Raw genomic sequence first — 56,365 nt, forward strand, 5'->3', positions numbered from 1 at the left:
ACCAGGACCCCTCGCGCTCCAGCTCTCTGCGGGCAGAGGCCTACACGCAGCAAAAATGGTTCGACGCCGACCTGAAAGCGGTGCTGTCCAAAACGTGGCAATGGGTCTGTCACGTGGAAAAGACACGTGAGCCGGGGTCGTTCGTCACCGTCGATATTGCGGGGCAACCCATCGCGGTCGTGCGCGATAAAGAGGGGACGCTGCGGGCCTTTTACAACGTCTGCAAACACCGCGCCCACGAACTGCTCTCAGGTGAAGGGACGACGACGCGGATCATGTGCCCTTATCATGCCTGGGTCTACAGGCTGGACGGGCAGCTTGCGCGGGCACCGCATACTGAGAACCTGGAAGATTTCAGCACGGATGACATCTGCCTTGATGCGGTGCAGGTCGAAGAGTTCTGCGGCTTTGTCTTCGTCAATCTGGACCCAGAGGCGGCCTCCCTCGCCGCGCAATCGGGCAACCTGGAGACAGAGGTGCGCCATTGGGCGCCCGATGTGGATCAACTGACCTTCGGGCACCGGTTGACCTATGACATCAAATCGAACTGGAAGAACGTCGTGGACAACTTCCTGGAGTGCTACCATTGCCCGACCGCCCATAAGGACTTCTGCGATCTGGTGGATATGGAGACCTACAAGGTCACAACCTACGGCATCTATTCCAGCCATATGGCCGACGCAGGCACCAGCCCGAACGCGGCCTACGATGTCTCGAACGCGACGGTCAAGACCCACGCGGTCTGGTGGCTGTATCCCACGACCTGCCTGATGCGCTATCCCGGTCGCTCCAGCATGATCGTTCTGAATGTTATCCCCGTCGGCCCCGACCGCACGTTGGAAACCTATGACTTCTTTCTGGAGACGCCTGAGCCCGACGCGATGGAACTGGATGCGATCCGCTACCTTGATGAGGTGTTGCAGGTCGAAGATATCGGGTTGGTGGAAAGCGTGCAGCGGGGGATGAGCACGCCCGCCTTCACCCAAGGGCGGATCGTGAATGATCCCGACGGGTCCGGCAAATCCGAGCACGCGGTTCATCACTTTCACGGGTTGGTTTTGGATGCCTATGCGAAAGGTGCTGCATGACGCAGCCCAATATCCTCGTGATCATGGCAGACCAATTGGCCCCGCATTTCACCGGGGCCTATGGCCATAAGGTCGCCAAGACGCCCCACATGGGCGCGCTGGCTGCGCGCGGGATGCGCTTTGAGGCTGCCTACTGCAACTCGCCCCTTTGTGCACCGTCGCGGTTTGCGTTCATGTCAGGCCAGCACATCAGCCGGATCGCCGCCTATGACAACGCGTCCGAGTTCAAGGCCTCGGTCCCGACCTTCGCGCATTACCTCAAATCGCTCGGCTATCGAACGTGTCTTGCGGGCAAGATGCATTTTGTGGGCCCCGATCAAATGCATGGGTTTGAGGACAGGGTCACGACCGATATCTACCCCTCTGATTTCGCATGGACCCCCGATTGGGAGGCCCCGGACGAGCGGATCGACAAGTGGTATCACAACATGCAGACCGTCAAGGAAAGCGGTCTGGCCCATGCCACGTTCCAGATCGACTATGACGACGAGGTTGGGTTTGCGGCCAAGCGCTGGCTCTTTGATGTGGCCCGCGACAAGGCGCACGGGACCGCTGCGCCGTTTGCGATGGTGGCCAGCTTCATCCATCCGCATGACCCCTACGTGGCGCGGCCTGAATGGTGGGATCTCTATTCGGATGATGAGATCGACCTGCCGGATTTTACGCCCGCCTTGGAGGATCAGGACCCGTTCTCGCGCCGGGTCATGGACGGGATTGAGGCCTCCTACGTGCCGCTTAGCGACGAGGAAGTCCGCCGCGCGCGCCGCGCCTATCTGGCCAATGTCAGCTATTTTGACAGCAAGATCGGAGAGTTGGTTCAAACGCTCGAAGAAACGGGAGCGTTGGACAACACCATCGTCATCGTGACCGCGGATCATGGCGACATGTTGGGCGAGCGCGGGCTTTGGTACAAAATGAACTTCTTTGAGCATTCCGCCCGGGTGCCCTTGGTGATGGCGGGGCCGGGAGTATCGGTTGGCACCGCGCAGAACGCTGTGTCGTTGGTGGATCTTTTGCCCACCTTTCTTGAGATCGGTGGCGGTGACGCAACCATGCTCGGAGAGCCGATTGACGGGCGCAGCCTGATGCCCTTGGCGCGGGGCGGGGAGGATCCCGTTGATGAGGCGATCGGCGAGTATTGCGCCGAGATGACAGCCTATCCCGTGATCATGATCCGGCGCGGGCCTCTGAAATACATCCATTGCGATAGCGACCCGCCGCAGCTTTACGACCTGAGCGTGGACCCATCCGAGCGGGTGAACCGCGCCTCTGACCCGGCATACCGCGACGCGGCGCAGGCCTTCGCAGATGAGGTCGCAGCGCGCTGGGACGGCGCGGCGCTGCGCGAAAAAATCATCGCCACCCAGAAATCCCGCCGGGCGCTGCACGCCGCGATGGAGGCGGGCGCCAGCGCGTCATGGGACTACAACCCGCCCTATGACGCCAGCCAGCAGTACGTGCGCAATCACATGGATTGGACGGTGGCCGCAAACCGCTATCGCTATCCGCCGATCAAGGACCCAAACGAATGACACTCGACGGAAAGATCGCCCTTGTGACGGGTGCGCGCGGCGGTATTGGCCGCGCCATTGTCGCCCGGTTCCTCAAGGAGGGCGCGACGGTCTATGCCGCCGATTTGACGCCGGAAGGCTCGCTCGCCGAACATGACGACGACGGCAGTCACTTCGTGAAGCTGGATGTGACCCAGGAAGCCGATGCCATTGCCGCGATGGATCAAGTGCGCACGGCCCATGACAAGTTGGATATCCTTGTCAACGCGGCGGGCATCGAGATTGAAAAAACGGTTGAAGAAACCTCGCTTGAGGAATGGAACCGAAGCTTCGCGGTGAACTGCACGGGCACATTCCTGACCTCAAAGTACGCGATCCCGCTGATGCGTGAAGCGGCCAGATCCGGCAGCAGCGCGAGCCTGATCAACTTTGGCTCCTACGACGGGTTCATCGCGGATCCCGGCCTTGCGGCCTATTGCGCGACCAAAGGCGCGGTCCACGCCTTGACCCGTGCCATGGCTTGCGATCATGGCCCCGAGGGCATCCGCGTGAACGCCATTTGCCCCGGCTACATCGACACGCCGATGCTGCAGAGCTTCTTCAACGGCGATGGCTCCGGCGGGAGTGGCGGCAATATCGAGACGTTGCAAAAGGCCGTGCGCGACGTGCATCCGATGCGCACCTACGGCACGCCCACGGACATCGCAAATCTGGTGAACTGGCTGGCCTCGGATGAAGCGCGCTATGCCTCGGGGCAGTTGTGGGTTCTGGACGGCGGCCTCTCGGCGCAAGTCCAGCAGATGAAGCTCTGATGGCCAAACCGATCATCATCACCTGCGCGCCAACGGGCGGCATTCATACGCCGTCGATGTCGCCCTATCTGCCGATCACGCCCGCGGAGATTGCCACGGCAAGCATTGAAGCGGCCGAGGCCGGTGCCTCGATCATCCACCTTCATGCGCGCCACCCAGAGACGGGCAAACCCGACCCCAGGCCAGAGTTGTTTCAGCAGTTTCTGCCGGTGATCAAACAGGCCACGGACGCGGTGATGAATGTGTCGACCGGGGGCGGCTTGGGCATGTCGATGGATGAGCGTCTGTTGGCGGCCACCTCGACCAGCCCGGAAATGGCCTCGCTCAACATGGGGTCGCTGAATTTCGGGATCTTCCCGATGCTACAGAAATACACCGAGTTTCAGCACGATTGGGAACGCCCGTTTCTGGAGATGACGGAAGACTTCATCTTTCCAAACACGTTCCGGACGATCCGCTATGCCATTGAAAAGCTCGGCGGCGATCACGGCACCAAGTTCGAGTTCGAATGCTATGATCTCGGCCACCTCTACAACGTCAAATGGTTCGTTGATCAGGGCCTGATCAAGCCGCCGTTTTTCATTCAGATGGTCTTCGGCATTCTGGGCGGTGTCGCCGCCGACCCTGATCACCTGGTCCACATGCACAACACCGCCGAGAAGCTGTTCGGGGCGGGGACCTATGAATGGTCGGTCCTTGCGGCGGGACGTCATCAGATGCCGTTCGCCACCCAAAGCGCCATGCGGGGCGGTAACCTTCGGGTTGGGTTGGAAGACAGCCTTTTCATCGGACAAGGCGAACTGGCAAAATCCAATGCGGCACAAGTGACCCGCATTCGGACCATCATTGAGAATCTGGGCCTGAGCGTTGCGACACCCGCCGAGGCGCGGGACCGTCTGGCCCTCAAGGGCGCAGATCAGGTGAATTTCTGAAGGTTGGGAGGACATGATGCAGACCAGGATGTTGATTGGCGGTGAATTGGTGCAGGGGGACGGAGAGGCGCTGCCGATCCTTAATCCGGCCACGGGAGCGGAGATCACGACCGTCCCCGAGGCCAGCCGCGCCCAGATCAAGGCGGCGGTACGGAGTTCCGAAGAAGCGTTCGAAAGCTTCCGCCAGACCCCGCCCGCCACCCGCGCCGCATTGTTGTTGCAGATCGCCAATGTGGTGGAGGCGCATCAGGACGAGCTGGCCGAGTTGGAAAGCCTCGACGTGGGCAAGCCCTGGCCGTCGGCGCGCGATGATGAATTCCCCCTTATCATCGATACGTTCCGCTTCTTTGCCGGCGCGGCGCGGACGATGAGCGGATCGGCGGCGGGCGAATACGTGCCCGGCCACACCAGCATGATCCGCCGCGACCCGGTTGGGCCGGTGGCTGCGATTGCGCCGTGGAACTACCCGCTGATGATGGCGTCTTGGAAAATCGCGGCACCTCTCGCGGCCGGGTGCACCGTGGTTCTGAAGCCTTCGGAACTGACGCCGCTGTCGACCCTGCGCTTGGCCGAGCTGCTGCAGGACGTCCTTCCCAAAGGGGTGCTGAACGTTGTGCACGGGCGCGGCCCGAGCATTGGGGACCAACTCATCAACAGCCCGCAGATGGAGGCGATCACTGTCACCGGCTCTCCCGCGACGGGGTTGGCGGCGATGCGCGCCGCCAGTCACCGGATCCGTCATGTCCACCTGGAATTGGGCGGCAAGGCGCCGGTGATCGTCTTTGAGGATGCCGACCTCGACGCGGTGGCAGAGACCATTCGCTACGGCGGTTTCTTCAACGCAGGTCAGGATTGCGCGCAGCCTTGCCGGGTGATCGTGGCCGATGCGGCCTATGACCGGTTGGTGGCGCTGCTGCAGGATCAGGTCAGCCAGATCCAGATCGGTGCACCCAAGGTGGAGGGCACAGAGATGGGGCCGCTCGTCTCTGCCGCGCAACGGGACCGGGTGGCCGGGTTCGTCGACCGCGCGCGCGACAGCGCGGAGGTTGTCATTGGCGGCGCGGCGGGCGACGGAGCGGGCTTCTTCTATCAGCCGACCGTGATCGCGAATGTCGATAATGATGCTGAGATTGCGTGTACGGAGGTCTTCGGCCCGGTTGTCACCGTCTCCCGCTTTTCCGACGCGGCGGAGGCGCTCCGCGTGGCGAACACCGGGCGATATGGTCTCGCATCCTCAGTCTGGACCCGCGATGTCGGGCGCGCGATGGAGATGACGGCGAAGCTGCGCTACGGCTTCACCTGGGTGAATACCCACGGCGTTGCCACGCCCGAGATGCCCTGGGCGGCGATGAAGGGCTCCGGCACCGGCAGCGACATGTCGGTCTATGCGCTTGATGCCTACACGGCGATCCGGCACGTCATGGTCGCGCACTGATGCGGCTTGCAGGCAAGCGCGCCTTTGTCACCGGCGGACAGCAAGGCATCGGGCGCGGCATCGTGGACGCCTTTACGGCTGAGGGCGCTGCCGTCACCACATGCGGGCGCGGCGAGCGCCCCGACGACCTGCCCGAACACATCATCTGGTACGCGCTCGACGTCGCAGATGCGGAGGCAGTCAACCAACTGGCATGGACGATGGATGGCACCGATATCCTGGTCAACAACGCCGGTGTTCAGGTTGAAAAAACTGTCGTCGATAGTACCGACGCCGATTGGGATCTGGTCATGGGTGTAAACGCGCGCGGCGTCTTCAACACCTGCCGCGCCTTTATCCCCGCGATGTCCAGCGGCGGTTCCATCATCAACATCGGCTCGATCTCGGGCCATGTGGCTGACCCGTCGATGGCGCTTTACAACGCGTCCAAGGCCTTTGTGCACGGCCTGACACGCTCGATTGCCGTGGATCACGGGCCGAATGTGCGGTGCAACGCCATCTGCCCTGGTTGGATCGAAACCGGCATGCTGGACGCGGGCTTTGCCCTGGCCCAAGACCTCGCGAAGGCCAAAGCCGATGCATTGGCGCGCCACGCGGTCCATCGCTTCGGGAAACCGGCGGACATCGCGTCGATGGCGGTTTGGTTGGCCTCGGATGATGCCAGCTTCGCGACGGGGCAATTGTTCACGATTGACGGCGGCATGACCGCCGCCTCACCGCTCAATCCGGGGTTGTTCTAATGCCGCAGATCGAGAGAACCGCCATTCTTGGGGCCGGGGTAATCGGGGCCAGTTGGGCCGCGCTGTTCCTTGCCTCGGGCCGCAGCGTCACCGTTTTTGACCCGGATCCTGGCGCTGAAACATCTGTGCGCTCCTATATCGAAAAAGCGTTGCCAGCCTTGGGCGAGTTGGGCCTGACAAACCGCGCAACGCCCGACGCCCTTACCTTTGTGCCGACCGCCGCCGAGGCCGTCGCGGCGGCGCATTTTGTTCAGGAAAACGTCCCCGAACGCCTTCCGATTAAACACGCGACCTATGCGGAGATCGAGCCGGTGCTGTCTGAGGACGCCATCGTCTCAAGCTCGACCTCGGGCCTGACGCTGGAAGCCTTGCAAGGCGGATGGCGCGACCCAGGCAAGCTTATCCTCGGGCATCCGTTCAACCCCCCTCATCTGATCCCCTTGGTGGAGCTGACCGCGAATAACGCCACCGGGCCGGGCGTCTTGGACCGGACCGAGGCGTTTTATGAGGACATCGGAAAGGTCACCATCCGGATCAACAAGGGCCTGCCCGGGCACGTCGCGAACCGGTTGCAAGCCGCCGTCTGGCGCGAGGCTGTGCATATGGCCGTGGAAGGCGTCGCGAGCGTCGAGGACATCGACAAGGCGATGTGGGCCGGGCCCGGGCTTCGGTGGGCCGCGATGGGGCCAACGACCCTGTTTCACTTGGGCGCGGGCGACGGGGGATTGCAGGCCTTTTGCGCGCATTTCAAAGACACGTTCAACGGCTGGTGGGACGATCTGGGCGATCCGCGTCTGGATGATGATGTGATCCAGCACCTGGTCGACGGCATGGCCGATCAGGCCCAAGGTCAAAGCCCTGAAGTGCTTTCAGCGCAGCGCGACCAGATGCTGGTGGCGCTGCAAAAGGCTACGCGTCCCCTGCGGAACTGAGATCGGGTTTGAACATCGGCCAGGCCCGAAACTCGAACGGTACACGGCCTTCGACACGATCCGCCGTGGGGGTCAGGCCAAATCGGGAGCGATAAGCACGGCTGAAATGAACCTGCCCATTGAAGCCAGAGGCTTCGGCAATCTCGCTGAACTTCAGCTCAGTTTGCGTGACCAATCCGCGCGCGCGATCAAGGCGGATGTCGCGGTAGTACTCGACCGGAGATTTGTGGACATACTGCCGGAACAACCTGGTGAGCTGGCGCTGCGACACAGACAAACGGTGTGCGATCATCGGGATCGACAGGGGTGTCTCCAGATGGGTTTCCATCAGATCGATGGCGGCCCGGACGAGGCCAGATGTCACATAGCCCAACGGCTCCACCGCCTTGGGGTTTTGCGAGTGCCCCTCGCCGCGCACATCATGGTGAAAGAGATACCGCGCAGAGGCGTTGGCGATGCTTTCACCCGCGACGGAATGAACAAGCCGCAAGCCCAGATCGGTCGCTGCAGATCCGCCACAGCAAGTGAAGATCTTGCCATCTGTTACGAACATATTTTCGGACACTGTGGTGTCCGGCGCGAGTTCCGCAAAGGCATCGATGTGCTCATAGTGAACCGTCGCGGTTTTTCCCCGAAGCAACCCGGCGCTGGCAAGGACAATCGCCCCGGTGTCCAATCCGCCAAGGATGGTGCCGTTGGCACTCCACCTTTGCAGAGCCGTCTTGAACTGCGCTGTCCCGTGACGTTCGGGTGTCCAACTAGTGCTGACGACAGCAAGCCAGGGCGCGGTTTTTGCCACGTCCTCTAGCGGGGCCGTTTCGACTACCAAGCCACTGCTGGATTCAACGCGACCGCCGGTGTCTGAGACATAGGTCCAACTGAACCGCGCGGTCCCCGACAGGTAGTTCGCCACGCGAAACGGATCGACAAAGGATGTCGTCGCCGAGACATTGAAATGCGGGCTGACCAAGACGGCGATGTTCAACAGTGGATCAGATCGGTTCGACATTGGCCGATTTAGTTAAGAAGCGTCCGATATTGTCAAATTGCGATTGCCCGACGAATTGGGATTGCACAGCATTTACACGCGTTCAATTCAGCACTCCGGGCTGATGCGCCGCCCTGGAAGCTCATTGTGGTGGCACAAACCTTGGCAAGTCCATTTGCACCGACAACCCCGGAGATTGCTTTTTCAGCATGAGCTGGCCAGAGGCGCCCTCGACGACAGCTTTCGCGATGGGCAGACCCAAGCCGGTGCCGGTCGCGGGGGACACTTGCGCAAACCGCGATAGGGCAAGATCGAATTCCTCGTCTTCCAACCCGCGTCCGTTGTCATTCACCTCGACCCGAATAGACGTGTCGTCGGCAGTGAACGTGACTTCAATCACCGACATGTCCGGCCCTCCGTGGGTGAGGGCGTTCATGATCAAATTGGTGAGGGCCTGTTCGAACAAGGTCTGGTCGACCCTGCACAACGCAGCGTTCACCTCGATTGCCTCTGACAGGGAAATCCCGCGCTCCTCACAAAGGGGCGCGAGACCAGCCACGACAGTGCGGAGCACAATTGAAAGGTTGATCGGCTCCAGATCATCGGTGATCCGCATCGATGTGATGCGCTCCAAGGCCAGAAGATCCTCGGTCAGTTTCGCGGCGTGGCGGGAGGCTTCCAGCAGGTCACGCCCGCGGGTCTGGCTTTCTTCCAGTGTCCGGGCCGACACGACAGCTTCCGACAGGGCCAGCACACCGGCAATAGGGTTGCGCAGTTGGTGCGCCGCGTTGGAAATGAAGTCATCCTTGGCTTGCATAGTGCCTGACAACTCACCCAACAGCATGTTTAGACGGCCAACGATGCCGCGCACTTCGACGGGGATCTGGCGGCGGATCGGGCTGAGATCCTCGGACGAGCGTTGGGCGATTGCATCCTCCAGGTCCAGCAAGGGGGCGAGGCCGAAACGGACGCCGAACCAGACGATCACGGCCACAGCCAAGACCAGCGTCAGCATCACGCCGTAGGTCCGCCGGGACAGGCTTTGCACGAAGCCATCACGCAGGGACAGATCCTGCCACACGGTGAAGGTGAACTCGCCCGACAGATTGTCGATGGTCATCAAGTCCGTGAAACGCACCGCGCGCACGGCGCTGCCTTGGTAGATCGCATCGAAATACTGCAGCACCGCGTCCCGCTCTGCGCCCTCAGGTGGGACGGGTGGCGTGGCATAGCCCGTTACGAAGACGCCATCGGGCGCGTAGACGTGGTAGAAGACCGGCCCGCCGGAGGTATCTGCCAACAGGTCTCGCGTGTCCTGGCTGAGGGCATCACCGCCCGAGAACGCAGTGTCGCGGGAGATGCCCAGGGCGGTCACAAGAAGCGAGCGGTCGAACCGGTCGGCTGCGCGTTCTTCGGCGTCACGGGCGGCCCAAAACGCAATCGCGAGCACTGTGATCAAGAGTGGGATCAAGATGATCAGGGTCAGGCGCTCCCTGAGCGAAAGCCTGCGCGTCACGTCGCCGTTTCCGCAAGCGCGTAGCCAAGGCCGCGTTGAACGCGGATCTCGACGCCGAAGGGTTTCAGGCGTTTCCGCAGGCGCGAGACATAGACCTCGACCACCGGCTCATCCACGTCCGTTCCCGTGCCATAGAGATGATCAAGCAGCGCCTGTTTGGACACGGTCCGCCCCTTTGCGGCCAGAAGCGTTTCGAACAGGGAAACCTCTCGGCGTGGGACAGTCAACGGGCCATCGGGGCCAAGGATCATCCGCGCCGTGGCGTCGAATGTCAGAGGGCCGATGGACTGCTCCTTCCGGTCCATCTGCGCGTTGCGTCGGCTGAGCGCGCGCACGCGGGCGCTGAGTTCATCCATTTCAAACGGTTTAACCAGATAGTCGTCCGCCCCGGCATCGAGACCCAGAATGCGGTCACTCGTTTCCGATTGTGCGGTCAGCATCAGGACCGGCCGTTGATCCCCCCGCGCGCGGAGCGCCGCCAGCACTTCTAGTCCCGACATACCCGGCAGCTTGATGTCGAGAATGATCAGATCCGCCGTATCGCCCCGCAAGAAGGCCTCAGCCTCCGTGCCATCGTGCAGCAGGTCGACCGCGTGCCCTTCGTCGCGCAAGCGGTAGGCCACCCCCTTCGCGACCGAGATGTTGTCTTCGACGATGACGATCTGCACGAATGGGATCCCAAAAATTGGCCGATGCAAGGTTGGTGCAAGATTGGCACTCAATCATGGGATGTATCAAGATGGCGATCTTCGCCTTTTTGGGAGGAAAGCTGCAACCAACGCGTCGCAGCACTTGGGAGGAAGACATGATTAAGACACTCGCAAAGCGCTCTACGGCGCTTCTGTTCGGCGTATCGGCTGCTGCACTGGGCACCGCCGCCTTCGCCGATGGCCATGCCGTCGACCTGTCCGGTGAGACGGTGGAATGGATCATCCCGTTCTCGGAAACCGGCGGTTCTGCCCGGTGGGCGAACTTCTACGCACCGCTGCTCAGCGAAGCGCTGCCCGGCAACCCGACTGTGGTGGTGACGTTCATGCCCGGCGCCGGTTCCACCCGCGGGGCGAACCATTTCCAAGGTCTGGAATATGAGGACGGCACGACGATCTTCGGGTCTTCGGGCTCCACTCAGTTCCCTTACCTGCTGAACGATCCGCGTGTGCGTTATGAGTACAACGACTGGAACGTTGTTCTGGCGTCGGGCACCGGTGGTGTCGCGTATCTGCCCGCCGATCTGGGTGCCGCCGTCGCCGAGGGCGGCGTCGAGGCAATCGCAGATGAGAACTTCATCTATGGCTCTCAGGGCGCGACGCGTCTGGACCTCGTGCCGCTTCTGGCGTGGGAAATGCTGGGTCTGAACGTGGAGCCGGTCTTTGGAATCGAAGGCCGCGGCGATGGTCGCCTGATGTTCGAGCGGGGCGAAGCCAACATCGACTATCAGACCTCGTCCTCGTACCTCTCCGGTGTGACACCGTTGGTTGAGGCGGGCACCGCCGTGCCGTGGTTCTCCTTCGGCGCGTTGGATGCGGACGGCAACATCGTTCGGGATCCCACGTTCCCCGACATGCCGTCTTTTGCGGAAGTCTGCGAAGCGGCTTCTACCTGCGAAACGTCTGGTCCCCAGTGGGACGCATGGGTTGCCTTCTTCACCGCCGGTTTCCCGGCGCAGAAGATGGTGTTCCTGCCCGCAGGCGCGCCGCAAGCGGCCATCGACACCTATACCAACGCCTTTCTGGCCATCACCGAGCGTGAGGATTTCGCCGAAATCTCTGCCGCTCGTCTGGGTGTCTATCCGCAGATGACCGGTGACGCCGCTGTCTCCGCCATGGCCAGCGCCACGGAAGTGCCCGAAGAGGCGCAGACCTTTGTGATCGAATGGCTGGCCGACCGCTACGGCGTCGTGCTCGAGTAATCGCGACCCGGCCCTCCGCGATGCACGCGGGGGGCCATTTCATTTTCCCTTACCTGAGCGGAGGCCGTGATGGATCTCTTTGCAACGGCGCTGCCAGCGCTGTCTGAAGCCTTTGGAATGATCCTTCAGCCCGTGGTCTTGGGTTACCTCGTTCTTGGGGTCTGTATGGGCCTTTGCATCGGCGTGTTTCCGGGCCTGGGCGGCATTGCCGGCCTGTCGCTGCTGTTGCCGTTCATGTTCGGGATGGAGCCGCTGTACGGTCTGGCGCTGATGGTGGGCATGGTGGCTGTCGTACCCACGTCAGATACATTCGCCAGCGTTCTCATGGGGATACCCGGATCATCTGCATCGCAGGCCACGGTACTTGATGGCTTCCCGCTCGCCAAGAAAGGGCAGGCGGCACGGGCGCTTTCGGCGGCTTTCTCCTCATCGCTCTTCGGGGGATTGCTCGGCGCGACCTTCCTTACGTTCTTCATTCTCGCCGCCCGCCCCATCGTGCTGGCGTTCCAGACGCCCGAGCTTCTGATGGTCACGATCTTTGGCCTGTCGATGGTGGGCATCCTTGCCGGTCGCGTCGCGATCAAGGGCATTGTCGCGGCGGGCCTCGGCCTTCTGGTCGGCACCATTGGCGAGGGCGCAAGTTCCGGCGCTTTGCGCATGTCGACCTTCGACACGCCCTACCTGATGGACGGGCTCAAGCTGGTCATCGTGGGCCTCGCGATCTTCGCGATCCCCGAAATCGTCGCGCTGCTGCGTCAAGACAAAGCCATTTCCGACAGGCAGGTCCTGGGCGGCGGCTGGTCCACGGGCATCAAGGATTGGTGGGCCAACAAGTGGCTTTCCGTGCGCTGTTCGCTGATCGGTGTCGCCGTGGGGGTGATCCCGGGCCTAGGCGGGTCCGTTGTCGACTGGATCGCCTATGGCCACGCGGTGCAAACCTCAAAAGACAAAAGCCAGTACGGCTCCGGCGACATTCGCGGCGTGATCGGGCCAGAGAGTTCCAACAACGCAAAGGAAGGCGGTGGCCTCGTGCCCACGCTTCTTTTTGGCATCCCCGGCTCTGGCTCCATGGCGATCTTCATCTCGGGCGTGGCGCTTCTGGGCACCGGCCAGATCGAGGTCGGCCCCTCGATGATCAACAACAACCTGAATTTCACCTATGCCATCGTCTGGCTGCTGGCCCTCGCGAATGTCGTGGGCACGGTGATCTGCATCATCGCCTCGGGCGGGATCGCGCGGCTGACGAACATCCGCTTCGCCCTGCTGGCGCCGTTCCTGTTCATGATCATCGCCTTTGCGGCCTTCCAGTCCCGCCAATCGCTCTGGGATCTTGTGGCGCTGTTCGGCATCGGCCTTCTGGGCATCATGATGCGCCGCTTTGATTGGTCGCGCCCGGCGTTCCTGATCGGTTTCGTGCTGGCAGGTCCGGCCGAGCGCTACACGAACCAGGCCTTCCAGATCGCCTCGTCGCGGTTCCGCCGCAGCTTTGAGGAAGGGCTCGACTACATGTTCAGCCCTATCGTGATCGTGCTGATCATTATCACGCTCGTGTCGGTCGTGGTCGGCCTGCGCCAGGCCAAGAACATTCAAGCCGAAGGTGCAGTGGTCTCAGGCGGCAAGCGAGCGCCGCTGATCTTCTTGCTGCTGGTCACGGGCTACATCGCCCTGTCGTACTGGAACGCGGCGATCATCCCGGACTATGCGCGGATGGACCGGGTGTTCCCGATCTTCGTGGCCACCATCTCGTTGATCGGCTGCGCCATCTTGTTGATCCAGATGCGGTTCAAGCCCGAGACCGACGCCCTATTCGCTGACAGGGAGGTCGAGGATGCGGACGACAATTCCTACGGTCTTTGGGCGACCTTGGCATGGTTCGCGGGGCTATTGATCGCGACGTCACTCGTCGGTTTCATCCTGGCATTGGCGGGCTTCCTGTTCCTCTTCATCCGCTTCCGGGCCGGTCAGTCCCTGACCTATGCGCTGGTCTACACCGGCATCGGTATCGCCTTCATCTGCGCCATGGCGGCATCGCTCAACCGTGATTTCCCGCCGGGTCTATTGCAGGATTACGTCAGCCTGCCGTGGCCCCTGACATGACCCTGCGTGCCATTCCATTCCTGTTCATGCGGGGCGGCACGTCGCGCGGGCCCTACTTCAACCGCGCCGACTTGCCCGAGGATCTGGAGACTCTGGCCGAGGTGCTCCTTGCTGTCGTGGGGGCCGGGCATCCGCTTAACATCGACGGCATCGGCGGCGGCAATGCAGTGACGAACAAGGTCGCGATGCTGAGCGCGTCGGACGACGATTGGGCCAATATCGATTACTTCTTCGCGCAGGTCAGCGTTGAGGATCGGGCAGTGGATTTCAAACCGACCTGCGGCAACATCCTGTCAGGCGTCGGCCCGGCCGCGCTTGAAATGGGGTTGGTGCCCGTCACCGGGGCCGAGACCCAGGTCAAGGTGCACGCCGTCAATACCGGCGCCCGGGTGGTGTCGACGGTCCAGACGCCGGAGGGCGCGGTCAACTATGCAGGAGACGCCGCAATCGACGGCGTCCCGGGGACAGCCGCGCCCGTGGCGCTGCAGTTCATGGACACCGTTGGCGGCGCGACAGGCGCGTTCCTGCCCACGGGCAATCTGCAAGACACGTTTGACGGTATCGAGGTCACTTGCATGGATGTCGCCATGCCCATGGTCATCGCGCGGGCAGAGGCCTTCGGCCTTTCGGGATACGAATCCGCCGCCGCCCTCAACGAAAACACGGGGTTCTTCGCCCGGATGGAGGCTGTCCGCATTCTGGCAGGTACGGCCATGGGGATTGCCGATGTGGCCAATTCCGTCACGCCAAAGTTCGGCCTCCTTGCGCCTGCAAAAGACGGCGGCACGGTTGCGGCGCGTTACTTCATGCCGTGGAAGGCGCACCCCACGATGGCCGTCACTGGCGCGCAATGCCTCGCTTCCTGCGTGTTGACCCCCGGCACCGTGGCCGAGGGACTGGCTGACCGCAGCAACGACCGGCCTGCGCGCATTGTTCTGGAACATGCCAGCGGCCAGATCGACGTGCTCGTCGATTATACGCTGACGGCAGATGGCATCGACCTGACCTCCGCAGGGCTCGTGCGCACGACACGTCTCCTTGCCCGGGGCGAGGTCATGGTTCCCCGCGAAATTTGGGGCTAGCGCTATCAGGCATGCATATTGTATACTACGGTATACATAAAGCATATAGGAGAGTCCTGATGAATGAATACTCAGATTGCCTCACCCTCGCGCGGGCGGAACTGCTGCAAGCCGAACGCTTGATTTCCAACGACATTCGCTCTTACCCGACCCCGATTTCTGGCTGTGACGCGGCCTTCAACGGGTTGCTGGACGACCGCGAACGGGTGCACCGCGCTTTGGCGGCGCTGAATACGACGGTCTTTGTGCCAACGCCGCGCACGCCTGCACCTGCCTCGGGCGTGGAGAGCCGATGAAGGTCCACATCCTTGATGATTGGTTCGATACGCTGCGCACGCTTCCGTGTTTTGCCAAGCTGTCCGACCATGATGTCACGGTCTGGACAGATCACGAGCCGGATCCAACCCGCCTCGCGGCCCGTGTGGCAGAGGCAGAGGCGCTGGTGCTTTTCCGCGAGCGGACAAAGATCGGGGTCGATCTTCTAGAACAATTGCCCAACCTGCGCCTGATATCTCAGCGCAGTGTCTATCCCCATGTCGATGTGCCCGCCTGCACCGAAAACGGCGTACTGCTCTGTTCCAACATGCACAATGATGCGCCGTCCTATGCGGCGGCAGAGATGACGCTGGCCCTGATGTTGGCGAGTTATCGTCAAATCCCCGCGCAAGTGGCTTCGGTGCGCGGTGGGACATGGCAATCGCGCGTCGGGCGCACGCTTCGGGGACGGACGCTGGGTCTTTATGGTTACGGGCGGATCGCCAAAGCCGTCGCCGGTTATGCCGAGGCCTTGGGCACGCAGGTGCAATGGTGGGCGTCGGACGCCGGACGTGCCCGGGCCTTGGCCGATGGACGCCGCGTGGCCGATAGTCGGACCGCGTTTTTTGCAAGTTCCGATATCGTCAGCCTGCATGTGCGCCTGAAACCTGATACGCGGGGCATCATCACCGCGCAGGATCTTGCCGCCATGGCCCCGCGGAGCCTGTTTGTGAACACCTCCCGGTCAGGGCTGATCGCGAAGGGCGTTCTGGAAGAGGAGATCGCCAAGGGACGCATTCACGCCGCCGTTGACGTATTCGATACCGAGCCCCTGACCGACACCGCGCATCCATTGCTGACCCATCCCAACGTGTTGCCGACACCTCACATCGGTTATGTCACTGAGGATGAGTTTGACCTGCAATTCAGCGATATCTTCGACCAGGTGAACGCCTTTGCAGCGGTCGCGCCGATCCACATGATCAACCCGGAGGCTCTCAGGTCCTGACCGACCGCAACGCTGTCTTGAACGCGGCAACGGGGGGACTGTCGCGTTGCCCGCTCCGGGTCAAAAGCCCCACCGGGCGGGCGATGTCCGGCGCCTTGATCGGGCGCAGGGTTACGGTTTCAGCCGCGCCGTAAGCCACTGAGGATTGGGGCAAAAGCGCCACGCCAATGCCTTGGCGCACAAGCTCCAACGCTGTGGTGGAACGCGCGACTTCAAACGTCCAACTCAAGGGGCGATCACTGCGCGCCATGGCGTCGTCGATCAACAACCGATTGCCGGTGCCCCGATTGGGCACGATCAGCACCTCTCCCTCCAGATCCTCCCACTGAAGGGTTTGCTTGGACACAAGCCGGTGACGGGCTGGCATCGCCACGACGATGCGGTCCTCAAACAAGGCCTCAAAGGTGGTAGAAGGCTCCAGCTGCGGGATGGAGCAGATGCCAAAGTCAGCCTCTCCATTGACCACGGCTTCCGAGACCTCATTGGCGTTCCCGTCCAGGATCCGCACGCGAGACGTATGACCCGCGGCGCGAAAGGCCCGGATCGCGGCGGGAAGGAGCGCTGCGGCGACAGAGGGCAATATGCCGACCGTAACAATCGCGTTCTTCTGGTAGTCGAACACTGCACTTTCATCGCGCATCGCGCGGGTCGTTTCGCGGACCCCGTCCACTATCGCCTCGGCCCTGGCCTGCAAACGCTTGGCGGCGAGGGTGGGCTTCACGGCGCGGGTCGTACGCTCAAACAACTGGGTGTCCAACGCCTCTTCTAGCTTTTGAATGCGGCGCGTGATGGCCGATTGTGAAAGATTCAGGGCCTCAGCCGCCAAATGAAAGGACCCCGTTTCCTTGACCGCAAGAAAAGCTTCGAGATCGCTGAAGTCGTAATTGATGCGCACAGAGCAATAATTCCAGAGAAACACTCAATAGTCAAATCAAAGGCACCTTTCTATGGTGCCGCGTGAAGGGGACGCACATGGCATCAGCTTACGACATTGTGGTGATCGGCGGCGGTAACGCTGCCCTGTGTGCCGCCATGACAGCAGCGGAAGCGGGCGCGAAAGTGCTGATCCTGGAGGCTGCGCCAAAGGCCTATCGTGGCGGAAACTCGCGCCACACCCGCAACTTTCGCTGCATGCACGCGGGCCCCCTTGGCCCCCTGATCGAGAGTTACAGCGAAGAGGAATACTTCGCTGATCTGATGAAGGTCACTGACGGCAAGACACACGAGGGGTTGGCGCGTCTGGCCATTCGCACCTCAGAGGAATGTCTGCCGTGGATGGAAGCGCGCGGCGTTCGGTTTCAGCCGTCACTGTCTGGCACCCTGTCGCTGGCGCGCACGAACGCCTTCTTTCTGGGCGGCGGCAAGGGGCTGGTGAACGCCTACTACCGGACCGCCGCCAAGCTTGGCATCGATGTGATTTATGAGGCCAAGGTCACCCATCTGGAGGTGGAGGACGACAAGGTTGTCTACCTCGATTACGAACTCGCCAGCGCCACCCATAGGCTAAAGCCGAAAGCCGTTGTCGTTGCCTCCGGCGGATTTCAGGCCGATACCGATTGGCTCGCGCGGGCATGGGGGCCCGCCGCCAAGAACTTCCTGATCCGTGGCACGCCCTACAATCGCGGCGTCGTCCTGGCCGATTTGCTTGACCAGGGCATCGAGCAGGTGGGCGACCCCACGCAATGCCACGCCGTGGCCATCGACGGGCGCGCGCCCAAGTACGACGGCGGCATCGTCACAAGGCTGGACTGCGTGCCCTTTTCCGTCGTGGTGAACAAGGACGCTCAGCGCTTTTATGACGAAGGCGAAGATGTCTGGCCAAAACGCTATGCGATCTGGGGCCGTCTGGTCGCCGCTCAGCCCGATCAAGTGGGTTACGCAATCATCGACGCCAAATCCTTGGATCTGTTCATGCCCTCAGTTTTCCCTCCGATCAAGGCGGATACGTTGGAGGAGTTGGCTGAAAAGATGGGCCTGCCCGCCGACAAGCTGCGCGCCACGGTCGACACCTTCAACGCCCATTGCGGCGACACAAGCGCGTTCCACCCGACGGAGTTGGACGGCGTCGCGACGCAGGGTTTGAGCCCGCCGAAGACAAACTGGGCGCGTCCGATCACGCAAGCGCCGTTCTACGGCTATTCCCTGCGCACGGGCGTCACCTTCACCTATCTGGGCCTGAAGGTTGACGACACGGCCCAATGCAGCATCGGCAACCGTCCCGTATCCAACCTGTGGGCCGCGGGCGAGACCATGGCAGGTTCCATCCTGGGCCAGGGCTACTTGGCCGGGTTTGGCATGACAATCGGTACGGTCTTTGGCCGCATCGCCGGGCAAGAGGCTGCAAAACATGCAAATTGACCTGATCCAAGAGGCGCGCCGCCAAGCCGAGATCTGCAACGCCTGTCGATATTGCGAGGGCTATTGCTCGGTCTTCCCGTCGCTTCACGATAACCGCGCATTCTCGGACGGGGACATCACGCAACTGGCCAATCTCTGCCACAACTGCCGGGGCTGCTACTACGCCTGCCAATACACGGCCCCACACGAGTTCGACCTCAACCTGCCTGCCGCCCTGGCCGAGGTGCGCCAGGACAGTTGGGCCGACTTCGCCTTTCCACGCGCTTTCGCGGGCGCGTTTCAAAAGAACGGCATGGCGATTGCGGCGCTGGCGACGCTCTGTTTCGCGCTGCTTTTCGTGCTGGCCAAATGGCTTGGCCAAGGGGTCGGAGCGGGCTTTTACGCCGTGATCTCCCATAACCTGATGGTCGCGATCTTCGCGCCTGCGTTCCTGTTGCCGATCGCCAGTATGGGCATCAGCCTGCGTCGCTACTGGGCGACGACAGGGGGCGACCGAGTCACCTGGGCGCAGATCGCCGATGCCCTCCGCTCTGCTGCGAACATGCGCAACCTCGCGGGCGGCCACGGTGAAGGGTGCAATTTCGAGGATGAAGACCGCTTCACGCAAGCCCGCCGGATCGCCCACCAACTGGTGCTACACGGTTTCCTTCTGTGCTTTGCGAGCACCTCGTCCAGCACCGTCATGCACTACGTGTTCGACATGCCCGCGCCCTATGGCTTCTGGTCGTTGCCGAAGCTTTTCGGCGTGCCGGGTGGCATATTGATGACCTTCGGCGCGGTCTGGCTTTTTGACCTGAAGCGCAAGGCGGACCCGGCGCTCGGCGCAAGATCGGCCCTGAGCGGGGAATTCGCCTTCATCGGTCTCTTGGGAATCGTCGGTTTCAGCGGGCTGGTTCTCTATGCCCTTGGCCAAACGACCCTGATGCCCGCGCTCCTGGCCCTCCACCTCGGTGCGGTTTTGGCCTTCTTCCTTTTGATGCCCTATACGAAGATGGCCCACGGGTTTTACCGGATGGCCGCCCTTGTGCGTGACGCCCAACGCAAAGGCGTCTAGGGGCTTCTGCGCACCTCAAAAGGCGCGACGGGCTGGCTTGTGGCCGACCTTTGCAGGATGGGCCGCTGGCTCGCCTTAGCCGTCACCCGCCTCTTCCAATTCCCGCGCACAAAGCAGGTAGTAGTTCCGGGTGGGTGCATTGACCGTCTGGTCCGCGATCTGGCGGAGGGCGTTGATTTTGACACCGCGCGCGCCGCTTAGCTCGGCATCCATCGAGATGAGGCGATCGGCCAATTCCATCGCCCATTGCAAGTCACCAGCCTCCAAAGCGGCTGTCGCTGCCTCCAGAACCGCTGCCGGGCCGCCAAGCAAAGCAACGAGTTTGCGGGCCTCTTGCTCCGGAGGAAGCTGGCCAAGACTGGTTGGGTTGCCGTCAAACCACCCCAGCGTCCCGGCGAAATAGGCGCGCGAGGCGTAGGCAATGCTGCCGTAGAATTCTTGCAGGTAGGGCTTGTCTGCCAAGCCCTCAGGCAGGGTCAGGTTGGCCGCTATGGTAACCGGGTCAAGGCCCGCATTCATGCCAGCAACCGTTTGCGTCACGACATGCCGGATTGCATCCCGGTAATCCGAAAGCGCGGTCTTGATCCTATCCGCCCCGATGATCGGGCTGGTATGGCCGGGCGCCAGAACCTCGGGCGCAAAGGCCATCAGTTGGTCCATCGTGTCAGCCCAGGCGTCGAAGTCGCGGTAGGGCGTTCCGCGAATGGCATAGAGGTTGGGGAAGGCGTGGTAGAAGTTGTCGCCGCTAAAGAGGACGCGATGGGCCGCAAGCCAGACCACCACATGATCAGGCGTCTCGCCCGGGGCTTTGGCCAGCTCAAGATCAAAGCCCTCGCGGGTCAATTGAGTGGTTTCGGCGATGCGCATTGTCGGCGCCATATAGCCCGCGCCCATGCCTTTCATGGGCCGGTCTCCGGGTCCCACGCCAAGGCTGACCCGCTCATCCCCCGGCAACGAAATGCCAAACTGGCGTTTCGTCCGCGCCATCAGGGCCGCGTTGGGGGCGGGGCGCGCATCATCGACGCCCACCAGGTCCGAGGTGAAGTTGTCTGCCGCGATAACTTCAACTTCCCTCCCCTCCGCAAACACGGTCGCGCCCGAGATGTGGTCGCGGTGCGAGTGGGTGTAGATGATCGTCGTGACAGGCAGATCACTGATCGCGCGGAAATCGGCCAGGATGTTCTCGGCCGCCTGCGTGGTTTCGGTGGTGTCGATGACGACCACACCGGTGTCGCCCACCAGAAAATGCACATTCGACGCGGCGTAGCCCACAGCCGAATAGACATTGGGTGCAAGTGTATGGATTTGCTTCACGAATTGCGCGTTCTGGGCGATCAAATCCGGATGGGCTGGCATGGTCGTCACTCCGATCAGGGGGCGGAAAGGTCTTCGGTTGCGGGGGGTGTGCTGAGCGCGGAGCGATCAAGATCTATGCCGGAATAACTGATCAGGTCTTTCACCGTCAGTTTCTCGTTTCGCATCTCGAATACCTCGATGTATTCGACCATCGTATTGGAATGCTCGCGCATCATGCCCTCGGCGCGGACCGCATCGCCCCGGCGGATGGCCTCGCAGATGACCCGATGTTGCGAATTGCCGATGCGCAGCCGAAACAGGCTCCGTTCGATCCCATCGTCCGTAGACAGAACATGTTGGTCAAACACCATGGAGCCCACTTCCAGCATCGGCAGATGGCTGATCTGATCGCAGGTGAAGCTGACGAATTCATTGCCGCAGCCTTCCAGGATCGTTCTGTGAAAGACCGCGTTCTGGTGTTGGAGCAATCGCAGAGAGGCGTCGTCCATCTTTCCAATCGAAATCAGCCGGTCAATTTCTTCGATGGCACCCTCAAGCGCGGGGATAAGGTTTTCGCGGTTGGGCGATTGCGCCATCAGCCGCGCGGCCAGGCTTTCGAGGTGCCCGCGCACCTGCACCGCGTTGAGCACATCGGTCACGGTCGGGTTCATCACGATGTAACCGCGCCCGTCGCCACGCCGGATCACGCCCTCGCGTTCCAACAAGCGCAGCGCCAGACGCACGGGCGTGCGCGAGACGTTGTGGGTCTTGCACAATTGCGCCTCTGACAGACGCTCACCCTCGCCGTAGGCGCCATCAATAATGTCGTTCCGAATTCGGACGGCCAGTTCTGTATCAATCGAGTCCATGCTGTCACTCAGTCAATTTGGGATCCCAAAGTCAAGTGTTTAGCGGCTCATTCCGGCCTTGAACCCACTTTTCCCTTGATTTGGGATCCTTAATTGCGCCTTAATACGTGAGAATCGAAGTGCCGGGCGGTTGTGATGGCTGCGGATGATCCATTTGGGATCCCAAGTCGCGTCGCACGCCCTGGCCAATCTGGGAGGATATCATGGGATTCACGCGTTTCACGACGTCGGCGGCCATCGCGCTGGGGCTGACATTTTCCGCTCAAACGATCAGCGCGGAAGAGTTGACCGTCGCCAGCTTCGTACCGCCACAGCACCACACCAATTCGGTGATGTTCGCCTGGCTCGCGGAAGAGCTTGAGGCCCGCTCGGGCGGTGATCTGACGTTGCAGGTCTTCCCTGCCGGACAACTCGGTGCGGGGCCTGTCCAACAATACCGCCGGGTTGTGGAAGGCGTGGCTGACATCACCTTCGGTGTCTCGGCCTATACGCCCACGATTTTCCCGCGCACGATGCTGGCGATCTTGCCGGGGGAGGCCGAAAGCTCGGCCGAGGCCACGCAGCGTATCCTGTCGATCTACGACGAATACCTCGCGCAGGAATATGAGGACGTGGTGATGCTGGGCCTGTCCACGGCGGCCGGTATCGGCATCGCGTCGACCCGTGACCTGTCCACGTTGGAGGGGTTCGAAGGGGCCAAGCTTGTGCCCTATGCCGCCCTGACAACACCCTTGATCGAAGCCGCAGGCGCGGTCCCGGTGCAGATGCCGGTGACGGAGATGTACACCGGCCTGTCCACGGGCACGATCGACGCGGCCTACGCCACCTACAACAACATGACGCCGCCCTGGAACTTCTGGGACGTGGCCGATTACTTCGTCGAGAACGTGCCGGTTCAGCACGCCGTCGTCTTCGTCTTGATGAACCGCGAGCGCTATGAGGGCCTGAGCGACGAGCATCGCGCGATCATTGACGAGCTGCGCGAGGAGGCGATCTCCATGCAGATTGCAGCCAGCTTTGACGGCGCGGACGAGCGCTCGCTTGCGATGATGCAGGATCGGTTGGGCGACGGCAGCTTTGAGGTGGTGCGCATGTCCGATGAGGAACGCGCCGCGCTGGAGGCCGCGATGGTGCCGGGGATGGAGGCGATCTTCGCCGACTATGAAGCCCGCGGCATCGACGATGCGCGCGCGATCTATGAGGCGCTGAACCAGTAGGCTCACCGGCCCGCCGGGGGCCTTCGGGCTCCCGGACACACACCAATTCTTTGGGAACATCGTCATGTCGCAAGGGCCAAACATCTGGCGTGCCATTGACCGCACCATGAAAGGCTTCGTGCTGATCGTGGGCGGGCTCGCCCTGGCCATGATGACGCTACTGAGCGTGGTCAATGTGCTGATCATGCGCAAGGCGCTGAACTCGCCGATCCAGGGCGCCGAAGACATCCTGATCCTCGCATTGGTATTCGTTGTTGCCGTGTCGATCCCCTTTGGCGCCCGCAACGGCGCGCATATCGAGATCGAGATGCTGGAGCCCTACATGTCGCCGCTGGTTTCCAGGCTTTCGTTGATCTTGGTGAAGATCTTCGGCTGCGGCCTGCTCGCCATCATGGCGTGGCGGCTTTGGGAGTCTGGTGCAAACGCCTCTCGGTTCGGCGAGACGACGCAGCAACTGCTGATCTCCTACGAGCCCTTCTACTACCTGCTGGCCGTGGCCATCGCGGCCTACGCCGTGATCCTCCTTCTGGAGGTCGCCTTGCTGATCACGGGGCGAGAGATTGATCGCCCGGGCACGGAAGGCGACGCGCCATGATGAGCATGACGGCGCTTGGCATACTGGGGCTTTTGGCGCTGCTGATCCTATTGCTGGCCCGGATGCCGGTGGCCATTTCCATGCTCAGCGTGGGGTTCATTGGCACCATCGCCGCCAATGCCAACCAGTTCCTGCTTCTTGGGATGGATGCCGATAGCGCGTGGTCGCGCGGGTTGCGCGTGGCCTATTCCAACCTGTCGGGGGAAACGTTTGAGGCCGCGTCGAACTACAACCTCCTCGTGATCCCGATGTTCGTTCTGATGGGCAGCCTTGCAGGCGTGTCCGGCATGTCGAACGATCTATTCGCTGCCGCGTACCGCTGGATGGGCCATATGCGCGGTGGGTTGGCGTCCGCCACCATCGCGGCCTGCGCAGGGTTTGCGGCGCTCTCCGGATCATCCCTTGCCAGCGCCGTCACCATGGGCCGCGTCGCGCTGCCCGAGATGAAGCGCTACAACTACTCCGACAGTCTCGCGACCGGGTCCGTGGCTGCGGGCGGGACGCTTGGCTTCCTCATCCCGCCGTCTGGCGGCATGATCATCTACGCCGTGCTGACCGAGCAATCCATTGGCCGCCTGTTCATGGCGGGCATCATTCCGGGCATTATCCTGACGCTGCTGTTCATCGGCGCGATCAACCTGACCGTGCTCCGCACCCCCGACGCAGGCCCCCGCGGCCCTCGCTCAGAACGGAAGGACCGGATTGCTTCCCTCTGCAACGCCGCGCCCATCCTGGGCGTTGTCCTTGTCACCATTGGCGGCATGTACACCGGCTTCTTCACGCCGGTGGAAGCCAGCGCCGTGGGGGCGTTCTTTACCTTCGTCATCGCGGTCTTCCGCCGCTCGCTGGATTTCCAGGCGGTGAAGACCGTCATCTCTCAAACCCTGAATGCCACCGCGACCGTGTTCCTGATCATCATCGGCGCGTTCGTCTTCATCCCGTTCATGTCGTTGACAGAAGTCCCCGCGCAGGCCGTCACACTTCTGACGTCGCTGCCCATCGGGGATGTGGGCGTCCTGCTGGTGATCATCGCCATCTACATCATCCTTGGCATGTTTCTGGAATCCATGGCGATGCTGGTGCTGACCATCCCGGTCGTGATCCCCATCGCAATCGGGTTGGAATGGGACCTGATCTGGTTCGGGATCATCGTGGTGATTGTGCTAGAGATGGGGATGATCTCTCCGCCCGTGGGCATCAACGTTTTCATCGTGAAATCCATTGCTCCCGACGTGCCGATGGCCCGTATCTTCAAGGGCATCTGGCCGTTCTGGTTCGCCATGGCTCTGATGATCGTCCTGCTCATCCTCTTCCCGCAACTCGCGCTTTTCCTGCCGCAGACTTTGGTCGGCGGATAGCAGCAGAAGGATTCATGTCATGGATACGAAAACCGAGATCAGAACGCTCCAACACTTCATCGGCGGCGATTGGGTCGATGCCGAGGGTGGCGACGTTTTCGACGTATTGAATCCGCTCGACGACAGCCTTTACGCCCAGGCGGCAAAAGGAACCGGCACCGACATGGCCCGCGCCGTGGCCGCCGCGAAAGATGCGTTTCCCGCTTACCGCGAAACCACACCATCCGAGCGCGAGCGGATGTTGCTGCGCGTCGCCGAGATCATGGAAGAGCGTAAGTCAGAGCTGATCGATTGCCTGATTGATGAGATCGGGTCCCCGATCCAGAAAGCAATGTTCGAGTTCACCAAAGGCCTGACGATGGTCCGCGCCGCAGCCGGCCTCTGCCGCAATGTGCGGGGCGAGACGATCCCGTCCGACAGGCCCGGCACCTTCTCCATGTCGATCCGGGACCCCCTTGGCGTTGTCGCCGTCATCACCCCGTTCAATGTGCCGCTGATCAAGACGACACGGTTGGTCGCCAACGCGCTCGCCGTGGGCAACACGGTCGTGCATCTTCCGTCCGAGCTGGCGCCGCACCTGACGGTGCTGTTTGCCGAGATCGTGGCCGAGGCCGGGTTCCCGGCGGGCAGCTACAACGTCGTCACCGGCATGGGCGCGGACATCGGGGACGATCTGACGGGCCACGGGGATGTGGATTTCGTGACGTTCACCGGTTCCACCGTCGTGGGGCAGCACATCAACGAGATCTGCGCCCGCAACAAAACCCCCAACACGTTGGAGTTGGGCGGCAAAAGCCCCACCGTGGTCCTTGCCGATGCCGATCTGGACAAGGTCATGCCCTTGGCGGCGCGCTCGATCTTCATGTTCGCGGGCCAGGCCTGTATAGGGTCCAGCCGCTTCTATGTGGAACGCCCGCTCTACGATGAATTCGTCAAGCGCTTCGCCATGATTGCCTCCAAGGTGGGCATGGGGGATCTGCGAGACCCCAACACCGTCATCGCGCCCATCATCTCGGACCGCCAGCGCGCCCGGGTGCGCGACCATATCGCCGATGCCGTCGCCAAAGGGGCGACGATTGCAGCGGGCGGCGCATGGGAGGGTCACCGCTGCCAGCCAACGCTGCTGACCGGCGTGACGGAAGACATGACGCTGTGCAGAAGCGAGACGTTCGGCCCCGTCACCTCCATCTACCCCATCGACAGTTACGAGGAGGGGTTGGAGAAGGCCAACGACAGCGAATACGGCCTGTCCTCGGCCATTTTCACCAAGAACATTGACCGTGCCTTCCACTTCGCCCGCAATATCGGCGCAGGCATGTGCCATATCAACGGCCCCACGATCCATGATGAAGCCCATGTGCCTTTCGGCGGCAACGGAGAGTCCGGCGTGGGCCGCGAGGGGACGGATGCGGATATGGAAGCCATGACAGAACTGAAATGGGTGACGGTGCAGCTATGACATTCACACTTTATCACCACGGGTCTTCTGTCTGCGCGGCAAAGGTTCGCTTTGCGATGGAGGAAAAGGGGCTGCCCTGGGACGGCGTCTATATCGACATCCTGGCCGGTGAACAGTTTGCGCCAGACTACCTGGCGCTGAACCCCAAGGGCGTTGTGCCAACGCTGGTACACGACGACACAATCATTCCCGACAGCACGGTCATCATCGAATACCTCGACCAGATCGCGCCCGAAACCAGCGTCCACCCCGCCGATCCGTGGGAACGCGCGCAGGTGCGCTATTGGACGAAGGCCGTGGACGAAGACCTGCACCCGGCCTGCGGCGCGGTCACGTTTGTCTGCTCGCACCGGCATACGGTTTTGAAGAACCTGGGCGAGGAGGGGCGGGACAAGTTCCTGGCCTCGACACCATCGATGTCGGTGACGTCCAACTGGAAAGACCTCAAGGACAGCTACACCCGCTACGGGTTTGACGCGCCGGGCGCGGCCGAGAAGGTGAAGCTTTACGATAGCTATCTGCAAAAGATGGAAACGGCGCTGGAGGGGCAGGACTGGCTTGTCGGCAACAGGTTCTCCATCGCGGACATCTCGCTGACGCCTTACGTCAACCGCCTTGCGATGATGTCGATGCGCGGGATGTGGGAGAACGGGCGTTTGCCCAACGTGGAACGCTGGTTCGCCGCGATCGAAGCGCGCCCGAACTTCAAGACGTGCCTGATCGACTGGGTGCCGGAAGACCTGACAAATGATCTGCGCGAAAACGGGGCCAAAAGCTGGCCCGAGGTCGCGAAGATCCTGGGAATTGAGACTTGAAATCAACCCATTGGCGGAAACGCAATGGGGAAAAGGGAGGAATGCAATGGGACGCCTAGAGGGAAAGACCGCCGTGATCACCGGGGCCGCACAGGGCATCGGCGCACTGATGGCGAAGGCCATGGCCGATCAGGGCGCGAAGGTTCTGGTGACCGACGTGCAGGATACGGCCAAGGCTGTGGCCGCCATCACGGATGCCGGTGGGACGGCGCAGGGCATGAAGGTGGATGTCACCGACAATGACGACCTCAACGCGATGGTCGAGACGGCCAAGGGCATGGGCGGCCTCGACATCATGGTCAACAACGCCTCCATTTTCGCGACGCTGACGCCGAAGCCCTTCTTCGAGATCAGCGATGAGGAATTCGAAACGATCATGCGGGTCAACGCCCGCGGTGTGCATCAGGTGATGAAGGCTATCGTGCCGACGATGCTGCAGGCGGGCGGCGGCAAGGTGATCAACATCGCCTCGGGCACGTTCTACTACGGACCGCCGGGCCTGTCCCACTACACCGCATCAAAAGGCGCCGTGATCGCCCTGACCCGTTGCCATGGGCGCGAGTTGGGTGAGAAGAACATCCAGGTCAACGCCATCGCGCCCGGGTTGACAGAAAGCGAAGGGCTTGCGGGGAACGCCGGGTTCGACATGGCGCGCGCGCCCACGGTCGCGTCGCGCTCCATCAAGCGCAAGATGCTGCCGGAGGACCTTTTGGGCACACTGATCTACCTCGCCTCCTCCGACAGCAATTTCGTCACCGGCCAGACGCTGAACGTCGACGGTGGCAAGGTGAATGTCTGAGGCCGCGGACATGGGCACGCAGTTCTCCTTCGTCCCTCAAGGCGGCACCGATTGCGATTGGTCCGCCGTGCCTCCCTTCGCCTTGGGGCTGCACCCTCATCGGACGGCCGCCGAGACCGTCCATGGGCAGGAGGGGGCCTGAACGTGGACCACATTTCCCGTGCAACCATCGCGACCCCGAAGGCCAGCAGCTACCTGCAGCAACTCTGCAAGCACCTCGGCCACAAGCTGGAAACCCAGGTCTCGCCGGACGCGGGGTCCATCGCGTTTGGCTTTGGTAGCGCTGAATTGCGGGCGCAGGACGGCGCGCTTCACATGACTGCAGAAGCCGGGAATGACGCCGATCTGGACAGGCTGCGCACCGTGCTGACCTCCCATCTGGAGCGGTTTGCTTTTCGCGAAGTGCTGTCCGTGGATTGGAAAGACTAAGCGATGAGCCGATCCCGAAACATCCTCTTCATCATGTGCGACCAGCTTCGGTTCGACTATTTGTCCTGCGCCGGTCACAAGACGCTGCATACGCCGAACATCGACAAGATCGCTGCACGCGGGGTGCGGTTCACGAACGCCTACGTCCAGTCGCCCATCTGCGGCCCCAGCCGCATGAGCACCTACACGGGGCGCTATGTCTCCTCCCACGGTGCAACGGCTAACTTCGTGCCCCTGCGCGTGGGGGAGCGGAATATCGGCGACCACCTCAAGCCCTTGGGCGTGCGCCCCGTGCTGGTGGGCAAGACCCATATGATGGCCGACCGTGAGGGGATGGAGCGTCTGGGCCTTGATCCTAACAGCCAGATCGGCGTGCATCACCGAGAGGCCGGGTTTGAGCCGTTCGAGCGCGACGACGGGATTTTCCCCGACAAGATGCTGCCGCGCATCGGGCAGCCCCGCTACAACGACTATCTGCGCGACAAGGGTTATGACGGCAGCAACCCCTGGCACTGGGCGGCCAATGCTGTCGACACGCCGGATGGCCTGCGGTCCGGCTTCTATAACGACATCGCCGATCAGCCCGCCGTCGTGGCGGAGGAAGACAGTGAAACGCCCTACATGACTCGCCGCGCGATGGCGTTCATGGCGCAAGATGACGGCGCGGCGCCGTGGCTGTTGCACCTGTCGTATATCAAGCCCCATTGGCCCTACATCGCGCCCGCGCCCTACAACACGATGTATGGTCCCGACGATGTGCAGGATCCGGTCCGGGCCGAGGCCGAACTGATCGATCCCAACCCGCTGCTCAAGCATTTCGTCGACCGCATCGCGGGCCAGACCTTCAGCCGCGATGAGGCGATCCGCAAAGTCGTGCCGACCTACATGGGCCTGATCAAGCAGATCGACGACCAGCTGGGAAAGCTCTTCGCGTTCATGGAAGAACGGGGCTTGATGGAGACCACAACCATCGTGCTGACGTCTGATCACGGCGACTACCTTGGCGACCATTGGATGGGGGATAAGGACTACTTCCACGACCAATCCGTCCGCGTGCCGCTGATCATCGCCGACCCCGATCCGGCGATGGATGCGACGCGCGGAGCCACAAGCGATGCGCTGGTGCAAGGTATCGACTTGCTGCCCACCTTCATGGAGCAGTTTGGCGGCACGCCTCCGCGCCATATCCTCGACGGGGTGTCGCTCCGCCCCTTGCTGACGGGCGAGGCTGCCCACGTGAACGACTACGTCGTCAGCGAATACGACTATCACCAGCAGGTCTTCGCGCCGGAAACGGGCCGGGGACCGCGCGATTGCCGGATCTACATGCTGGTGACGCAGGACTGGAAATACATCCATGCGCCCGGCTTCGACCCGGTGCTGTTCGACCGCAAAGGCGACCCCCAGGAACTGACTGATCTGGGCCGGTCTCCCGACCATGCTGACGTGCGGCGCGACATGCACGCGCGCCTTGCCGACTGGGCGCTGCAATATCGCCAACGCGAAACCTACAGCGATAAGATGGCCGCCCGCTTCACCGCGTTTGAAGAGAAGGCAGGCGTCTTGATTGGCTATTGGGACGAGGATGATCTGATCGACCCCGACAACGCGGTGATCCCGGATGGGCCAGCAGATGCGTGAAGGCCGCGACATGACGGATACGCCGTTGGAAGCGCGCCTGTCCAACGGGATCGCTTTCGCCTTCACGCTGGTCATCCTGATCTACGCGGCCTCGGGCCCCGTGTCGGAACTGGTGCGATGGATCATCGAGACGACGACCGCCGATTTCGACGACCTGTCGCGCCGCGATCAACGGCTTTTGTTTCGCGAGCATTGGTTGGGCGCGGCGCTCAAGGCTTTCGAGCGCGCGTTCCTTCTGCCCACCGGCTTGATCCTGGGTCTGCCGATATTGTTTGCCTTCGCCATCTCGTTCCTGACCCTGCCGATGCGCGCCCGATGGCTCAACTGGGCGCTGACGGTGATATCGACCGCGGTTTTCCTGGCCTGGGTGATGAAGCTCTTGTCCGTCGACGGGGGGGCCTTGCCCTCGGCCACGACGCTGGATTTCTTCCTGTTCCCGCTGGCAACCGCGCTGACCCTTTACCTGACATGGCGGCAATTCGGCAGCTTCATCGTCGGCTTCTGCCTCTTCTGGGTCATCTATTTCTTCGTGCGGGGGATGCTGCCGGAATGGATGGGCATCCTTGCTGGATCGGAGTCGACGGTCTTTCAATCCATGCGCTCAATGGTGCTGAACTTCTGGTCGCAAACCGGCGGCATGTTCGGACAACCCTTGCAGGTGGTGTCGGGCAACGTGCTGATCTTCATCGTCTTTGGCGCGGTGCTGATGGCGTCGGGCGCGGGCGATCTGTTGATGAAGCTGGCCAACCGCATGACGGGGCGCTTTACCGGCGGGGCGGCCCATGCTGCCGTTGCCTCCTCGGCGCTCTTTGGCACGCTCAGTGGTGCTGCGATTTCCAACGTCGTCTCCACGGGCGTCATGACAATCCCGGTCATCAAACGCTCGGGCTTCAAGCCCGCCTTCGCCGCGGCGGTTGAGGCTGCGGCCTCCAGCGGTGGGCAGATCATGCCGCCGGTGATGGGCGTTGTGGCCTTCTTTGTCGCGGGGCAGATCGGGCTGGAATACCGCTACATCATCGTGGCGGCGATCGTGCCTGCGATCTTCTTCTACTTCGGCACATTTCTGACCGTCTATTTCGAGGCCCGGCGCCAAGGCGTCGGCCCCCTTCCGGAGGCAGAGCGTCCGAAGCTTTCGCGCCCCGAGGCGATCCAATGCCTCGTCTTCGTGCTCCCCTTGGGCGTGCTGAGCTACTTCCTGTTCACGCAACCTTCGGTGCCGAAAGCGGGCTTTTTCGGCTTCATCGTGGCGCTGGTCGCGGCCCTTGTGTTGTTTCCGGGCTTCCGGTCCTGGCGCCGCGTGTTCCAGGCATTCGTTCAAGCAGGGCGGATGTCGGCCTCCATCGTCGTGATCGTGACGGCCATCGGGTTGATCGTGGGGTTGATCCAGGTCTCAGGCTTTTCGGGGCGGTTGGCGCTGTTTCTGGCGCAACTGGCAGATGGGCCGCTTTTGCTGACGCTTTTCGTGGTGGCGCTTGGGGCCATTGTTCTGGGCATGGGGCTGCCACCCGGTGCCACGTATTTCATCATCGTCATCGCGCTCAGCTCTGGCATCGACGCCGTCGGCATCCCGCCCCTGACCCTGCATCTGTTCGTGGTGTTCTTTGCAGTCCTGTCCACCGTCACCCCGCCCGTGGCGCTTGCGGCCTTCGCCGCTGCGCCCATCGCAGGTGCGGATCCGGTGCAGACCGGATTTCAGGCGGCGCGGCTGGCTTTGGCGGGCTTCCTGATCCCCTTTGTTTTCGTCTACCACCCGGCCGTTCTCTATAAGCTTCAGGTCCTCTTCGGCTGGTTCGGAGGAGAGCTTCCGAACTCTCGCGCCATTATAGATCTGGCCACGGTCACGTGGTTCGACTTCTTCTGGATCATCGCAGCCTTTGGATTGGCCGTCTGGTTGATGGCCTCCGCGCTTACCGGGTTTGAGAAGAACCGCCTGACGCTATGGGAACGCCTCGTCCGTTTGGTCGTCGGGATCGCTGTCATTCTGCCAAACATGACCGTGGCTCTGCCCGCCTTCGGGGCGGGTGTCGCCCTCGTCGTATTGCACCGCTTCATCGGAGGGGAGCCGTCACGCGTTGACCAAACTTCCCCCGCTCAACGCATTGAATAAGGGAGGAACTTTCATGCGTATTCTTTCAACGGCCGTCTGCTCGGCCATGATATTGTCCGGCGCGGCCCAGGCCCAGGACGAGACATTGCGGATGGCCACCATCGCGCCAAGTCTGAGTGCCGCGATCACCATGGCGACCTTCGCCAATATCGTGACCGAGAACCTCGACGGCGTCGAGATTGAGGTTTCGGCTGGCGGGGCCGCCACCCTGCATGGTCTGGAAGTTGCCCGGGGCAACCTCGACTTCGCCATGACCAATCCGGTCATTCACAGGCTGATGGTCGGCGGTCGCGCGATGTTTGCCAATGAGCCGGACGCCCCTGAGCTGGCTGAAAACCTTCAACTGCTGATGCTCTACCCCTACGGCCAGTACCACTTCACGGTGCGTGCCGACAGCGACATCCAGGTGCTCGACGATCTGGAAGGCGCATCTGTCTTCCTCGGCCCGCAAGGCGGCGGCGCCTTCAATGCGGCGCGGGGCTGGATTGAATCCACCACGGGCCTTGTGGTGGGCGAGGACTACGAGGCGATTACCGCCAACTGGCAGACCGGATATCAAGCGTTTCTGGACGGGACCATCGATGTCTATGTGAACGGCTGCCTTGATCCTTGCGGCCAGTTCATCCAGTTCACCGAAACCGAAGAGCTGCGCTTCATCGGCCCGGAAGCCCATGACGGGGAAGCGGTGGATGAGTTTCTGGGCAACTTCCGCTACCGCGACGAGGTGCCCGCAGGCTCTTACGAGGGTCAGATGAACGACGGGCCCGTGATGTCATTCAACACCTCGGTCGGGATCGGCGTCAGCGCCGATCTGGACGAGGAAATCGTCTACCAGATCACCCGCACGTTCTGGGAAAACATAGATCAGATCACCTCTGACGCCCCATGGGTCAGCACGCTAGATGTGGCCTTCGCACCGACCAATATCGGCGGCATGACCCTTCACCCCGGTGCCGCCCGCTACTACCGCGAGGTTGGCGTAATCGATTGATACGACCGGCGCCGGACCTGCTCCGGCGTCGCTCCCTCTGTCCATATGAACTCAAGGAACACCGCCATGGCAAAGCTCGGCGAAGACATCATCGGCACCAGCGGGCTGGCGCCCTTCTTCAAACTCGCCAATGCCGACGCCGTGGGCATCGACGCACCCGACAACCGCAAAGGGGACGCGTTGCGCACCTGGGTTCGGTCGCTGAGCGGTTTCCAGAAAGAGGCTTTGGTCCGCTCCGCCAAAACCGGCGAAACCTGGCGGCTCGTCTCAGACGAAGGCGCCTATTTGAATGGCCATGACGCGGCCCCGTGCCCACTGGCATTTTTGTCCTGCGGTATGGTCGCGAGCTTCATGAATGAGATTACAGCGCTCGCCGAACAGCGCGGCGTAGAGATCCGGAAGCTGAAGCTGATCCAGGACAATTACTACACGATGAAAGGCTCCATGCCCAAACGCACCATGGTCGGCGGGGCCGAGAATATCGAGCTGCAGGTCGAGATCGACTGTGATCTGGACGACGCGGCGCTCAATGAATTCCTGATCCAGGCCACCTACGCCTCGCCGCTCAACGGGCTCATGCGCGGTCAGTTGGAAAGCCTGTTCAAACTGGGCAAGAACGGTGTGGAACTGCCAACGGCAAAAGTCTCTGAACTGGAGGGAGCGCTGTTTCCCGACCCGGGCAACCATTTCGCCAAGGCGATGCCTGACCCCTCGGATCTGCCGCTCATGGGCCCGGTCGGCCTGACCCCGAAGAAAGAGGTCGCGAAAGGTACGACCAGCGGCGGCTCCTCCCTGTCTGACGAACAGGACCGGCGCTTGAACATCGGGGCCGTCGCCGTCCTGCGGGAGGATGGCATCAAGGACATCCAGCAGATGCAGTATTCGCCCTACGGCACATCGTTTCGGTTCCTGTCGTCCGAAGATGGCCGCGGGCCTGATGCCAACACGCTGATCTCGGCGGGCATAGGCTTCTGCTTCATGACCCAGTTCGGGCGCTTCGTGTCGATGCTGGAACTGGATCTGTCGGACTACCGCATCGTGCAGGACACGCATTTCAGCCTGGGCGGCGCATCTGGCGGCACCGGCAAAGCCGGCGCGGCCGACCCGATCGAGACCCACGTCTACCTTGAAACCGGGGAAAGTGACGCGACCGCGCAAGAGATGCTCGATATTTCCGAGAGGACCTGTTTCCTCCACGCTTTCTGCCGGACGGATCTGAAAACCAAACTGAAAGTGGTCAGGCATTAGGCGTCGAGCGGCATGCAACGGCGCCCAGATTGCGAAGCGAGCATCGCCGCAGGCGCATAGCTGCCATGGCATTGATCGGTCTGGTGGCGGGCTCCGCGCCGCCCCACGTCCTGTGGGAAAGGAGTAGACCGATGCTCGACACATATCACATTCGCCAAGACGAGATGCCGGAAGACATGCGGTTTCTCTTGAACACATATCCCCGCGACAGCTGGGAGGCTCATCCCGGTTTCCACGAGAAGACCAAGCACTGGCTCAGCGCGCACCAGATGTTCCGCCGTGTCTCCAAACAGGTGCGCCTGGACGCGGAAGCCTATCTGAACCGCGATATGGAGATTGATGCCTATGCCGGCCGGCTCTCGTATTACGGTGGCAATCTGGTGGGGAACCTGCATGGCCATCACGGATGGGAGGATCACAGCTACTTCCCCGAACTCTCCGCCGCGGATCCCCGTTTCGATGCGGGTCTTGAGGTGTTGGAGACGGATCACGCAGACCTCGACAAAGTCCTGGACGACTTCACCCGAACCGCCAACCGCGCGATCAAACTGGCCACCCTAGATGCGGCGCAGGCCCGTGAAGAGGTCGCGCGTGTGCATGGCACCAGTGAGGTGATCGAGGCGTTCCTGAAGCGACACCTCACCGATGAAGAGGAACTGGCCGTGCCAATCATCTTGCATCATCGCCTAAGAGGGTGAGAGTGGGGAGATGGCCCAGAAACCCTCAATCGAGGAAGATCAGACGAAAGCGAAAGAGCGCCGCGCACAGGGTGAATTTGTGCGCGGCGTCAGTGGATTTCGCCATGCGATCGGTGACCCGGATTTTCCCCCCGAACCCGGGCGCTATCATTTGTTCGTGGCGCTCAACTGCCCGTGGTGTCACCGCGTCACGCTTGCCCGCGCGGTCCTGGGTCTGACGGACGCCATAACCATGGACGTCGCCTTTCCCAATCGGACCGGCGAGGATGATCCAGAGGGCCCAAACCTTTGGGAGTTCTCTCCGCATCGTATCGCAACCCTCACCGGCGCAGCACTTCCGGAATGTACCCCAGAAACCGGCACCGGCCTGGGCCTGCGGCTCGCCAAAGAGATCTACCGCCAGGAAGGGTCGGAAGAGCAATCGGTGCCGATCCTCTACGACAAGATCGCCGGTCGCATCGTCAACAACGAAAGCGCCGAGATCTTGCGGATGCTTGACGCCCACGCGGGCGCCCTGGGCAGCACGTCTCCGGACCGACCAAGGCTGTACCCCGACGACCCCGAGGCCCGATCCGCCATCGATGCGCTGAACGAGCGGATCTACGTCACCATCAACAACGGCGCCTACAAGGCGGGCTTCTCCTCGGATCAGGCCATCTACCAGGCTGCGTTCGAGGCCTATTTCGACACCCTCGAAGCGCTGGAAGCCCTGCTATCAGACCAGCGCAACTTCCTTTTGGGCGACGCCTTTTCCGAAGCCGACCTGCGCTTGTTCCCAACCCTCTACCGCCATGATCCGGTCTACTACGTCCGAATGAAATTGAACGGCGCCCGCATCCTCGACTATCCCCACCTCTGGCGCTGGCTGTGCCGCGTCTACGCGCTTGAAGGCGTAGCCGACGCGGGTTCCCTGGTGCATTGCCGACAAGGATACTTCGGCCGCAGCTGGAACGGAGTGGTCCCTGTCGGCCCCCTCAAACCAATGCCCTACCCAGAGGCGTACCTGCACGCTGAATTACCGGAGAACTGATGCCGGTTGGCCTTTGAGCTGCCATAGAACAGCACCTGAGGGTGCTGGCAAAGGTGGGACTGGGACCGTACCGCCCAAGGATTGTGGCGATGTAAAAGCATCCGAGCCTCGGACCAACCCCGCCAACCTGTCCTGCATCCTGCCCCGGCCTCGTTTAGGCCTTGTCGGACAAGAAGATACCTTAAGGCACCTAAGTAACCAGAAGTGCGATAGGCTACGGGCCATGGGGCATCCCTTTGAAGTGTGGGTTTTAATCGGGCTGGGGCGTATCCCTTAGGGTGCTTTGGAAGGGTTGCGGCTGATCTGGAAAACCCGGTGCAACGCGGGGATGTCGGCACGCTTGACCATCTGGCTACAGACCGTCTCACAGACAGCACAAAAGCCCTGGATGCGGGGCGTCTGGCCGGGTGCCCCTATCAGATCAACCATCCCCTCGAATGCCTTGCGCCGCTCTTTGCACGACATGCACCAGAGTTCGTCGGGCCCAGTGGGGCGTTTCTTCAGGGCGCGACGTGCGATCAAAAAACGCCTTCGCGGCGTCGCCCGTAATCAGGGTCGGGCGCTGCGTGGTGAGCGCCGCAAGTCCCTCCTTCAACCATGCCCGGACGGTGCCCTCTGTCACACCGCAAACACGGGCCAGTTCGGGCACTGTGTACGTCAGCGAAGAGCGCAGTCGGCGAGGGTCAGGACGTTTTGCCATGGCGCTCGCCCTCGAACAGCCCCCGGATGTCTTCGACGTGCCAGACTGTCGTGCGAGGTCCAAGCTTGGTGGGTTGGGGGAAGCGCCCGTCTTTCACTCCCTGCCACCATGTCGACTTTGAAACCGGGATCGGGCCTTTGGGGGCGAGGATTTGTGATAACCTCACAAGGCCTGTTTGCGGGAAATCGTGGGCGTCCATCGTGGTCTACCTTGATGTTATTTGGTCTAGGCAGACCCTCACCTTTCCGGGTTGGTTTGTGGGGGAATGGGTATCTTTCCCAGAGGAATCCTTTTCAAGTGTCGCGTTTCCAATAAGACTGATCGACTAACTCGGCGGAATCTCTCAACCACTTGCGCACTGTCTTTGGGTCCATAGAAAGCCCGACAAGATCGAGGTCTTCAGCGATGCGCGACGGAACCTCGCTTCGACTAGCCGACGGATCATACCCATACTGCTCGCAAGCCATCGCCGCGATAAGCTTCAGGAGTGTTGTGCGTTCTTGGCTCCTAAGAGTGCCATGCGTTGGATTGCCGGTAGCAGTCTTTGTACCCAATTGCGTGTCTATCGCCGCACAGAAATCGGGATGAATCTCCAAGTCAATTTCTTTGAACCACTTGTCTAGCCGGTGAAGCGAAACTCTGCCAAAGCCGAAGCCAGTATGCGGGTAGATCCGTATGAACTGTTCGAGCCTCTTAAGCAGGAATTTGTGAGCCGCCCACAAGGTAGTACCCGAAGCGCCGCGCTTTTTTAGGCCATGAATCTTTTCTTCTGTCATCCTTTCTGGATCATCACCGACAGCAAGCGCTGCGGCTTCGTACAAACTGAGATTTGGCATCTGACACCAGTATGTGAACTCAGGTGCAAAATGTGGATGGCCATATCCATAGGCAATGGCCGGTGGTTGGCGAATCCTAAACTTGCTTGGGTCTACTGTGAGGTGAGCTTCGAATGGAGCGGTGCGAATGGTGAACTCGTTCGGAGGATCGTCTCGAATAGCTACTAACGCTTCGTTGGACAGTTTGCGCAAGTCGCTCCGTGCGATCTCACGCAACAGGCTAAGGCGCTTATTGAATTCTTCAATGTAGTCGGTGTCGTCTGGCCCGAAGGGGTGCTCCACGACGTCGGGTTCCCAATCCCAGATGCGTTTGAACTCGGCGCGCAGCGCAGTTTCGATAATGTCTTCGCGTTCAGATGGCGTCATTTGATAAGCAAAGCAGCCCCGACAAGGATTCGCTAGCCCCCGCGCCGCTCATCCAAATATCCAGCCCACCAATTCATCATCCTGATCCTCTCCTCCCAGTGTTCGCCCCGTTCATAGGCACGGCGAACGGCGTTGGTCTCGATGTGGGCGAGTTGCCGTTCGATGGCATCGGGATTCCATAGGCCGCTTTCATTCGCCAGCGTCGAGAAGGTCGCGCGGAAGCCGTGGGCGGTCATTTCTTCGCCCGTGTAGCCGATGCGGCGCAGACCAGCGTTGAGGGTGTTCTCGCTCATGGGGCGTTGAAGGGTGCGCAGGTTGGGAAACAGGTAAGCGCTTTGGGTGTTTATGCTTTGAAGCTCGCGGATCAGGGTGATCGCTTGGCCGGATAAATACACCCTATGGGGGCGGCGCATTTTCATGCGTACTTCAGGGATCGTCCAGATCTTCGCTTCAAGATCGAACTCGTCCCATTGGGCATGACGAAGCTCGCCGGGGCGTTGGACCAGCAGCGCCATCAGTTGCAGCGCGATGCGGGTCGTGACTTGACCGTGGAAGGCGTCGATAGCGCGCAGCAGACCGCCCAGCGCCTTTGGGTCGGTGATCGCAGCGCGTGGCGTCACGGTGGGGCGGATCAGGGCATCGCGTAGGGCATAGGTGGGGTCTGTTTCCGTCACGCCGTTGGCGACGGCATAGCGGAACACGCCGCCGATCCTAGCTCGCAAACGTTTGGCGGTCTCATAGTTGCCCTTCGCCTCGACCTTACGGAGGCACGCCAAGATCATTGGTGCGGTGATGTCTGTGATCGGCGTGGTGCCAAATTCATCGCAGGCCATCCCGAGAAGCCATTCCGTCTTTGATATGGTGGCGTCTGCTTTGCCTTCACGCTGCGCTTTATCGATGAACGCCTCAGCCTGAGACGCGAAGGTCACGCCCCGTTTTTCGGCATCAGCGCGCTTCTTTTCCTGTTTCTCGACGCCGGGATCGCGTCCGTCAGCCAATGTCGCTCGCGCGTCGTCTTTACGACGACGCGCATCTGCCAGACCAATTGCTGGGTATGCGCCCAGCGACAGCAGTTTCTCCTTGCCGTTGATCCGGTACTTCAGACGCCACAGTCGCGATCCGCTTGGATTGATCAAAAGGTGTAGTCCATCGAAGTCCGACAGCTTGAAAGGTTTGTCGCGAGGTTTGGAGTTTCGAATCTGTGTGTCTGACAATGGCATGACTGGGGGTATCGTCCTTGGGGATATTTCACGATACCCCCAGATCATACCCCCACTGGGGGTATATGTCCCCGGTCCACATTGGACCGCGTTGGACAAGAAGATACCTGATCTCCCTTATATATAAGGGAATCCAGGATGTCTCTAACCATGTTCGGATTGGAATTTGGTGCACCGGAGAGGACAAACCTAGAACCCTCCGAGTACCTCGGGTTGCTTTCAGAATTAGAGAATTGGTCGGATGTTCTCAAGGCTGAGCCGGAAGTTATCCACAGGCTTGCGGTGTTGGCAGATGAAGAGGATGACGCCGTCGATCAGGCCGCTGGTGATGTTGCGCCAGTGGTTCCGCCGTCATGGGAGCCGTCCCCATGAGCACGCTACCGGATCAGTTCAACTCTACCGCATCGGTGCCTTCAAAGCTGGAAGCCAAGGCGCCCGCCCCACGCACGGCTATCTCACCGTTGACGGTCCGGCTGACGAAAGAGGAACGCGCCCGGCTGGAGGCGTTGGCGGCTGGTATGACGCTCAGCGCTTACATCCGTGCCTGTGTCTTTGCCGAGGATGCGAAGTTGCGCAAACATCGTCCTGCGGACGCGCGGGCAGACAAGAAGGCGGCAGCTGAGGCGTTGGAGCTGCTTGGTCAGTCCCGGTTTGCCAGCAATCTCAACCAACTCGCTCATCATGCCAATCTGGGCATCCTGGTCGTTGGCGAGACGGAGAAGGCTCAAATCGCTGAGGCCTATGACCACGTCTTGGCCATTCGCACCATGCTGATGGAGGCGCTTGGTAAGCGGCCCAAACACGCGGATCGCCTATGATTCTTGAAGGCAACGAACGGGCCTTTGGGGCGGAGCTGGCCCGGCATCTGATGAACCCCCGCGACAATGACCATGTGACGGTGCATGGCATTGACGGCTTTGTGGCGGATGATCTGTTTGGCGCCTTCGCGGAAGCTGAGGCAATCTCCGGCGCCACCAAATGCGATAAATATCTGTTCTCGCTGTCGTTGAACCCTCCGCCATCCGAAAGCGTCTCTGTCGAAGAATATGAAGCAGTCATTGCCCGAGTTGAGAAAAGCTTGGGACTTGAAGGCCAACCCCGCGCCGTAGTTCTCCATGAGAAAGACGGCCGCCGCCATGCCCATGCGATCTGGTCAAAGATCGATTCCGATCAGATGAAGGCGATCAACCTATCGCATTACAAACGCAAGCTCACTGGGCTTAGCCGCGAAATCTTCGTGGAGCATGGCTGGGACCTACCAGACGGCTTCCGCAAACACGCGGACCGAGACCCGCTGAACACGAGCCGTGCGGAAAGCCAGCAAGCCAAACGGCTCAAGCGAGATCGGGGTGCGACCAAGGCATTGTTCCAGGAATGTTGGAACGGCTCTGACTCTCGCGGGGCGTTTGAGGCGGCTCTGATAGAGCAAGGCTATGCCCTGGCCCGCGGTTATCGGCGCGGCTTCGTCGCGGTCGATGCCGACGGCAAGGTTTGGTCACTGTCGCGCTGGTGTGGGGTGACGGGTCGTGAGATGCGGCGGCGATTGGGTCCGGAGGAAGGCCTGCCGTCGGTCGAGGAAGTGCAAGCGCAAGCACACCAGCTCAAACGCCCAGAGACAATCAAACCCAATCCACAGCATGCGCTTCGGCGCGAGGCATTAGTTACCAAACAACGGGCAGCGCGGGAGGCCCTGCTGCAGGAACAGGCTGCTCGTCGGCAGTTCGAGGCCAGAGAACGCCTCCCCCGTGGCATGAAAGCGGCCTTTCTGCGCGTGACAGGCCGTTGGCAGAAAGTCGTCGCAGAGGCAGAGGCGGCGTCCCGTGCGGCGGAAGCCAGAGATCGCAAAGAGCAGCAGGCCTTGATCAATGCCCACCTCGCCGAACGTCGCGCATTAGATCGAGAGTTTGGACCACAGGTCGAGCGGCGTGATCCTCGACAGCAGCTGGTTGAGCCGCAAGAGGATCATCCTCTCAGTAGACGCCAGATCGAACAGAACCCGGCACTGGTTCTGACGGAACTCTCCAAGACAAAGGTCGCGTTCAAACGCGTCGATGTGCTGCGCGAGCTGGCCAAATGCGTTGACGACCCGCAGCAGCTCACCAAGCTGACGGATCGGGCGCTACAATCGCCAGACGCAGTGCGGCTCGCCAGTGATCGTGTCCCGCATTACACGACCCAGGATTACCAACGCGCCGAGCGATTCCTTGCTCAGGCCCCCGCACAGATGGCCAAAACCGAAGGATTTGGCGTAAGTCCCTCCAATGTCAACGCTGCCTTGAAGACCAAGAATGCGGAGATGCGCCGCAGCTTTGGCGGCAAGCTCAGCCAAGAACAAGAACGCGCTATTCGACATGCTCTAGACGACAATCAATTGGCCTCAGTCGTCGGCCTGGCTGGCGCAGGCAAAAGCACGATGTTGTCGGCAGCAGCAGATTCGTGGACCCGACAAGGTATCACGGTGCATGGCGCGGCCTTAGCTGGAAAAGCCGCAGACGGTTTGCAGGAGAGCTCCGGCATTCAAAGTCGAACACTCGCCTCACTGGAATTGTCTTGGGAGAATGGACATGCCCCGATTGCCAAAGGGGATGTGCTGGTAATCGACGAAGCCGGGATGATTGGCACGCGGCAGATGGCGCGTGTGACCAAGAAGATGGATGAGATCGGAGCAAAACTGTGCTGGTTGGTGATCCAGATCAGCTGCAGCCGATTGAAGCTGGGACACCGTTCCGGGATTTGGTCGCGCGTCATGGAGCGGCAGAACTCAAAGAGATCTATCGTCAAAAAAAGGCATGGCAGAAGCAGGCCTCAAAAGAGCTTGCGGTCGGCGACATCCCGGAAGCCCTGGATCGATATGCCAAGAACGATAGCGTGCGCCGCACAGACGGTCGAGATCAAGCCATCGACGCGCTGGTTGAGTCCTATGTGATGGATGCCTCTGCCGCACCTGAAAAAACGCGGCTCGCCTTTGCCCACCGTCGAAAAGACGTGCATGCGTTGAATGTCGCGATCCGGGATGCCATGCGCCCGGAAGCTGCGCCGCCAGATACGATGCTCAAGACGGCGACTGGCCCCCGCGCATTTGCGCAAGGGGATCGGCTTGTCTTTGGGCAGAATAACAAAGACCTCGGTGTGAAGAACGGCATGCTTGGATCGGTTCTGGCGGTCGCGGGGAGTGAGGTGAAAGTTGCTTTGGATGGTGACAAAAAGCGTCATGTGACGTTCAACCCGTCAGACTATCAGCACTTCGACCATGGCTAGTCCACGCTCAGATCACGGGCAATGGCGTCAGCCTCGAGCGGCTTTATGGATATCGGATGCTCATACAGTTTGTCGTAATAAACGAAAGCCACGACAGTGTTGAACCGATGTTTCTCGGAACAGAAGCTTCGCTGGGCGAGATTGGCGTGGCGACAGGCCTCTTGTTCGAAACGCCGGAAGGCGTCGCTCACAGGTACGGGCGTTGCTTGCCAACTGGAGAAACAGACGAGCAACTACTCGAAGGCATTCGATTGATGTCGGCCAACCTCAGCTTTTCGTTCGAAGGCGAAGTTGCATCAATCAACGCGGGTCATGACGAACAATGGCGCGAAGAAATCGGGAAAAGTGTTGTTGTTTTGGGAGCGGGAGCCATCGGTTCGCAATGCATTACATCACTCGTTCGCGAAGGCGCGTTTGAGAAGCTCACTATCGTGGACGATGACGTTTTTTGCGCCCCACAATCTTGCGCGCCACGTATTGCGCGGATCCGCGTTAGGAAATTCAAAGACCGCGATGCTATCTGACGATCTGGGCTCAATACGCACAGACCTGTGTATCGAGACAATACATGAAAAAGTATCGCTAGCACATCAATCCGAAGCGCTATACGAAGCACTGGTTACATCAGATCGCATCCTTGATCTAACCGCCTCTCTCGGTGCTAGTCGAACCATCAGTGCAATATCTAAGCGAAGTCCTGCAATCTCCGCGTTTTTCAATCCCTCCGGAAGCGCCGTTGTGGTTCTCCAAGAAGACGCCGCAAGAACGCTCGATCTTGCTAGTTTGGAGGCACTCTACTACGCGGAAATCTGTCACAACCGATCACTTTGTGACCATTTGTGGCCAGGGGATCAAGCCGTTGTCTCTGGCGGGCAATGTCGCGCAGTCACCAGCAGAATTCCTGCCTCAAAAGCAGCAATACTATCAAGTATCGCCGCAAGTGTGCTCGGAAAAAATATGCCTTCTTCCGATGCAAGCATCACGATCGCAAGCATCAACGCAGACGGCGGGACCAATATGCATCGCGTGACTCCGACCATTGGTAGTGTGACTGTAAATGCGAACGGTTGGAAAATTTGTTTGGCAGATGCGGTTGCTCGAAAGCTCCAGGACTTTCGCGAGGCCCATTTGCCTAGCGAAACTGGAGGCATCCTACTAGGGGTCGTTGATCACGCGCAGAAACGGATTGAGATTTCGATGGGGTTGGAAGCGCCACCTGATAGTTCTGGTTCAACGTCGTCGTTTGAACGGGGTATTCAGGGAACCATCGATAGCATTGCTGAGGCAAGAGCGCGGACGATGCATCAACTAACATATATTGGCGAATGGCATTCCCATCCACGTGGGGCACGAACGGCGCCAAGTCTGACGGATGCAGCTCAACTGGTAATGCTAAGAGAAGAGCTCAAGGCTGAGCAACGTCCGCCGGTAATGGTCATTGTTGGTGACAGTGGTTCCAATCCCGTATCGCTAGAACTGTATCAATAAACTGTATTGTTGCCAGGAGCACTTACGCCTTTGTCCGATTGGTATTGCAAATCCCGGCAGTATCAATGCTATGCGTCAGCAGTGAATGGCAACTTTCGCAGGCCGCACCGCAGCATCGAAGGGCTCGGTTGAATGTCTCCTTTGGGCCGGGCAGTCAAGACCCATCCGCCGAGATCCTTGATCCAGTTTTTAACTCATGCAACGGTCAAGGACGGATTATTCTGGAAAATGTAGGAGAGAAGTATTGAGTGGAATTGTATACGAATTCAAGTCTGCTGGTGGCATTGTGAGGGTCGAAACAGACGCCTCTGCTTCGCACGGCCCTGTGGCAGTAGGACGCGGCGGCGAAATGGTAAACCAGGCGACAAAGGGATTTTCGGAAGCGCTGTCTGGCATCCGTCCTATCGCTGAGGGTATCGTGATGCAAACGTCTACATTGTCGTCCGCACCCACAAAAATCGAAGCTAGCTTTGGCATCAAATTGTCCGGCGAGCTTGGGGCGATATTGGCCAAAACTACTGCCGAGGCAAACGTGCAAGTTACCCTCACGTGGTCGGCTGAAAAGAAACCCTAATGCAAGTTCACCGCGATCTATCGATTGCGCAATCCGTTCTTGCGCGGCTTAGGGACAGTGCAGGACTTGTCGTGGGCGCTGGCTTTTTGATCGGCGATCTGCACGTCATGACCTGCGCGCACGTTATTGATGATTGTTTGCGTCGCAGAAAGGGAACTAAAGAGCGTCCCGACGAGGCTATTTTACTCGACTTACCATACTTAGGAATTTTCGGCGTATACTCCCGAGTTGTGGCATGGGTACCAATGCTCCAACCCGGCTCGGGTGAACCCGGAGAGCTGTCTGACATCGCGGTACTTGAACTTGATAGTGCAGCCTTCGGCGGCTTGGACAGTGCAAATTCACAATTGTCCGATCCAGGCGAGGGAACACCTTTTCGCACCTTTGGATTTCCGATTGGCAACGACAACGCAACGATCGCAGACGGCGAACTTTCGATAGTCGACTCAGGTGGCTGGCGCCAAATTCTAGACACCGACAAAATAGGTTACTTTGTGCAACAAGGCTTCAGTGGAGCCCCTGTCTTCTCAGAAAGAAATGACCGCCTATTGGGCATGGTCGCTGCTGCGGATCCGGATCCCATGCGAAGACTTGCCCATGTCATCCCCACTTCCTTGCTTGCGCGCGCGTGGCCACTTCTTGCCAAGCCTTACAAAGAGTTGGCGGCTTTTGCGGAAGAGGACCGGGATCTTTTCTTTGGCCGGGACGAGTTCATCGACGAACTTGAGAAAAAGGTAAACCGACTTCCATTTCTAACGGTTATTGGACCGTCTGGTTCTGGCAAGTCATCCGTTGTTATGGCGGGGCTATTGCCGCGACTTGCGGAGGCCGGTGGGTGGTCAACAATAGTATTCCAGCCAAGGCGACGTCCACTTTATCAGCTTTCGCATGCGCTCGCTAAGCTGGCGTTGGGACGTGACGGCTCGCGATCAGACATCCAATCCCGAGCGGATGCACACGAGCTACGCCTTCTCGATGATCCAGCAGGGGCACTAGAACTCATTGAGACAGCACTATCAGAAATCACACATGCGGAGCGCCTTTGCATCGTGATCGATCAGTTTGAGGAGCTCTTCACCTTTGACGATCGTCGCCAACCGCTCGAATCCGAAAACGATGACGCTCAAAGAATTGATGAGTTTCTGGCGGTTCTGAGTGCAATTGGCCGCCAGAATAGCCGAAAGGTGACCGTCCACGCGGTTGCGACACTCAGAGCGGATTTTACTGGCATTGCACTCAGGCACCGCGCGCTTGCGGAACTTATGACAGATGCCGACGCGAAACTCGGTCCAATGACTCCAACTGCACTGGCTATGGCTATCGAAAACCCAGCTGCGCAGTTCGACGTGTCATTCGAGCCCGGCCTTACAGCTGAGATCGTGGCCGACATGGCCGGCAATACAGGTGGATTGCCACTGATGCAGTTTGCTCTTGACCGACTATGGAAACGTCAGGAAGAGCGCAAGCTAACCCACGCTCAATACCGGGCAATCGGCGGCGTCGCTGGTGCCTTGGCAGAACACGCTGAAACGTTCCACGGTGATTGCACGGAAAAGGAACGCATCGGGCTGCGCCGCGTTTTCCTTCGTCTTGTTTTGCTCGCTGCACCTGGCGACGAAACAGAGGACACGCGATCCGTTGCTTTGCGGAGCGACTTTTCAGCAGAGGACTGGCCGCTCGTACAATCGCTTGCCGAAGCGAGGTTGGTCATGATCGGCCACGACGCTGCGACTAGTCAAGAGTCGGTAGAAGTTGTTCACGAGGCGCTGATTAGAAGCTGGCCCCGTTTGATGTCTTGGCTCAACGAAGATCGCGCCTTTGGGCTCTGGCGCCAACGCCTCCGCGCCTACGTAGAAAACCACCGTTCGCGTGGTTCGGTGCTTACTGAAGACCTTCTGATAGAGGCAGAGCATTGGAAGGAATTACATGGGAGTGCGTTCAGTGCCACCGAGAACGCACTGATTGAAGCAAGCGTTTCGGCGCGACAAGAGGCCGAAATGCATAGAGTGCGCGAGAGAGAGGAGCGACTTAGGATTCTCGAGCAGTCAGACCAACGCCAAAAACTGGCGCTTCGTCGCTTGGTTGGGTTAGCGGTTCTCCTATTATTATCCCTCGTTGGTGTTGGCGTGTTTTGGCAGCGCGCGGCTTTAAGCGAGGCAGCAGCGGTTGAAGCACGCCTCGTCGCTGAAGAAAATGTTCTTACAACTGAGGCCGCGCTCATCCAAGCAGAGTCCGCACGGGAAGCCGAGAGCGCCGCTCTCGAGCGTGAGCAAGCGCAGCTACGGATCGCGGAACAAGCTTTAGCCCGCGCAGAGGAAGAGCGGACGCGCGCAGAAGAGGCCCTTTTGCTAGCGGAACAGGCGACAAGAGAGGCTGAAGATGCTTTTAACCTTGCGGCGGCTGCGGCTAGAGACGCGCGGCTGGCTCAAGAAAACGCCGAGCTCCAGCGCGATTTAGCTCGTGAGGCACAGCGGCTGGCACAAACGGCCGCCGATAGAGAAGCTGAGCAGCGCATTTTGGCAGAAGGTGCAGCGGCACGAGAACAAGAGGCACGTGAAAGGGTACTGGCGTTTCTGATGGCCGCCGATGCGCGGCTGATGCTGACCGAGACAAGCGGTTCCACAGCGGCCCGTCGCGCCGCCGCGCTTTCGATTGAAGCATGGCACAGGTTTCCATCTTCTCTTGCTCTCAACACAGCATTTCAATCCACACGAGAGTTGCCAGTCTTTGAAATTGATGTCGGCGAGCCAATCGTTGCAATGGCCTATAACCCCGTATTCGAAGAAATCGTGATTTTAAGCACAAGCTCCTTTTTAGTTTATGACGCTACTTCCCAAGCTGAATTGGTTCGCACGAACCTCGAAACATCTCAAATACCCTCGGGTAGCTATCTACATGATACTATCTTTATTATTAGCCCTGATGGGAATCGAATATTTTTCGGTGGACCCGCATTTGATTCTTCATTTTTGTTGGATGCAAGATCTGGGCGGGTCATCAGTATTCATCCGAATCAACAAAGTGCGGCGGCCGACTTCAGCCCTAATTCCGAGCACCTTGCGTTCTCAATTCCCAACGAGGCGACAATTGCAATCGTAAACACGGTTTCCGGAGCGCTCGTCGACCGCACCAGGACCACATACTCCGCCAGTTCAATTGATTATAGCCCAGATGGACAACAAATAGCGATTGGAAATAGGGATGAGATTTATGCAGTAGCAATATTTAACTCGAATAACTTACAGGCCGAGCCTCGTATTTTTGAAGACGGAGGTTACATCGTAAACTTACAATACTTCCCTGATGGCGAACGCATTGCAGCTACGTCTGTTTGGGGTGGGGCCTATGTGTTTGATACCGCAACTGGAGCGCAGGCCTTCACGCCCGGAGTTGGATTAAATACACCGGCGGCGTTTTATCCTGAAATTGCAATTGGACCTGAAGGATTCCCCCTTGCAATCGGTGCTCCGAACGGCGAAATGAGAATATTCTCGGGCGGCAATAATGTGTGGTATGATAGTGGACGGGTCGATCTTGGTGTGGAGCATTCAGAAGGACTCGTGCACGCAATTTTCGATCCATCAGGTAGATATCTCATTACCGGAAGCACAGCAGGAGCCATACGCGTATCAGATGCGACTTCAGGAACGGAGATTTTTCGAGCTGAGCACGGGGGATCCATTTCCTCAATCTCCCTCGATCCTGAAGGCCAGTGGCTATTTTCCGCTAGTACTGATGGACTGTTAAGAGCTTTTTGGCTATGGAGTAGCGCCGCAGTAGAATTCTCAAACTACCAAGTCGAAACGCTTGGTGAGTTTGGTGGCCAAGTGAACGGACGTTTTGCTTCCGAGAACAATATAATTTTTAGCGACCTATTCGGTCTCCTGCAGCACATACAAGCGCCGCAACCGAGCCCACAATTCGCGGAATTCAATGAAATTCTTGGATTTTCAGCTGACGGAAGCCTAATAGTTGTTGAGACTAACAGACAACCTAATCAAGTAGAAGATGGAAGCCCATCTTTCGAAGTACATGATCTAAGAACAGGCGAATTACTTCAAATAGATCTTAGTAGCTTGGAGGATGAAAGGGTCTTGAACTGTATTGGGTTTTCTGCTCCCGGCAATCAAATAATTGCAATTGGAAGCTCAAACGCTTTTTTTCAAAGTGATCGAGAGCTTGAAAGAGTGAGATTTCCTGAGGAAGGTCGGACTATCTCGCGCAGTTTCAATTGCCGTCATCAAATTTGGGCGATTGGTGGTGAGTATTCCTACTGGGATTTGTTGGATGGCCCGTCTTCAACTTCGCTATTGTCCCCACGTACTGATCCCCATCTTATGACGATTTCACCGAACGGAGAGACGTATGCCTACACACAGCGTGACGCCCGTTGGCTGGAAGTCGTCTCTACTCGGTCCAACGAAATTCTGGCGCGGATCGAGCATAGCGCTCCCATTTCGCGCATATATTATGACTATTCCGGGGAAATGGTTGTCTTTCAAGGCGCTGATGAGACCATTCGGATGTCCGAGGTTTCGACTGGCGCCGAATTTCTCAGAATTGGACCGGAAAATGGCGAGGTTGTAGGTATTAGTCCCAGCGGAGATTGGCTCTACGTCAGGGATGGACCTGCTGCCAGCCAACACCCGCACACCGTGCGACTTGTTCCCGTCGGCGCCAATTTGATCTTCGACACGCTTTGCACAAGGAGAGCAGGAAGAAATCTTTCAGCATCAGATTGGGTGCGCTATTTTGGAGACACAGAGGCGTGGCGCCCAAGTTGCAGCCGTTGGTCGCCCTAAGTTGTTGCCGCAGATTTTGAGTAAACTATGCAACAAAAAATTCCGTTCTTGAGAGTTCGTAGATAATATGCACACAGGTCCGCTTGATCGATGACTGCCCTTTTTATTTTTTCCGCTTGATTGGGGAACATAACTTCGAGGGTGGGTCACATACTTTGATGATGTCCGCCTAGAACAAATTGTGGAATCCTAAACAGCGCGAATTCCGCCCCGGAGATGCGGTAATTCACCTCTGGAAACGATCAGGCGCCAATCTGTTGGTCGAAGCTTTGCGCCGTACGGTTGTTGCCATCGGTGGCCCAGTCGATGCGTTCACAATCGTTTGTTTTGGCTACGTCGATCAGCGCCGCAAGCAAAGCTGTGCCTGCTCGATTTCCCCGAAACTCCGGCGACACAAATAGTTCTTTCATAACCAGAGCGAGCCCTGGGCCAGACGGGAAGCTCAGGTTCCAAGTCGCGAAACCAGCTGGAGTGTTCTGGTCGAACGCAAGGTGGCAAGACATGTGCCGCTCTGAGCTCATTTGAGATGAGATCCGGTCCTCCTGCGCCATGTTGTTATGCGGAATGTCATAGTGGTTCAAACACAGACGATAGAACTGTAGGAATGCCGCGTAATCATCGCTTTGAAACGGCCGCACAACTGAGATCATGGGTTAATTTCGATCTTGGTTCTACCCTGCAATAAGCCAGTGGATGACAGAAGTGGCGGAGTTCGTTGATCCGCAGAATATCTGCTGCAATTGAATTTCCACTAAAGATCCAGTAAGACACAAAAGCATATATGCCTAGTGATTTGGCGCATGGGTTACAACAAAGGGATAGAGCCGCAATGGCAAAGAAAATGGATCTGGAAAAGCTCTCGCTAGAGGAGTTGAAACAGCTTCAGAAAGAGACGGCAAAGGCGGTCGAAGGTTTTGAGGCCCGTAAGCGCGCAGAGGCTTTGGCAGAGCTTGAGCAGGTCGCGACAAAGCACGGGTTCAAACTCAAAGATCTGATTAGTGGGAATCCCACAAAAGCCAAGTCACAAGGAGCCGCGAAATACATTCATCCTGAAAACTCCGCGCTCACTTGGACAGGCCGTGGTCGGCAGCCAAAGTGGATCAAAGGAGGTCTTGCAGCGGGAAAGTCGCTCGAAGACTTCGCGATCTGATCGTTTTGGATCAGCGGCAAGACAATTCGTTCGCACCGCTCCACTGATCTAGCGCCCACGCTTTCACCGTGCGTAGGAATTTCTGCCGGATCGTGGGGTCTTTGATTGCCACGAAAGGGGAATCGAGACGGAAGATCTGCGCCTCATTCATCCCGTAAATGCTGGTGGTCATGCTGCCTCTCGTTCTTTCGGCTTGATTGGGTATTCGAGCCCGAGCCGATGGAAACCGCGCTGGAGGGTCAAACGCGATACGCCCAGGAGCGCCGCCACATAGCGGCAGGGGATTTCGTCGGATCGCATCCATTGATGGGCGTCGCGGATTGTAGTGTCGTTCAGCGTTGCTGGTCGTCCTAAACGCACACCCCTTTGTCGTGCCGCGGCAAGACCCTCTCGCGTGCGGCGCCGGATGATCTTGCGCTCTAACTGCGCGAAAAGCGCGATGCTGCCATAAAGGAACTCACCAAGGTCACTCTGCACGTCGACTGGCAGGTTAATGATGTCAAAGCTGATGCCGAGGTCTCGGAGCGTCTGAACGACCGACAGGGCATCGATTGCGCTGCGGAAGGCGCGGTCCACGTCCAATACGACCAAAGTATCTCCCTTGCGAAGGTCATTCATGAGGAGTTCGAACACGGGACGGGAGGCCGCGACCGCCGAAACGTATTCAATCCTTAACTCGTCGCAATGGGCTTCAAGTTGTAGCAGCTGCCGCGCAACTATTTGCTCAGCGGTAGACACACGGACATAGCCGATGCGGCGGGGAAGCGTTGCGGCAGCGCGGAGCGCAGGTCGAGTGTCTGAACTTCAAGTTCGAAGAGGACAATCCAGAGGGCGAATTCATTGAGACCATCATCGCAGCCCAGGGCGAGTTGGAGCGCAAACAGAATGGGCGGCAAGTCTCTCAAAAGATGCAGGCGCGTATGGAAGCAGGCTTTTGGGTCCACGATGCACCGGTCGGATTAGAGTACGTCGCGGTAAAGGGCAGAGGAAAGCTGCTGGTCCCAGATGAACCTTTCGCCTCGATCGTCGCTGAGGCCTATGAGGGGTATGCATCAGGCCGATTTGCGACGCAGGCAGAGGTCAGGCGGTTCTTCGAGAGCTTCCCCGACTTCCCCCGCAACAAACATGGTGACGTGAAGCAAGAGCGTGTCTCGAGAGTCCTCACTCAACCTGTTTATGCCGCGTACATCTGCTCGGAGCGTTACGGCATCCATTGGCTGAAAGCGCAGCATCAGCCGCTGATCTCGCTTGAGACCTACGAGAAGGTGCAAAAGCGTCGCACGGGTAACGCCAAGGCTCCAAAACGCAAGAACATCGGTGACCAATTCGCCCTGCGCGGCATGGTAGCTTGCGCGTGCTGCGAGGTGCCGCTGCGGTCGTCGTTCAGCCGGGGCCGCAATGGTAAGTCACACCCGTATTATTTGTGTCAGTCCAAAGGCTGCGAGGCCTATGGTAAGTCCATCCGCCGCGATAAGCTTGAGGGTGATGTGGGTGAGATCATCAAAACCCTCGAGCCTGCCCCCAAGCTCATGAAGCTTGCCACAGCCATGTTCCGGCACGCCTGGACCTCCCGAAGACATCAGGCGCAAGAAATCCTGAGCACAGCCAAGAAACAGATCGCATCACTCGACAAAGAAATTGAGACCGTTCTCGACCGGATTGTGGGTGCCAGGAACGTCCGAGTCATCAGCCGCTACGAGGACCGCATCGAAGAGTTAGAGTACGAGAAGGCAGTTCTGGTCGAAAAACTAACACATGAAGCGGAGCCGCAGGGCAGCTTCGAGGAAAAACTAGAACCGGTCCTCACATTCCTCGCAAACCCCTTTAAACTATGGGCTTCAGGCCACATCGCCCTGCGTCGCACGGTGCTGAAACTGGCGATTGCCGACCGAATTTTTTACTGCCGGAATGAGGGTGCTAGAACCCCGAAAATAGCGTTTCCATTCAAAGCGTTAGAGGCACTCGAAGGCCCTGATACTAGAAGTGGTGCCGCTGAAGGGACTCGAACCCCCGACCCCATCATTACGAATGACGTGCTCTACCATCTGAGCTACAGCGGCGTACCGGGCGCGCTCTTAGCAAGGCGCGCGGGGTTTGGATAGGGCTAATTTCGCGTCGTCTGGGCTTCTGCCTCGGAGGTGACTTCTGCGTCTTCCGGCTCGGCCGGGGTGATGTCCTGCGCGTCGGGCACGTCCTCGGCGACCACCTCGGCGTCGTCTGCCGCGCTCTGGTCCTCCAGGGCGCCGACGATCAGGGGTAGCATCTGGGCGGGGCCGACGAGCGAGGCCTCGGATTGGCGCGGCTCGGCCCATTCCAGGGTGTCGAAGCTTTCGCAATTGGCACAGACCGGCGTCCAGTCTTCGTGGACGTGGCCGCAGCTGTTGCACATCCACTGGTTGCCGCGCGGTGCCGTGACGGCGCGGGCCAGCCAGCCCCTGACGACGCGCTCTGGGGCGCCTTCGCCGCGTTCGATTGCCGCCATGATGGTGACAGAGCGCGCGGTGGGCGCGGTCTCGGCCAGATCGCCCAGGGCCTTGCGGGCGGCGGGGAAATCCTCATTGGCGATGTGCAGCTCGGCCTCCAGCATCCGCACTTCGGGGTGGCCCGGGTGCTTGCCCAGAAGCGGGCGGAAACGGCGCAGGCGCAGGGCGGGCGTCTCATCGGGCTCGATCAGCGCGAAGGCAGCGGCCAGATCCGGGTGCGGTGCTTGATCCCAGGCGCGGCGCACGGCCTTGACGGCCTGACGCTTGCGTCCGGCTTCCACGTCGATCCGCGCCGACATCACGGCGGCGGGCACCAGGCCCGGGGCAAGGCGGTTCGCCTCGGCCACATCGCGGGTGGCGGTCGCCACCTGGCCCTCGGCCATGGCGTCGCGGGCATGGGCAATGGCCAGCACGGCATCGCGGCGGCGGTGCAGATCGCGGGGCACATTGCCGGCCTTCAAGGCGGCGGCCAGCGTGCCGCGTGCGCCTGCCCAATCCTCGTTACGCGACTGCAAAGAGATCAGCGTCGTCTGCACATCGGCGTTCTTCGGGCGCAGCACCAGCGCCTTTTCGGCCAGCTTCAGCGCGGTATCGGTATCACCCGCGTCCAGCTTCTGCTGCATCAGCCCGCGCACACCGACAAAGCGCGTGCGATCGTCGGTGACCATCGCCTTGAACGTCTGCGTCGCCAGCGCGTCATCGCCGACCATCTGGGCGCCTTGCGCCACCACGAGGTTCGTCAGCTCGGGCCGTCCCAGGTACTTGCCCGCGCGCTCTGCCTTGCGGATCGCCAGGCGGCCTTCGCCAGCGGCCAGCGCCATCATGCCTTCGCTCAACGCCTCATAGCCCTTGCGCTCGGACCGGCGGTCGAAATACCGGCTGACCGCCGTTTCGTCGCCGTTCAGGAACCGCAGAGTGGCGACCAGAAGGCCCACCACTTTGAACAGGACCCAGACCGCCAGCAGCAAGGCCAGCGCGGCAACCACGGCGAGGAACGGCGTGATCACGAACTCTCGCCCGAAGATGATCAACAGGCCGAGGTTCTCCATCTCCAGCAGGTAGGTGATGCCGAAGACAACCCCCACGACGATGAGGATGAAGATCATGATTTTAAGCAGCGACCAGAGCATGCGGCGCGATCCTTCGTTTGGCCCGAACGGGGCCTTTAGTTTTCAAGCGTGGCGGAGAGCTCCGCCAGCGCAGCATCAGCAGCGGCGCGGGTTTCCACCTGGCCGACCCAGTCATTCAGCATCGCTTGGGCGCCCTCGGGCAGGGCGGCGATTTCGGTCAAGGCCGTCTCCAGATCACCGGCGGCCACAGCGGCCTCGGCGCGGCTGAGCACGGCGTCGGGGTCATCGCCTTCGCGCGGCTCGACCGAGCGCCCGCCGATCTGCCCCAAAAGGAACGCAGCGGCACGGTCCGTGGCGCTGTCACCCGCCGTCTCGCGCAGGGCGATGGGCAGGGCGGCACGGGCGGCGGCGGGGAAGGCGGCTTGCAGGTCTTCCATTGTCGGCACGCCGGCCTCGGCTGTCGCCGCAAGCGCTTCGGGGGCGTCGCCCGGCAGCGCGGCCAGGGCATCGGCAAAGGGTGCGCCCGAGGCGACGGCTGCCTGGATTTGGCTGATGACGGATTGGGTCTGGGCCGCGTCGGCCTCGGCGGCGGCCTGGGCCTCGGCCTCTGCGATGGCGGCTTCGGCGGCCTCTGCGGCGGCGGCTGCTTCTTCGGCGGCGGCGGCCTGGGCGGCTTCGGCCTCGGCAATGGCTTCGGCGGCGGCGGCTTGCTCGGCCGCGATGCGCGCTTCGATGGCTTCAAGGGCTTCCGTCATCTCGGCGGTATCGGCTGAGACATCGCCGGTGAAAATCGGGCGCTCTTCCAGGGACACGATGCGGCCCGTCAGGGCCTCGATGGTGGTGCTGACGCCTGCGACGTCACTGGCCACACCTGCGATGGCGCCTTCGACGCCGGACAGGTCCACTTCCGGGATCACCGGGGGCTCAACGGCGGACAGTGCGGCGACCTCGGCCTCCAGCGCGGTGATCGTGCCTTGCTGTGCTTCAATCGCGGCCATCGCTTCGGCCAAGGCGGTGTCGGTGGCAGAGGTGTCTTCCCCGCCCATCAATCCGAAAACGGCGGCACCGTATCCAAGCGCTGCGGCGACAACGCCGCCGATCAAAAGCGCGCCCATGCCGGGGCCGCGCTGTTCGATGACGGGGGCAGGGGCAGGGGTCGGGGCCGGAGCTTCCGGTTCCGGCGCGGGTTCTGCCTCTGGCGCAGCCTGCGCCTCGGGCGCGGGCTGCGCCTGATCTTCGGCGGCGACGGTGTCTTCCACCGTCTCTGCTTCGACAATCTCGGTTTGCGCGGGGTCTTCGGCGTCACCCTCTGCGGCGGTGGTATCGCCGGGCTCGACCGTCACGCGGTCCTCGTCGGTGGCTTCTACGGCCACGGCGTCTTCGCCCAGGGTATCATCGCCCAACACAACGGTATCGCCGCCCATTTCACCCGCGCCGTCAACGGTTTCCGCCGCGACGCTTTCGGGCGAAACGCTGTCGTCTTGGGATTTCTGACGTCCCGAACGGGTCGACGATTTTTTCGCCATGGGTAGCGGCCCCCTGCTGAATTATGTGGTCTCGCCCATCAACTTAGCGCGGCGGGCGGGGCGAGTCAGCCCAATGCAAACTGTCATGACGCCGCGCTGGCTTCTAGGGGGAATTCCATTTCACGCCCAAGGACACCAGGATGCCGCGCATTGCATCGCCTGTGGGTGCCTCGGCGATGCGCGTTTGAGCACGCAGGGTGTCGGGCAGCGCCTCGACCACGGCGGGGCTGAGGGCGATGATCTGGGCAGTGTCAGGAACGGACGGCGCGGCGGCGGCAAAAAGCCGGGCGCTGCGGGGCGAGAACAGCGGCACGACCAGGCCGGGAAGCGTCAGCGCGGCGTGAAACGCGGGGCTGGGGGGAACCTCGCGCTGGTCATAGACGGCGAGGCCCGTGGTGGGCAGGCCGAGGGCGGAAAGCCGCCCCGCGACGTCGCCGCGCGTGTAGGTGCCATGGGGGTGGAGCAACGGGCCCGGGGGGCGCAGTTTGGCCAGTGCCTGGATCAGCCCCTCCGCGTCTTGCCCCAGGGCCTCCGCTTTGAACCCCGCCGCACACGCCGCTGTCGCCGTGCGGGGACCGACACAATAGGCAGGCAGCGCGGTGCGCGGCAGGAACGGCACGAC

The 56,365-nt window shown here is 60.4% G+C and carries 53 protein-coding genes, 1 tRNA gene and 1 pseudogene (2 of these 55 running past the window's edge); 37 read left to right on the forward strand and 18 right to left on the reverse strand.

From position 1 onward, the window contains the following. The 7 genes in view from AC6I9R_RS02790 to AC6I9R_RS02820 are tightly spaced (at most 16 nt apart) and all read left to right on the forward strand, a layout consistent with a single transcriptional unit that may run on beyond the window. A protein-coding gene (locus AC6I9R_RS02790; RefSeq protein ID WP_461429051.1) for an aromatic ring-hydroxylating oxygenase subunit alpha crosses the window boundary here: on the forward strand, positions 1–1,088 show its 3' portion. 34 nt of this gene lie to the left of the window's left edge; the window shows 1,088 of its 1,122 coding nt (coding positions 35–1,122); its start codon lies off the left edge, out of view; its stop codon occupies positions 1,086–1,088. Continuing rightward, positions 1,085–2,620 (forward strand): choline-sulfatase, encoded by a 1,536-nt coding sequence (betC, locus tag AC6I9R_RS02795; RefSeq protein ID WP_461429052.1) that lies wholly within the window; start codon positions 1,085–1,087, stop codon positions 2,618–2,620. The genes AC6I9R_RS02790 and betC overlap by 4 nt, the downstream gene beginning before the upstream one ends. Further along, positions 2,617–3,411, forward strand: coding sequence for an SDR family NAD(P)-dependent oxidoreductase (locus AC6I9R_RS02800; protein WP_461429053.1), 795 nt, complete (start codon positions 2,617–2,619; stop codon positions 3,409–3,411). Before betC ends, AC6I9R_RS02800 begins: the two co-directional genes overlap by 4 nt. Beyond that, complete coding sequence (gene kce / locus AC6I9R_RS02805; protein ID WP_461429054.1) at positions 3,411–4,343, forward strand: 3,5-dioxohexanoate:acetyl-CoA acetone transferase; 933 nt, start codon at positions 3,411–3,413, stop codon at positions 4,341–4,343. Before AC6I9R_RS02800 ends, kce begins: the two co-directional genes overlap by 1 nt. 16 nt (positions 4,344–4,359) lie before the next feature. After that, a complete protein-coding gene (locus AC6I9R_RS02810) occupies positions 4,360–5,778 on the forward strand; it encodes an aminobutyraldehyde dehydrogenase (protein WP_497863057.1) in 1,419 nt (472 codons plus the stop codon). Beyond that, on the forward strand, positions 5,778–6,518 hold the full coding sequence (locus AC6I9R_RS02815) for an SDR family NAD(P)-dependent oxidoreductase (RefSeq protein WP_461429056.1): 741 nt from the start codon (positions 5,778–5,780) through the stop codon (positions 6,516–6,518). Before AC6I9R_RS02810 ends, AC6I9R_RS02815 begins: the two co-directional genes overlap by 1 nt. Beyond that, positions 6,518–7,450 carry a 3-hydroxyacyl-CoA dehydrogenase NAD-binding domain-containing protein gene (locus AC6I9R_RS02820; RefSeq protein WP_461429057.1) on the forward strand — a complete coding sequence of 311 codons (933 nt, stop codon included), beginning with the start codon at positions 6,518–6,520 and terminating at the stop codon, positions 7,448–7,450. The genes AC6I9R_RS02815 and AC6I9R_RS02820 overlap by 1 nt, the downstream gene beginning before the upstream one ends. On the opposite strand, the gene AC6I9R_RS02825 is transcribed toward AC6I9R_RS02820, so the two are convergent. The 3 genes from AC6I9R_RS02825 to AC6I9R_RS02835 all read right to left on the reverse strand — a co-directional run bounded on the left by AC6I9R_RS02825 (position 7,428) and on the right by AC6I9R_RS02835 (position 10,622). Next, positions 7,428–8,459 carry a GlxA family transcriptional regulator gene (locus AC6I9R_RS02825; protein WP_461429058.1) on the reverse strand — a complete coding sequence of 344 codons (1,032 nt, stop codon included), beginning with the start codon at positions 8,457–8,459 and terminating at the stop codon, positions 7,428–7,430. The genes AC6I9R_RS02820 and AC6I9R_RS02825 overlap by 23 nt on opposite strands. A gap of 121 nt (positions 8,460–8,580) precedes the next feature. Continuing rightward, the gene (locus AC6I9R_RS02830; protein WP_461429059.1) at positions 8,581–9,954 is read right to left on the reverse strand and encodes a sensor histidine kinase N-terminal domain-containing protein; all 1,374 of its coding nucleotides are present in this window, start codon (positions 9,952–9,954) and stop codon (positions 8,581–8,583) included. Then, positions 9,951–10,622, reverse strand: a complete 672-nt coding sequence (locus AC6I9R_RS02835; protein ID WP_461429060.1) for a response regulator transcription factor — start codon at positions 10,620–10,622, stop codon at positions 9,951–9,953. Before AC6I9R_RS02835 ends, AC6I9R_RS02830 begins: the two co-directional genes overlap by 4 nt. Before the next feature lie 137 nt (positions 10,623–10,759). Between AC6I9R_RS02835 and AC6I9R_RS02840 the strand changes: the two genes are divergently transcribed. The 5 genes from AC6I9R_RS02840 to AC6I9R_RS02860 all read left to right on the forward strand — a co-directional run bounded on the left by AC6I9R_RS02840 (position 10,760) and on the right by AC6I9R_RS02860 (position 16,306). Then, complete coding sequence (locus AC6I9R_RS02840; RefSeq protein WP_461429061.1) at positions 10,760–11,863, forward strand: tricarboxylate transporter; 1,104 nt, start codon at positions 10,760–10,762, stop codon at positions 11,861–11,863. Positions 11,864–11,932: 69 nt separating this feature from the next. Further along, the gene (locus AC6I9R_RS02845; RefSeq protein ID WP_461429062.1) at positions 11,933–13,960 is read left to right on the forward strand and encodes a tripartite tricarboxylate transporter permease; all 2,028 of its coding nucleotides are present in this window, start codon (positions 11,933–11,935) and stop codon (positions 13,958–13,960) included. Then, the gene (locus AC6I9R_RS02850) at positions 13,957–15,042 is read left to right on the forward strand and encodes a 4-oxalomesaconate tautomerase (RefSeq protein WP_461429063.1); all 1,086 of its coding nucleotides are present in this window, start codon (positions 13,957–13,959) and stop codon (positions 15,040–15,042) included. The genes AC6I9R_RS02845 and AC6I9R_RS02850 overlap by 4 nt, the downstream gene beginning before the upstream one ends. 59 nt (positions 15,043–15,101) lie before the next feature. Then, positions 15,102–15,338, forward strand: coding sequence for a hypothetical protein (locus AC6I9R_RS02855; protein ID WP_461429064.1), 237 nt, complete (start codon positions 15,102–15,104; stop codon positions 15,336–15,338). Then, positions 15,335–16,306 carry a D-2-hydroxyacid dehydrogenase family protein gene (locus AC6I9R_RS02860; RefSeq protein ID WP_461429065.1) on the forward strand — a complete coding sequence of 324 codons (972 nt, stop codon included), beginning with the start codon at positions 15,335–15,337 and terminating at the stop codon, positions 16,304–16,306. The genes AC6I9R_RS02855 and AC6I9R_RS02860 overlap by 4 nt, the downstream gene beginning before the upstream one ends. Here the strand turns inward: AC6I9R_RS02860 and AC6I9R_RS02865 are convergent. Next, on the reverse strand, positions 16,296–17,201 hold the full coding sequence (locus tag AC6I9R_RS02865) for a LysR family transcriptional regulator (protein WP_461429066.1): 906 nt from the start codon (positions 17,199–17,201) through the stop codon (positions 16,296–16,298). The genes AC6I9R_RS02860 and AC6I9R_RS02865 overlap by 11 nt on opposite strands. A 77-nt stretch (positions 17,202–17,278) precedes the next feature. Between AC6I9R_RS02865 and tcuA the strand changes: the two genes are divergently transcribed. Next, complete coding sequence (tcuA, locus tag AC6I9R_RS02870; RefSeq protein ID WP_461429067.1) at positions 17,279–18,664, forward strand: FAD-dependent tricarballylate dehydrogenase TcuA; 1,386 nt, start codon at positions 17,279–17,281, stop codon at positions 18,662–18,664. Further along, on the forward strand, positions 18,654–19,718 hold the full coding sequence (gene tcuB, locus AC6I9R_RS02875; protein WP_461429068.1) for a tricarballylate utilization 4Fe-4S protein TcuB: 1,065 nt from the start codon (positions 18,654–18,656) through the stop codon (positions 19,716–19,718). Before tcuA ends, tcuB begins: the two co-directional genes overlap by 11 nt. Before the next feature lie 75 nt (positions 19,719–19,793). Here tcuB and AC6I9R_RS02880 read toward each other — a convergent pair whose 3' ends face one another. Then, the gene (locus AC6I9R_RS02880) at positions 19,794–21,074 is read right to left on the reverse strand and encodes an alkyl sulfatase dimerization domain-containing protein (protein WP_461429069.1); all 1,281 of its coding nucleotides are present in this window, start codon (positions 21,072–21,074) and stop codon (positions 19,794–19,796) included. A gap of 14 nt (positions 21,075–21,088) precedes the next feature. After that, positions 21,089–21,883 carry a GntR family transcriptional regulator gene (locus tag AC6I9R_RS02885; RefSeq protein WP_461429070.1) on the reverse strand — a complete coding sequence of 265 codons (795 nt, stop codon included), beginning with the start codon at positions 21,881–21,883 and terminating at the stop codon, positions 21,089–21,091. A gap of 203 nt (positions 21,884–22,086) precedes the next feature. Between AC6I9R_RS02885 and AC6I9R_RS02890 the strand changes: the two genes are divergently transcribed. From AC6I9R_RS02890 to AC6I9R_RS02955, 14 genes are all read left to right on the forward strand, one after another. Then, the gene (locus AC6I9R_RS02890; protein ID WP_461429071.1) at positions 22,087–23,100 is read left to right on the forward strand and encodes a TRAP transporter substrate-binding protein; all 1,014 of its coding nucleotides are present in this window, start codon (positions 22,087–22,089) and stop codon (positions 23,098–23,100) included. A 106-nt stretch (positions 23,101–23,206) separates the two neighbouring features. Beyond that, on the forward strand, positions 23,207–23,695 hold the full coding sequence (locus tag AC6I9R_RS02895; RefSeq protein ID WP_497863058.1) for a TRAP transporter small permease: 489 nt from the start codon (positions 23,207–23,209) through the stop codon (positions 23,693–23,695). Beyond that, entirely contained in the window at positions 23,692–25,053 is a 1,362-nt protein-coding gene (locus AC6I9R_RS02900; RefSeq protein ID WP_461429073.1) for a TRAP transporter large permease, read from the forward strand. The genes AC6I9R_RS02895 and AC6I9R_RS02900 overlap by 4 nt, the downstream gene beginning before the upstream one ends. A 19-nt stretch (positions 25,054–25,072) precedes the next feature. Beyond that, the gene (locus AC6I9R_RS02905) at positions 25,073–26,512 is read left to right on the forward strand and encodes an aldehyde dehydrogenase family protein (protein ID WP_461429074.1); all 1,440 of its coding nucleotides are present in this window, start codon (positions 25,073–25,075) and stop codon (positions 26,510–26,512) included. Beyond that, a complete protein-coding gene (locus tag AC6I9R_RS02910; RefSeq protein ID WP_461429075.1) occupies positions 26,509–27,327 on the forward strand; it encodes a glutathione S-transferase family protein in 819 nt (272 codons plus the stop codon). The genes AC6I9R_RS02905 and AC6I9R_RS02910 overlap by 4 nt, the downstream gene beginning before the upstream one ends. A gap of 46 nt (positions 27,328–27,373) precedes the next feature. After that, positions 27,374–28,126, forward strand: coding sequence for an SDR family NAD(P)-dependent oxidoreductase (locus AC6I9R_RS02915; RefSeq protein ID WP_461429076.1), 753 nt, complete (start codon positions 27,374–27,376; stop codon positions 28,124–28,126). After that, positions 28,119–28,268, forward strand: coding sequence for a hypothetical protein (locus AC6I9R_RS02920; RefSeq protein ID WP_461429077.1), 150 nt, complete (start codon positions 28,119–28,121; stop codon positions 28,266–28,268). Before AC6I9R_RS02915 ends, AC6I9R_RS02920 begins: the two co-directional genes overlap by 8 nt. A 2-nt stretch (positions 28,269–28,270) precedes the next feature. After that, a complete protein-coding gene (locus AC6I9R_RS02925) occupies positions 28,271–28,555 on the forward strand; it encodes a DUF2218 domain-containing protein (protein WP_461429078.1) in 285 nt (94 codons plus the stop codon). A gap of 3 nt (positions 28,556–28,558) precedes the next feature. Then, positions 28,559–30,196, forward strand: coding sequence for a sulfatase-like hydrolase/transferase (locus AC6I9R_RS02930; protein ID WP_461429079.1), 1,638 nt, complete (start codon positions 28,559–28,561; stop codon positions 30,194–30,196). Beyond that, complete coding sequence (locus tag AC6I9R_RS02935) at positions 30,177–32,303, forward strand: TRAP transporter permease (RefSeq protein WP_461429080.1); 2,127 nt, start codon at positions 30,177–30,179, stop codon at positions 32,301–32,303. The genes AC6I9R_RS02930 and AC6I9R_RS02935 overlap by 20 nt, the downstream gene beginning before the upstream one ends. A gap of 13 nt (positions 32,304–32,316) precedes the next feature. Further along, positions 32,317–33,294: a TAXI family TRAP transporter solute-binding subunit gene (locus AC6I9R_RS02940; protein WP_461429081.1), complete on the forward strand. Its 978-nt coding sequence runs from the start codon at positions 32,317–32,319 to the stop codon at positions 33,292–33,294. A 66-nt stretch (positions 33,295–33,360) separates the two neighbouring features. Continuing rightward, positions 33,361–34,542 carry an OsmC family protein gene (locus AC6I9R_RS02945; RefSeq protein WP_461429082.1) on the forward strand — a complete coding sequence of 394 codons (1,182 nt, stop codon included), beginning with the start codon at positions 33,361–33,363 and terminating at the stop codon, positions 34,540–34,542. Positions 34,543–34,607: 65 nt separating this feature from the next. After that, entirely contained in the window at positions 34,608–35,240 is a 633-nt protein-coding gene (locus AC6I9R_RS02950) for a hemerythrin domain-containing protein (protein ID WP_461429083.1), read from the forward strand. A gap of 10 nt (positions 35,241–35,250) precedes the next feature. Further along, positions 35,251–36,270, forward strand: coding sequence for a glutathione S-transferase C-terminal domain-containing protein (locus tag AC6I9R_RS02955; protein ID WP_461429084.1), 1,020 nt, complete (start codon positions 35,251–35,253; stop codon positions 36,268–36,270). A gap of 273 nt (positions 36,271–36,543) precedes the next feature. Here AC6I9R_RS02955 and AC6I9R_RS02960 read toward each other — a convergent pair whose 3' ends face one another. The 4 genes from AC6I9R_RS02960 to AC6I9R_RS02975 all read right to left on the reverse strand — a co-directional run bounded on the left by AC6I9R_RS02960 (position 36,544) and on the right by AC6I9R_RS02975 (position 39,392). Then, a complete protein-coding gene (locus AC6I9R_RS02960; RefSeq protein WP_461429085.1) occupies positions 36,544–36,699 on the reverse strand; it encodes a hypothetical protein in 156 nt (51 codons plus the stop codon). Between the two features lie 254 nt (positions 36,700–36,953). Further along, positions 36,954–37,169 (reverse strand): helix-turn-helix transcriptional regulator, encoded by a 216-nt coding sequence (locus AC6I9R_RS02965; RefSeq protein WP_461429087.1) that lies wholly within the window; start codon positions 37,167–37,169, stop codon positions 36,954–36,956. A gap of 94 nt (positions 37,170–37,263) precedes the next feature. Continuing rightward, positions 37,264–38,172, reverse strand: coding sequence for a hypothetical protein (locus AC6I9R_RS02970; protein ID WP_461429088.1), 909 nt, complete (start codon positions 38,170–38,172; stop codon positions 37,264–37,266). A 32-nt stretch (positions 38,173–38,204) separates the two neighbouring features. Further along, positions 38,205–39,392: a tyrosine-type recombinase/integrase gene (locus AC6I9R_RS02975; RefSeq protein ID WP_461429089.1), complete on the reverse strand. Its 1,188-nt coding sequence runs from the start codon at positions 39,390–39,392 to the stop codon at positions 38,205–38,207. A gap of 138 nt (positions 39,393–39,530) precedes the next feature. On the opposite strand from AC6I9R_RS02975, the gene AC6I9R_RS02980 reads away from it, so the two are divergent. The 8 genes and pseudogenes from AC6I9R_RS02980 to AC6I9R_RS03015 all read left to right on the forward strand — a co-directional run bounded on the left by AC6I9R_RS02980 (position 39,531) and on the right by AC6I9R_RS03015 (position 49,514). Next, entirely contained in the window at positions 39,531–39,764 is a 234-nt protein-coding gene (locus tag AC6I9R_RS02980; RefSeq protein WP_461429090.1) for a hypothetical protein, read from the forward strand. After that, on the forward strand, positions 39,761–40,210 hold the full coding sequence (locus tag AC6I9R_RS02985; RefSeq protein ID WP_461429091.1) for a plasmid mobilization protein: 450 nt from the start codon (positions 39,761–39,763) through the stop codon (positions 40,208–40,210). The genes AC6I9R_RS02980 and AC6I9R_RS02985 overlap by 4 nt, the downstream gene beginning before the upstream one ends. 50 nt (positions 40,211–40,260) lie before the next feature. Continuing rightward, positions 40,261–42,212: pseudogene (locus tag AC6I9R_RS02990) on the forward strand (AAA family ATPase); the annotation flags it as partial. Positions 42,213–42,260: 48 nt separating this feature from the next. After that, positions 42,261–42,650, forward strand: coding sequence for a hypothetical protein (locus AC6I9R_RS02995; RefSeq protein ID WP_461429217.1), 390 nt, complete (start codon positions 42,261–42,263; stop codon positions 42,648–42,650). A gap of 56 nt (positions 42,651–42,706) precedes the next feature. Beyond that, positions 42,707–43,174 carry a ubiquitin-activating E1 family protein gene (locus AC6I9R_RS03000; RefSeq protein ID WP_461429092.1) on the forward strand — a complete coding sequence of 156 codons (468 nt, stop codon included), beginning with the start codon at positions 42,707–42,709 and terminating at the stop codon, positions 43,172–43,174. Continuing rightward, positions 43,164–44,138 (forward strand): Mov34/MPN/PAD-1 family protein, encoded by a 975-nt coding sequence (locus AC6I9R_RS03005; RefSeq protein WP_461429093.1) that lies wholly within the window; start codon positions 43,164–43,166, stop codon positions 44,136–44,138. Before AC6I9R_RS03000 ends, AC6I9R_RS03005 begins: the two co-directional genes overlap by 11 nt. 244 nt (positions 44,139–44,382) lie before the next feature. Continuing rightward, positions 44,383–44,712: a CU044_2847 family protein gene (locus AC6I9R_RS03010; RefSeq protein ID WP_461429094.1), complete on the forward strand. Its 330-nt coding sequence runs from the start codon at positions 44,383–44,385 to the stop codon at positions 44,710–44,712. Next, complete coding sequence (locus tag AC6I9R_RS03015; protein ID WP_461429095.1) at positions 44,712–49,514, forward strand: nSTAND1 domain-containing NTPase; 4,803 nt, start codon at positions 44,712–44,714, stop codon at positions 49,512–49,514. The genes AC6I9R_RS03010 and AC6I9R_RS03015 overlap by 1 nt, the downstream gene beginning before the upstream one ends. 242 nt (positions 49,515–49,756) lie before the next feature. Here the strand turns inward: AC6I9R_RS03015 and AC6I9R_RS03020 are convergent, their stop codons facing one another. Next, the gene (locus AC6I9R_RS03020) at positions 49,757–50,164 is read right to left on the reverse strand and encodes a GNAT family N-acetyltransferase (RefSeq protein ID WP_461429096.1); all 408 of its coding nucleotides are present in this window, start codon (positions 50,162–50,164) and stop codon (positions 49,757–49,759) included. A 179-nt stretch (positions 50,165–50,343) separates the two neighbouring features. Here AC6I9R_RS03020 and AC6I9R_RS03025 point away from each other — a divergent pair, with 179 nt between their 5' ends. Further along, the gene (locus tag AC6I9R_RS03025) at positions 50,344–50,664 is read left to right on the forward strand and encodes an H-NS histone family protein (protein WP_461429097.1); all 321 of its coding nucleotides are present in this window, start codon (positions 50,344–50,346) and stop codon (positions 50,662–50,664) included. Between the two features lie 10 nt (positions 50,665–50,674). On the opposite strand, the gene AC6I9R_RS03030 is transcribed toward AC6I9R_RS03025, so the two are convergent. From AC6I9R_RS03030 to AC6I9R_RS03060, 7 genes are all read right to left on the reverse strand, one after another. After that, positions 50,675–50,836, reverse strand: coding sequence for a hypothetical protein (locus tag AC6I9R_RS03030; protein ID WP_461429098.1), 162 nt, complete (start codon positions 50,834–50,836; stop codon positions 50,675–50,677). Continuing rightward, positions 50,833–51,402 carry a recombinase family protein gene (locus tag AC6I9R_RS03035; protein ID WP_461429099.1) on the reverse strand — a complete coding sequence of 190 codons (570 nt, stop codon included), beginning with the start codon at positions 51,400–51,402 and terminating at the stop codon, positions 50,833–50,835. Before AC6I9R_RS03035 ends, AC6I9R_RS03030 begins: the two co-directional genes overlap by 4 nt. Beyond that, positions 51,381–51,608: a hypothetical protein gene (locus tag AC6I9R_RS03040; RefSeq protein ID WP_461429100.1), complete on the reverse strand. Its 228-nt coding sequence runs from the start codon at positions 51,606–51,608 to the stop codon at positions 51,381–51,383. The genes AC6I9R_RS03035 and AC6I9R_RS03040 overlap by 22 nt, the downstream gene beginning before the upstream one ends. 1,040 nt (positions 51,609–52,648) lie before the next feature. Beyond that, positions 52,649–52,724, reverse strand: a tRNA-Thr gene (locus AC6I9R_RS03045). A 44-nt stretch (positions 52,725–52,768) separates the two neighbouring features. After that, positions 52,769–54,277 carry a heme biosynthesis protein HemY gene (locus AC6I9R_RS03050; RefSeq protein ID WP_461429101.1) on the reverse strand — a complete coding sequence of 503 codons (1,509 nt, stop codon included), beginning with the start codon at positions 54,275–54,277 and terminating at the stop codon, positions 52,769–52,771. A gap of 35 nt (positions 54,278–54,312) precedes the next feature. After that, on the reverse strand, positions 54,313–55,743 hold the full coding sequence (locus tag AC6I9R_RS03055; protein WP_461429102.1) for a COG4223 family protein: 1,431 nt from the start codon (positions 55,741–55,743) through the stop codon (positions 54,313–54,315). A 103-nt stretch (positions 55,744–55,846) separates the two neighbouring features. Next, on the reverse strand, positions 55,847–56,365 hold the 3' portion of the coding sequence (locus AC6I9R_RS03060) for a uroporphyrinogen-III synthase (protein WP_461429103.1). The gene runs 177 nt beyond the window's last position; only the last 519 of its 696 coding nucleotides appear in the window; its start codon lies beyond the right edge, outside the window; its stop codon occupies positions 55,847–55,849.

The sequence above is a fragment of the Gymnodinialimonas sp. genome (genome assembly GCF_059726805.1).

Excerpts from the sequence above, each read along its gene's own strand:
- AC6I9R_RS02825 (WP_461429058.1), bottom strand. The coding sequence starts at position 8,459 with ATGTCGAACCGATCTGATCCACTGTTGAACATCGCCGTCTTGGTCAGC.
- AC6I9R_RS02945 (WP_461429082.1), top strand. The coding sequence starts at position 33,361 with ATGGCAAAGCTCGGCGAAGACATCATCGGCACCAGCGGGCTGGCGCCC.
- AC6I9R_RS03025 (WP_461429097.1), top strand. The coding sequence starts at position 50,344 with ATGGCAAAGAAAATGGATCTGGAAAAGCTCTCGCTAGAGGAGTTGAAA.
- AC6I9R_RS02920 (WP_461429077.1), top strand. The coding sequence starts at position 28,119 with ATGTCTGAGGCCGCGGACATGGGCACGCAGTTCTCCTTCGTCCCTCAA.
- AC6I9R_RS02910 (WP_461429075.1), top strand. The coding sequence starts at position 26,509 with ATGACATTCACACTTTATCACCACGGGTCTTCTGTCTGCGCGGCAAAG.
- kce (WP_461429054.1), top strand. The coding sequence starts at position 3,411 with ATGGCCAAACCGATCATCATCACCTGCGCGCCAACGGGCGGCATTCAT.
- AC6I9R_RS02840 (WP_461429061.1), top strand. The coding sequence starts at position 10,760 with ATGATTAAGACACTCGCAAAGCGCTCTACGGCGCTTCTGTTCGGCGTA.
- AC6I9R_RS02905 (WP_461429074.1), top strand. The coding sequence starts at position 25,073 with ATGGATACGAAAACCGAGATCAGAACGCTCCAACACTTCATCGGCGGC.
- betC (WP_461429052.1), top strand. The coding sequence starts at position 1,085 with ATGACGCAGCCCAATATCCTCGTGATCATGGCAGACCAATTGGCCCCG.
- AC6I9R_RS02975 (WP_461429089.1), bottom strand. The coding sequence starts at position 39,392 with ATGCCATTGTCAGACACACAGATTCGAAACTCCAAACCTCGCGACAAA.
- AC6I9R_RS03055 (WP_461429102.1), bottom strand. The coding sequence starts at position 55,743 with ATGGCGAAAAAATCGTCGACCCGTTCGGGACGTCAGAAATCCCAAGAC.
- AC6I9R_RS02895 (WP_497863058.1), top strand. The coding sequence starts at position 23,207 with ATGAAAGGCTTCGTGCTGATCGTGGGCGGGCTCGCCCTGGCCATGATG.
- AC6I9R_RS02810 (WP_497863057.1), top strand. The coding sequence starts at position 4,360 with ATGCAGACCAGGATGTTGATTGGCGGTGAATTGGTGCAGGGGGACGGA.
- AC6I9R_RS02955 (WP_461429084.1), top strand. The coding sequence starts at position 35,251 with ATGGCCCAGAAACCCTCAATCGAGGAAGATCAGACGAAAGCGAAAGAG.
- AC6I9R_RS02940 (WP_461429081.1), top strand. The coding sequence starts at position 32,317 with ATGCGTATTCTTTCAACGGCCGTCTGCTCGGCCATGATATTGTCCGGC.
- AC6I9R_RS02980 (WP_461429090.1), top strand. The coding sequence starts at position 39,531 with ATGTCTCTAACCATGTTCGGATTGGAATTTGGTGCACCGGAGAGGACA.
- AC6I9R_RS02900 (WP_461429073.1), top strand. The coding sequence starts at position 23,692 with ATGATGAGCATGACGGCGCTTGGCATACTGGGGCTTTTGGCGCTGCTG.
- AC6I9R_RS03020 (WP_461429096.1), bottom strand. The coding sequence starts at position 50,164 with ATGATCTCAGTTGTGCGGCCGTTTCAAAGCGATGATTACGCGGCATTC.
- AC6I9R_RS02960 (WP_461429085.1), bottom strand. The coding sequence starts at position 36,699 with ATGGTTGATCTGATAGGGGCACCCGGCCAGACGCCCCGCATCCAGGGC.
- AC6I9R_RS02930 (WP_461429079.1), top strand. The coding sequence starts at position 28,559 with ATGAGCCGATCCCGAAACATCCTCTTCATCATGTGCGACCAGCTTCGG.
- AC6I9R_RS02845 (WP_461429062.1), top strand. The coding sequence starts at position 11,933 with ATGGATCTCTTTGCAACGGCGCTGCCAGCGCTGTCTGAAGCCTTTGGA.
- AC6I9R_RS02820 (WP_461429057.1), top strand. The coding sequence starts at position 6,518 with ATGCCGCAGATCGAGAGAACCGCCATTCTTGGGGCCGGGGTAATCGGG.
- AC6I9R_RS02985 (WP_461429091.1), top strand. The coding sequence starts at position 39,761 with ATGAGCACGCTACCGGATCAGTTCAACTCTACCGCATCGGTGCCTTCA.
- AC6I9R_RS03030 (WP_461429098.1), bottom strand. The coding sequence starts at position 50,836 with ATGACCACCAGCATTTACGGGATGAATGAGGCGCAGATCTTCCGTCTC.
- tcuA (WP_461429067.1), top strand. The coding sequence starts at position 17,279 with ATGGCATCAGCTTACGACATTGTGGTGATCGGCGGCGGTAACGCTGCC.
- AC6I9R_RS02815 (WP_461429056.1), top strand. The coding sequence starts at position 5,778 with ATGCGGCTTGCAGGCAAGCGCGCCTTTGTCACCGGCGGACAGCAAGGC.
- AC6I9R_RS02950 (WP_461429083.1), top strand. The coding sequence starts at position 34,608 with ATGGCATTGATCGGTCTGGTGGCGGGCTCCGCGCCGCCCCACGTCCTG.
- AC6I9R_RS02970 (WP_461429088.1), bottom strand. The coding sequence starts at position 38,172 with ATGACGCCATCTGAACGCGAAGACATTATCGAAACTGCGCTGCGCGCC.
- AC6I9R_RS02850 (WP_461429063.1), top strand. The coding sequence starts at position 13,957 with ATGACCCTGCGTGCCATTCCATTCCTGTTCATGCGGGGCGGCACGTCG.
- tcuB (WP_461429068.1), top strand. The coding sequence starts at position 18,654 with ATGCAAATTGACCTGATCCAAGAGGCGCGCCGCCAAGCCGAGATCTGC.
- AC6I9R_RS02890 (WP_461429071.1), top strand. The coding sequence starts at position 22,087 with ATGGGATTCACGCGTTTCACGACGTCGGCGGCCATCGCGCTGGGGCTG.
- AC6I9R_RS02965 (WP_461429087.1), bottom strand. The coding sequence starts at position 37,169 with ATGGACGCCCACGATTTCCCGCAAACAGGCCTTGTGAGGTTATCACAA.
- AC6I9R_RS02885 (WP_461429070.1), bottom strand. The coding sequence starts at position 21,883 with ATGGACTCGATTGATACAGAACTGGCCGTCCGAATTCGGAACGACATT.
- AC6I9R_RS02855 (WP_461429064.1), top strand. The coding sequence starts at position 15,102 with ATGAATGAATACTCAGATTGCCTCACCCTCGCGCGGGCGGAACTGCTG.
- AC6I9R_RS02860 (WP_461429065.1), top strand. The coding sequence starts at position 15,335 with ATGAAGGTCCACATCCTTGATGATTGGTTCGATACGCTGCGCACGCTT.
- AC6I9R_RS02915 (WP_461429076.1), top strand. The coding sequence starts at position 27,374 with ATGGGACGCCTAGAGGGAAAGACCGCCGTGATCACCGGGGCCGCACAG.
- AC6I9R_RS03050 (WP_461429101.1), bottom strand. The coding sequence starts at position 54,277 with ATGCTCTGGTCGCTGCTTAAAATCATGATCTTCATCCTCATCGTCGTG.
- AC6I9R_RS02935 (WP_461429080.1), top strand. The coding sequence starts at position 30,177 with ATGGGCCAGCAGATGCGTGAAGGCCGCGACATGACGGATACGCCGTTG.
- AC6I9R_RS03005 (WP_461429093.1), top strand. The coding sequence starts at position 43,164 with ATGCTATCTGACGATCTGGGCTCAATACGCACAGACCTGTGTATCGAG.
- AC6I9R_RS03000 (WP_461429092.1), top strand. The coding sequence starts at position 42,707 with ATGCTCATACAGTTTGTCGTAATAAACGAAAGCCACGACAGTGTTGAA.
- AC6I9R_RS02880 (WP_461429069.1), bottom strand. The coding sequence starts at position 21,074 with ATGCCAGCCCATCCGGATTTGATCGCCCAGAACGCGCAATTCGTGAAG.
- AC6I9R_RS02800 (WP_461429053.1), top strand. The coding sequence starts at position 2,617 with ATGACACTCGACGGAAAGATCGCCCTTGTGACGGGTGCGCGCGGCGGT.
- AC6I9R_RS03015 (WP_461429095.1), top strand. The coding sequence starts at position 44,712 with ATGCAAGTTCACCGCGATCTATCGATTGCGCAATCCGTTCTTGCGCGG.